Origin of the sequence: Shewanella sp. MBTL60-112-B2, from assembly GCF_019655055.1 — a bacterium.
Taxonomy (GTDB): Bacteria; Pseudomonadota; Gammaproteobacteria; order Enterobacterales; family Shewanellaceae; genus Shewanella.
The window spans coordinates 1-47932 of sequence record NZ_BPFA01000037.1 but is presented as its reverse complement, the minus strand read 5'-3'; the positions used below and the strand labels follow the sequence as shown (position 1 = coordinate 47932).

The window sequence follows — 47932 nt, the reverse complement described above, 5'->3', positions numbered from 1 at the left end:
CTCAACTATTTATAAAAGCTAGGCGAAGGTCGTTGCCAGTTCTTTATAAAGAAAGTAATCCAGCTCCTGTAACCAATTTTACAAATCAATTTAAGTAGTGATATGTTGGCCAGCGAAAGCTGGTTTTTTTGTATCTGAAATTCATGGAGCAAGCACTTGTTGCTTCAAGAAGTGAGTTCACTCCTGCAGCGAAAGGTTTCAAGGATACGAGATGCAGCTGTTTGCTGGCTCGTCGGGCTCAACTATTTATAAAAGCTAGGCGAAGGTCGTTGCCAGTTCTTTATAAAGAAAGTAATCCAGCTCCTGTAACCAATTTTACAAATCAATTTAAGTAGTGATATGTTGCCCAGCGAAAGCTGGTTTTTTGTATCTGAAATTCATGGAGCAAGCACTTGTTGCTTCAAGAAGTGAGTTCACTCCTGCAGCGAAAGGTTTCAAGGATACGAGATGCAGCAGTTTGCTGGCCCGTCGGGCTCAACTTCTTATAACTGCTTAGCGAAGGTCGTTGCCAGTTCTGCTATAGAAAATTATCCAGCTCCCGCAACCAGTTTTACAAATCAATTTAAGTAGTGATATGTTGACCAGCGAAAGCTGTTTTTTTTGTATCTGCTTTTTGAGCTTTTACCTCTTTCTTGCACCTACAGCGGCCACTACTTGCCTCAACCTTTAGATCACACATCATTTTATAAAGTGTAAACCCACTTTTTCATCTCAATAAAATTTAAAGTCATCAGCAAATAATCTGCGACAGTTTGTATCCATTGCCTCTAGCTTATTGCTCATAAACTTTAAATTGTTAAAATCACCTCGCAACACATAAAAGCAACAAAATTAAACGCCCTGTTAACACAACTATTATTGATTTAACCATGAGAATAGAATGAATAAAGCAATCCCTCTCCTACTTTGTATTACATTGGCCGCTTGCGGTGGCAGCGAAACAGATAACACTGAAATACCTCAACCTCCAATTCAAGCACCTGAGTTACAAGCTGACATATGCTACCAATTAACTTCAACGATGGGCGATATACTACTGGCAATCGATCTAACTAATACGCCTATTACTGGTGAAAACTTTAAAAATTATGCCAATGATGACTTTTACACCGGAACCATATTCCATCGAACTATCAATAATTTCGTAGTACAGGCTGGAGGTTTTACGAGTGGTTTGATATACAAACCAGGTAATAACCCTATCGTTAATGAAGCTGATGTTGGGATTAGCAATAAGCGCGGCACCATTGCTATGGCTCGAACCGATGCACCCGATTCCGCAACCTCTCAGTTTTTTATTAATGTTTTAGATAACCCTCAACTAGATGCCACGGCAGCAAGCTATGGCTATGCTGTTTTTGGAAAAGTATTACAAGGCATGGAAATAGTGGACCAAATTAGTATCGTTGATACGGATACTAATGATGTTCCCAAAACAGAAATAATCATTAACTCACTTACTGAAACTGATTGCGCAGTTAATTAACAATTTAAAAAATAAACTTACAATGGTGTCGCGCTTTAATTTATAGGCGCGACCGACTTCTATACCAGCTCATTCCTGACTAAAATCATGTCTAACAACAAATGGCAACGAACCACATGCAAGGCGCTATCGACAAGAATTGTGTTTCAATCAGTTTATAACCTTAAACTGTAGCTCTGCTGATGGATAGCAATTGGTCAAATGTTGGTATAATTTCGAGATAGAAAATAATAAGGTGAGAATAAACAATGGGTTCACACAATATTTAGTCATAACAATAAACTTTCAAGACAGTTCCTATCATTAAGGATTAAGTAGGTGTCGGGAACATAGACATAGAAAAAACAGCCTCCCAAACAGTATTACTCAAGTTAATTCTGTTTGTATTTTATGCCGCGTGGATCTGCTGCTGTGTCGAGCTTGAAAGTGGCGCTAACCTGTCGTGCATTACTTTTATTGTTTCAAATTGGCCTAGTGTTTTTGAGTCCGTTAAACGGCATTCTATAGACATAATCATGACTAAGGAGGCCTGTAATCCCGACTCTATCACCATGGCAAGTGCTGTATGCTCGCTTGTCGACAATTGAACGAGTTTGCCTACTTCACTATAAACACACTGATGAGAAGTATTAAAAAACCATGACTTTGGCATTTGAGGTTTTAATAGAAAATGAGCGGCTGTCGCATTTAAAGCAATTTGTACTAATAATGCATCAGTTAATGGAAGTGTTTTTGATAAACGGTCGACCAAGTCTATATAGAATTTAGCGTGTTCAACACTAAACTCCATTGTTTCTTTGGCATCAGGTATTAGAGATTTTAATTTATAAGGTGACAAAAACTCCATGTCATCCCCTAACGAAACACTTAACACTCCATGCGTTTCACTATATCCCCACTGCCAATCCCTTTTTGGCATTACTAACATAACGTTTACCTTTATTTAGATACAAACCGATAATAGATGATAATTTCACCAATATCAAAATAAATTTTCTTCGATATGATATTAAAATTATTAAATAAAAACGATCATCACGATCCAATTAAGATCCCAATGATCGTTTTATGATCTAAATAATAAATTAGATCGCTTAGAATTATTTAATTCTATAGGCTTCTACGATATCTTTAATTAATTTTGGCCCTTGATAAATAAAGCCAGAATAAATTTGTACCATTTCAGCACCAGCATCTAATTTATCTAGTGCGTCTTCAGCACAGTTGATACCACCAACACCGATAATTGGAATTTGGCCTTTTAAGCAATCAGCAAGTTGCTTAATAACCATTGTTGACAATGAATTCAATGGCTTACCACTTAGACCACCCGCTTCATTGGCATTCAACAAACCACTTACACCATCACGAGTTAGTGTTGTGTTAGTTGCGATGGCTGCGTCAAATTCACTACGAATTAACGCATCAGCAATTTTTTCAATTTCTTCACTAGACAAGTCTGGGGCAATTTTCAGAGCAATAGGTACGTACTTACCATGTTGTTCTGCTAACTGTTTTTGCTTCTGTTTTAGCGATCCAAGTAGATCATCTAAAAGATCGCCATACTGTAGCGATCTAAGACCCGGTGTATTAGGCGATGAAATATTTACTGCGATATAAGCAGCATAAGGATAAACCTTATCCATACAGATCAAGTAATCATCTTTACCCTGCTCTACTGGTGTGTCTTTATTCTTACCAATATTGACACCAACCATCGCATTTGACTTAACTGCTTTAAGATTAGCCACTAGATTATCAACACCTTTGTTGTTGAAACCCATTCGGTTAATAATTGCTTTTGCCGGTTTAAGTCTAAAACAACGTGGCTGTTCATTACCTGGTTGAGCGCGTGGAGTAACCGTGCCCACTTCAATATGACCAAAACCCATTGCATGGAATGCATCAATACACTCGCCTTCTTTATCCATACCAGCAGCAAGTCCTACTGGGTTTGGAAAAGTCAGTCCCATCATGGTCACAGGGGCTGGCTTAATTTTTTGCGCATAAAAGCAATTTAAAGGTGAATTACCAGTAGATTTTAAACTGCCAATAGCGAAGTTATGGGCCAGTTCTGGATCCATCTGAAACATGAACTTTTGTGCGATTTTATAAAACATGTTTTCTCCTAGACCGAAAAAAGCCCCGGCAATTGCCAGGGCTGCTGATTAAAATCAGATTACTTTTGACCTTCACAATGAAGGATCAAAAGATTAAGTTCACGTAGGGCTACAGAGAACTTTGCAAACTCATGGCTTTGCGAAGTCTTAAAGTCAGCTAGCATATGGAACCAACGTTCCAATAGGCTCTGATTCGACTCAATCCATTCTGCAATGATCTTATTCGCATCACAGGTTTCTGTACAAGTTCTCAATACAACAGAGCTGAGTGAACGCTGCTGCCAATCAAGCTCTTCCCTAAAGGCCGCTCTAGCCAGTGCTTGCCAATGGTTTGAAACAGGTTGTGCGCTAATCTGTTCCAAGAACCAATGTAAATCAACACTTGCACCAAGCTTAAAGTACGTCTCAGCGACTAACGGGACAGGCTTGTTTTCAAGATCACAGATTTGTGCGATATCTAATGCCGAGAATAAGGTACTGACATTTGCCACAACCATGGCAACATCTTCAGGCACCCCTTCTTTAATTAATGCATTTGATTCTGCGCGAATTCCTTCGACTTCCTCATTAACCATGTATTGATGCACGCTTACTTTCAAGTCATCAAATACAGGCTTAAAGAACTCAATTGTCTGTTCAATATTCAAGTTACGATTGCGATGGCGTAGGAACCAACGACTCGCACGACGAATATTGCGACGTAACTGATGCAGCATTTCACACTGTACAACAGCCGGAATAACACCATTCAAATCAGTAATAGATTTAGTTAAATCAGCTAAACCAAACACTTCGCGTGCCATAGTATAACAAATGGCAGCTTCCGCTACTGAGGCACCTGTCTCATCTTGCATACGTTGCACGAAATTAAGCCCCATATCGTTGACCAACTCATTGGCCAAAGATGTAGCGATAATTTCACCTCTTAGAGGATGCTGCGCCATGTTTGCGGTGTACTTCTCTTGTAATTGCTTAGGGAAGTATTCAACAAGTAGTTGGCTCAAAAAGCTGTCTTCGGTAATTTCAGAAGTAACAAGCTGCTCTTTTAAGATCATTTTGGCGTAAGCAACCAAAACTGAAAGCTCTGGACGTGTTAACGATTTACCATTAACTAAACGATCTGCAAGTTCATCTTCATTTGGTAAGAATTCCAGCGCTCTATCAAGCTTGCCTTCTTTCTCAAGGTAATGAATAAAACGGATTTGCTCTTTTAACTGTTCTGCGCCTCGAACCTGAGTTATCGAGATTGAACGAGTTTGATCTTTGCAATCTTGCAGCACGATGCGGCTTACTTCATCCGTCATCTCTTCAAGTAGACGGTTACGTTGCTTAACCGTCATCTCTCCATCAGCCACTAACGCATTAAGTAAAATTTTAATGTTTACTTCGTTATCAGAACAATCAACACCACCCACGTTATCAACGAAGTCAGTGTTCATGCGTCCGCCACTAGCACAGTATTGAATTCGGCCTAGTTGAGTACAACCTAAGTTACCACCTTCACCAATAATCTTGGCTTTGAGTTCGTCGCCATTAACACGAATAGCGTCGTTAGCGCGATCACCAACTTCCGCATGTGATTCACTGGTTGCTTTCACATAGGTACCAATACCGCCATTCCAAATAAGATCCACTTGCATCTTAAGCAGCTCTTTTAGCAACTCAAGCGGTGGCATAGAGGCTTTTTGACTACCTAGCATCTTTTTCATTTCAGGTGACAATGGAATCGACTTAGCAGAGCGCAAGAAGATACCACCACCTTTAGAAATAAGTTCTTTATTATAATCTTCCCAGCTAGAGCGTGGCAGTGCAAATAAGCGTTCGCGCTCTACATAACTGGTTGCTGCATCTGGATTTGGGTCGATAAATATATGCATGTGGTTAAATGCAGCGACTAATCGCGTATGTTTCGACAACAACATACCATTACCGAATACATCACCAGCCATATCACCGACAGCTAAACAGGTAAAATCGGTAGTTTGGCAGTTAACGCCCATTTCACGGAAATGACGTTTAACTGATTCCCATGCTCCGCGTGCGGTAATGCCCATCTTCTTATGGTCATACCCGTTACTACCACCCGATGCGAATGCATCCCCTAACCAGAAGTTATATTCGATAGCAATTTCGTTAGCGATATCAGAGAAGGTTGCCGTGCCTTTATCGGCAGCAACAACTAAATATGGGTCGTCCTCATCGTGTCTCACCACATTTTCAGGAGCAATGACTTCACCATTGATGATGTTGTCACTGATATCGAGCAAACCACGAATAAATAAACGGTAGCATTCTTGTCCTTCGGCGAAGAAGGCCTCACGACCGCCATCTGTTGGCAGTTGCTTACAAACGAAACCACCTTTAGCACCGACAGGAACAATTACCGTATTCTTAACTTGCTGCGCCTTAACAAGACCTAAAACTTCGGTACGGAAATCTTCTCGTCTGTCAGACCAGCGCAAGCCACCACGGGCCACTTTGCCACCACGAAGGTGTACACCTTCAACACGTGGAGAATAAACAAAGATTTCATACTTCGGCAGCGGCTTTGGCATTTCAGGGATCAATTCAGGTTCAAACTTGAACGAGATATATGATTTTGGTAAGCCAGAATCCGCTACTTGATAGAAGTTAGTACGATTCGTTGCATTAATTAAATCAAGATAACGACGAATAATTCGGTCATCATCTAGGCTCGAAACATCATCAAGGCGAAGATCAATTTGTTCGATAAACTTGTTTAACGTACGAGTTTTCAACTTAGGGTTGAACTTGCGAATGTACATTTTAACAAGTAAGTCAGCAATTTGCGGATAGCTTGAGAAAGTTTCTTCAATATAGGCTTGGCTAAACGTAGAGTCTATTTGGCGCATATATTTAGCATATGCTCGAAGTACAGAAACTTCTCGACCAGTTAGACCTGTAGAGAGAACCAAACGGTTAAAACCATCATCTTCTAACTCTTTCTTCCAAACCTGAGACAATGCAGTTTGAAAGCGTTCTTGGCTGTCAGCAAGATCATCTGATGCTACATTTTGTGTAGTCATCAAGAAGTCTAGGATCCAATAAGTGGCACCATCGACTGTTTTAACTTCATAAGGTCTTTCATTAATCACTCTAAGACCGAAGTTTTCAAGCATTGGCAGCACGTCAGAAAGATGAATTGGTTCATCTTTATGGAATAACTTGAGACGTACCTTATTGTCGTTTAATGCGGTTTCTTGTGGCTGATAAAACAACATGCCAAGTTTATGGTCATCATCAAGCTCTTCAAGATGCTGGATATCAACAACTGCTGAACTAGGCAGAACATCTTCTTTATAGCTGCGCGGAAATGCATCTACATAACGCTTAATCAGGCTATTACCTAACTCTTCACCTTGAGCGCTGAACACTGCGCTCGCAAGCTTGTCTTCCCAAGAGCGAGCCGCTTCGGTCAAATTATTCTCAATCGTTGCCACATCGACATCCATACTATTATTGTCAACTTTGATAATGTAATGCGTTCTTGCCAAAGTAGACTCTGAGAAATATGTGGTGAACTCCACGTCTTCACTACTATTGAAATGTTGCGCAAGAATACGCTGAGTGTCTTCACGTAACTTAGTGTTGTATCTATCTTTAGAGACATAAACTAAGCAAGAGAAGAATCGACCAAAGCCATCTTTACGAACAAATAGTTTTAGCTTGTCACGATCTTGCATCTCAAGTACGCCGTGAGCGATTGAAGCAAGTTGTTCAACACTGGCTTGGATCAACTCATCTCGTGGGAGAGTCTCAAGAATATGCATCAAGGCTTTGTAATCATGAGAACGAGGCGCAAGACCTGAACGGTCTAAGACCCGTTGCACTTTCTGAGCAAGTAAAGGAATTTCACGAGGACTACGGTTATAGAGATTTGAGGCATACAAACCGATAAATCTATCTTCACCAATAACATTACCCTTCTCATCAAAGCGTTTAACACCGATGTAATCTACATATGCTGGGCGATGAACGCGGCTTTTTTCACTGCTCTTAGTTAACACTAACAGGCTATTATCTAGCGCCTCTTTACGTGCATTCTCAGAGAAGTTTGAAAGAAGCAGACCAGTTTCAGTTTTGGTTTTACTTGATTTAGTCATCAAGCCAAGGCTGGTTGACTTATCAGCGACCAACTCTAAATCACCCTCGACTTTATGCAGATCATAACGGCGGTAACCGAGTAGTGTGAGGTGATGATTGTTAAGGTAAGAGAGGAAGTTTTTCGCTTCGTTAAGCTCTTCCTTAGTACCTGGATAAGGTCGGCTTTCTAACTCGTTGATAGTTTCGCCTAGCTTGGCCGACATTGCTTCCCAGTCATTAACTGCGGCTGCTACATCGCCAATCACGGACTCAATTTCTTTCGTTAGAGCCTTAATATCATCATCGCTACTTTGACGGTCGATCTCAATTAAAAAAACCGCAACTTTGTCAGCATTTTCTTGTTCGTCAGAGCTGTAACTCACATGAGTTACCACACCATCTTGGCGCTCTATAACCATTGGCGTGTGCAGCATCATATGTGCCGTGATACCCAAACGATTAATTGCCATACCAACTGAATCTACCAAGAAAGGCATATCAGGTTGGATAATTTCAATAATCGAGTGGCTTGATTGCCAGCCATGCTTGGACTGACTCGGGTTGAATACTCTAATATGACCTTCCCCGACGGAGGTCTTATTCAGTGCGTTCCATTGACTTAAAACAGCGCCATAGAGGTCACTGTCGTTACGCGCATTTAGATCGTCTTTTGACATATGCGCATAGAGACAAGTCGCGAACTGTTCTACTTGTTTAGCTTGTGAATTGGGTACTTTAGAGTGAATTAGGTTGACTACGTTTTCGAGCAGTACTGAAGGCATTGCATCTTTCAAGGCCATGTTGCTATTTCCTTAGGGGCTATGGCAGCGCTTTTTAATTTTTATGGATGCTTCTTAAACGGACCTGAGCCTATTTCTGTGACCTAGGTCATGCGCGAAGTTTATTACTAAACTCACCATATTTCGAGAACTATTTTAGTGGTACATCCTCATTCAATTTAACCTAGCAACGATTTAATTCACATGGATGACATAACAATCGCATATTACGTGTTTTTATGCATAAAAAAAGAGGAGCTAATGCTCCCCTTTAGTCGATTCTACTTGGGCTGCCGCCAAAACATGGCCGCTATAGATGGTAGGATAATTATTGCCCCCAACATATTTACCAAAAACATGAATGTGAGCAAGATCCCCATATCCATTTGGAACTTAAGTGCTGAAAAGAACCAGGTACTCACACCAATCGCTAATGTCAGTCCAGTAAAGATCACCGCGCTACCACGTTCAACCAGTGCCTCATAATAAGCTTTTTGTACTGGCATTCCGTCTCGTAAACGTACAGCCATGGTTGATAAAATATAAATACCGTAATCAACACCAATACCCACACCGAGTGCAATCACAGGTAAAGTACTCACTGCAAGTCCAATATCAAGCTGAGTCATTAACGCCTGCGCTAACGTCGAAACCACATAAAGAGGCAAAATTACCGCTATCGTAGCTCTTAGTGAACGGAAACTGATAAGACATAAAATAAACACAGCACCGTAGACATAAAGCATCATAGGCAGCTGTGCCTCGGCAACAGCTTCATTGGTTGCCGCCATAACACCAACAGGACCAGACGCTAACTTAAACTGAATTTTGTCGGTATCAAGCTGTTTTTGCAGTTCATTAACCTTAGCAATAACTAACTCTATAGTTTCAGCTTTATGATCTTTAAGGAACAAATAGACCGGCATCACAGAGCAATCACTATTTAGTAATCCTGATGTTGTCGGTACGCGGCCTACAGCCTGAACTAAGCTTGCTGTTGTGCGTGGCAATACACTCCACTTTGGATTGCCTTCATTAAAGCCAGAGTTCACACGCTTTGCCACAGATGCCAAACTTGCTGTTGCTTCAACTCCAGGTGTGTTACTTACCTGCCACTCAAAATCATCAATTTGTGTCAACACCGAGTGATAAGTACAGGCTTCCGGAAATGCCTCAACAATTACAGTCATCACATCAGTAGTAATGGAAAACTTATCGGTAATAAAAAATGTGTCCTGATTATAACGAGAGTCTAAATGCAGCGCTGGTGCTCCGCCTTGCAGATCGCCAATTTTCATCTTATTAGCTTGCTGTAAGCCAACTGCATAAAGCAACCCGGTCACAATCAATACCCAAATCGCGTATTTTGGCGTAGCGAAATTAGATAGCTTAAGCCAAATATTATTAACAGGATTTGGCTTATTTTCTTTACGAGGTTCCACACTTGTATAAGAAATAACTAGAGGCAATAACACTAGGTTAGTTAAGATAATAACCGCAACACCTAAGGAGGCTGAAATCGCGAGCTCTCGAATAATACCAATGTCGATAGCTAGCAGCGTCATAAAACCTATGGTGTCAGATAACAACGCCACACCACCAGGAATAAGTAAACTTCTAAATGCCAGTGCAGCCGCCGCCTTTGTTGTTTGTCCATCGGTGACCCGACGCCTTACTGCATTGATCATCTGCACGCTGTGACTGACACCAATGGCAAAAACCAAAAATGGAATAAGTATCGACATGGGGTCTAAGCCAAATCCAATAACAGTTAATAAACCTAACTGCCACACTACGGCTATCAAACTACATACTAACGGTAAAATTGTCAGCGCGACCGACTTTGAGAAGAAGTAAACCATCACCGCCGTCACTAAGATAGCGATAAGGAAAAACAGCAATACCCCTTTAGCACCGTCGGCAACATCTCCAGCCATCTTGGCAAAACCTATGATATGAATCTTTATCTCATCGGTTTCATATTGCTCACGCAACTGCTCTTCTAACTGCGCAGCAAACGCCAACGTATCTAAAGCCTCACCCGTTTGCGGGTCAAAATCCATTAACTGTGCACTGACCATTGCCGCCGAATAGTCTTCAGCTATCAAACGACCAACAATACCTGCTTTTTCGATATTACCTCGAACGGTTTTTAAGCCTTCCTCAGTAGTAGAAAAATCCGCGGGGATCACTGGCCCGCCAGCAAAGCCGTCTTCAACAACTTCAGTAAATCGGGTCGATGGTGAAAAAAGTGATTTAACTTGTGCCCTGTCTACACCCGGAATAAAAAACAGCTGATCATGCACGTTTTTGAGTGCATCGAAGAAATTAGCATTAAAAATATTACCGCTAGTATCTTCTACCGCTACCATGATGCTATTTGCACCACCAAACTGTTTCTGGTGCTTTAAATAAGTTTGCATGTAGCTATGGTTAAGTGGGATATTTTTGACAAATGCGGCATCCATTTTTAGGTTACTCGCTTGTATCCCAAGAAAAATTGTTGTTACCGCAAACAAGAATATGACGAAAGCTCTATGACGGAATAGATAAGATTCGAATCCATTAACTAATTTATCTAACATAGTAAGGTCCTATTATTTTTGTTCTAGTTTGATGAGACCTTTATTACCTGCAACCCATAAGTTTCCTTCTGAGTCTTTGGCAATAGCGACTAGGTTTTCACCCTGTCGCTGCTCTACAAGTTGGCTTTCACCGGTGGCAAAGATATCGATTATAACGCCTGCATTACCGACTAATCTTAATGTGCCATCATTGAGGCTAATCCCTGCATTTATAGTTGAATCAGTAGGTAGATTAATCTTTTTCCAATTAACTAAACTCAGATCCGACTTAAATACATTGCCCCTCAGTCCCATTACAAAAGCAGAGTCATTGATAACAACCGCATTAAATAAAGAACCTTCATACATAAAATCTTGCTTTAGCCAGTTCAGACCTTGATCATTTGAAGTGGCAAGCAAACCGAGCTCACCCACCATAATGAGCGTGCCATCTGTTGCTTGAATAATGCGATTAAAATGCGGTAGTAAAGTACTTCGCTCTGAAAGATAAAGAGCTTCATCTTCAGCCTTTAATTCTTCCAAATATTCGACATCTTCTTCAAATAGCAGTTCTTGATGGTATTCACTATTCCATGTTTTACCCCCATCATGGGTACGGTAAAATAGACCATAGGCACCAACGGCTACGCCATGCTGCTGAGTAAAGAAAAGGATGTCTAATAGCGGCTTTTCCATTTCTTCTGACTGCATTTGCACTGACCAAGTCTGGCCGCCATCTTTTGTATGAAGGATGGTCGCGTCATGGCCTACAGCCCAACCGATATCAGGCGCAATAAAAAACAGTTTAGTGAGTAAGGCTTGGGTTGGGGTTTTGACCTGTTTCCAAGTATCTTGATAAACAAAAGCGTGTCCTCGTTCACCGACGGCAACCAAGGATTGTTGGTTATTTGCGATATCTAAAACTAATGAGTTTGCTGCAAGAGGCTGAATCTGTTGTTCGAATAAATTCTCTTGTGCCATTACATGTGATGATTGAAAAAGGCTTAAAAGACTCAATGTTGAGATAAATCGAAGCATGCTAAACGACATACAGACTTCCTTAAAAAATAAAGAGGGGCCTGGGCCCCTCAACAAGCGAGTTTAACGAATACCTGCACGGCGTAAGGCTGCTGGAGTAAAGTTTGCTTCACTCAATTTCGCATCGAAGTCATACATACGGCCTTCATTATCTAGACCCATCGCAATATAACGACGTGACTGCAGATCATGGAACACTTCCAAGGTACTCCATTGTGTAGGCACTTCGTAGTAGTTCAAACCATGGGCTATTGCTACGCGGTAGAGTTCATCTCGGTTATCATAAAGATCCGCAACTGAAACCTGCCAAGAGTCTTCATCAATGTAGAAAGTACGTGCCTTGTAGATATGGCGCATGCCCTCTTTCAGTGTCGCTTTAACGACCCAAACACGATGCTTTTCATAACGAACATATTCAGGGTTGATATGGCCTGGAGTGATGATTTGCTCGTAATCAAGCTTATCTGAGTGCAACTTATAATCGTTGTACGGGATATAAAGCTCTTGCTTACCCACTAATTCCCAGTTGTAACGTACTGGAGAGCCGTTGAACATATCGAAGTCATCGGTTGTTCTTAGACCATCAGAAACGGTACCTGGAGTGTCGAATGCAACATTTGGAGCCTTACGTACGCGGCGCTGCCCTGTATTATAAGTCCAAGCTTGACGAGGTAACTTTTCTTGGTCCATCGTCTCTTTCACAAGCAGTGCAGTACCCGCAAGACGAGCTGGTTGAGTAACAACCTGCTTAAAGAAAAACAGAGTATTGTCTTTACTTAGCTTGTCTAACGTCATCTCAGGGCGAGAATATTGAAAGCGCAGTTCTTCAGTGGTTTCAACTAAGGTATAGCTACCACCCGCGGTCGGCGCAGCTTGACTACGAGAGGTCTTAAGATCTACACCACGAAAACGAAGTACATGATTCCAAATCACCTCTAGACCATTTTCAGGTATAGGAAATGGAATACCAATTGATGCGCCCTTAATACCGTTGCCGCCATCGATGAGCTCTGCACGAGTCGCGTTCTCTTTGGTAGCATCATAAACAAACTGAGGCACTGAAGCCGAACGACGAGTTTGGTACACATTCATCTTGAATGTTTCAGGGTATAGCTCAAACAGTTTGATCTGACCGTCTGATAAATACTCTTTATATTTATCTTTATTAGCATTGGTAATGGTAAATTCAATTTTATCGCTAGGGAAAGGATCTGGATGATGCATTCCTTTACTATAACCAGCAACAGGCTCTGTGATCCCACCATCCCATGCTGGAATAGATCCATCCGCATTAGCGGCTTTTTCACCACCAAGTGGAGTAAACTCAGTACCTAACTTCGCAGCATCTGCTTCAGAAACCTTAGCCAAGGCACTTGGTGCGCTTAAAGCTATCATCACTGCTACAGGCAACATCGCAAGTTTATTCATTGTTATTGTCCTTGTGATTTTAGATTGAATATTTAATATTGAACGAAACATAATCTCGATCAGCCATCGAATTGGTCGTTCCTACTCCACCGAAGAAAGTGTTGTAAGAAAGATCTGCGCCCCAACGGCTCTGGTAATCGAAGTTAATGCCCAAAGCGACTGACTTCTTACCTTCTGTGAACAAGAACATAGGATCTGGAGTGATACCATCAACGTCATGGGAGAAAATAACTCGAGGTGCAATGTTCACACCGCCCCATACGTTGTTGTAGTCAGCTTTAGCAACTAGACGATAGCCCCAGGCAAAATCAGTTGGGAATGGGTTGGTTTCTGGACCGTTATGTACCGCTTCGATAATACCTGGCATATCAGGATTACCGCCCGAACGAGAAGTACCTGGACCATTGAGTCTTAACTCATCATGGCTTGGCATATCGTGGATCCATACTCCACCGACTTCAGCTAGCATAGTCAAGTTATCGGTGCCCAATGTAGGGCCAAATAGGTGAGTAAAGGTAGTCTGAGCCTGAGTGGTATCTAAACGAATAAAGCCTTCAGCATATTCACCAGGACCGTAGTTTTCAACTTGTGAAATTCCGTCAAATTCAGGGTTTAAACCTGCATTAGCAAGTTGCTGTGGCATGGCGGCAAATAATAATTCAACATCATCAATCTGTAACGGTTCATCCAAACGATGAGCAATTTCACCTGCAACGGAAGTGTCACCTACTAATGTATTAAAACTAAAGCCCATCAACTGAATATCTTCAGGGTAAACAATCTGCGCCTTAGAGAAAGTCTCTAGTGCTAATATATCTTCACGAGTCATCTCCTCGCCAGACTGTGCTTTACCACCAAGACGTTGTAAATCGCGGGCTATTGCATCTTCGTTAAAGTTTGCCGTAGTACCACTAATCAGCGGACGACGACTATGGTAGTTCATGTAGTACAAGCCAAACTCGGTTTCACCCAATTGGGGCGCATAATAACCAAGTTTTACCCCCCACTGACCATCATCACTTGCCGAAGCAGGATCTTCAACCAAGGTTGCTTTGGTTGGATAAGCTAATGCCAATCTAGCTAAATCAGCTGGATCAACCTGCCCTGAGCCCACCATACCCACAAGGGTATTGTATTCAGACAACAAGAAATCGAGATTCATATCTGGATTAGAGTTAAAACCTAACTGAGCGTTTTGGTTATAACCACCATAACCGGCAAAGTCATTAGTTGAAAAAATTGAGCCCGGTGTTGGAACCCAAACTGGTTCCCAATCATATTGGTAAAAACCTTCGACAGATAAGTTATCGGTCACGCCGAATGATGCCCAAACCATACCTTGTGGCCTAAAGGCTTCTTTCAGTTCAGCTCCCGGCGCATTAAGAATGTTCAAATCAACAGGGTTAATCACACCAATACCGTGTGCAATCAAGGTGCTTTCTCCCCAAGAGACTACCTGATTACCAACACGGATTGAGAGTGGATTTGCGCCATCGTTAAAATCGAAATCGGCATAAACAAAAGCATCCAATAAACGTATGTCTTTACACTGTACTTCAGACGCTTTGCTATCAGCACAAGGGTCAAACTCTTGTCCCGTCAGCGGATCATTAAAACCAAAGTCACCATCATTGAGTTTACGATCATAGAAATACATGCCTCGAGCAAACAGGCCAAAATTTTGGTATTTCAATGACAACTCATGAAGACCTTTAACGATCTCAGATGTTGTATCACCTTTTGAATATAACAGGTTACTTAAATCACCATTGCTCGAATAAGAGCCTGGTTGTGCCCAGATCTCAGCCGAACTGTACTTAGTATCCCCAAAAGCTGAGTAGCCAGACCAATCAAAGCGAGGATGGTTTACTTTACCAATCTGATTGTCCCAATCTCTGCCCTCGACACGCCAACTTGCACCAGCAGTCCAAGTAGAATCGAATGTTCCTTCTACCTCACCCCAATTGAATGAGATTGCATTAGCATGATTTGTCATGCCAAAACCAAGCGCCGCAACTATCCCCAAAGCGAGCGCCGACTTATTAAAGCCGTTTTTAATCTTTTTCATTTTAGCTTCTCTCCGTAACCTGCTGGATTCTTTTGTTATAGGAATTGATTAGCCAACATTTCGTTAACTTACAGGTGACACCATTGTTACAGCATTTATACGAAGTGAGCAAGGATGAAATTTAGAAAATCTTCAAAAGATTTCGTCACTTAAGAGCAGGTTCATTGGTAGATTTTAGTGCTGTATTTAAATCAGCAATAGGTAAACTTAAAATTGCGGGATGAGTAGGTCATTTGTTACGTGTTTACAATGACCTAGAGCACCAAGTTTAGGGTATGGTTTGACGTTTAAAGCAATCGACCGTTTGAAGTAATTACTCTAACACTTACTGAGGCTGATCAGGTTTCCCTGACTATCGACGACCATTTTAAAATAGGCTTTTATACCCATGCTGGATAAGAAGGGTCTAAAATGACGAGCATTGATCCACAGGGTTCGTCCCTTGGTATCCACGACCTCGACTTGATTAACCTCGCCTCGGTAGTAAGGAAGAAACTCTTGATAACTGATATTCAGCGGAAATTGAAAAATCTGATGTGGTGATGCCAAAACAAACTCTCATTAAATAATTGGACCTCAATTCTGTTCGCATATATTACGATGAGTGAGAATGAGATCCAATATTTTCAATTACATTTTATGCTAATGCTTTTGTCACTTTCTCGTATAAATCTTTAGATAAATCTTCAACAGCAAGAATACGTTGCAATTCATTTCTCATCAATTGCTGCCTATTTAAGTCAAATTTCTTAAACTGGATTAACGGCGTAATAATGCGCGCTGCTACTTGCGGATTAAGAATATTAAGTTTAATAATCGCATCGGTTAGGAACCTATAGCCCGCTCCACTTTTCTGATGAAATTCAAACGTATTACCTGCAGCAAACGCCCCAATAAGAGAGCGCACTCTATTTGGATTATTAAAGCTAAATGCCTCATGCTCAAACAGTGACAATAAGGTATCAATACAATCACCGCTATTTAAAGTGGCATGCAGTACCAGCCACTTATCCATCACTAAAGGGGTTTTCGCCCATTGGAGCTCAAACTTTGTCATTAATTCATCACGGATCGCTGATGACTCACAATTTAGTGCTGTTAAAGCCCCTAAACTATCTGTCATATTTTGCGCCGATTCAAACTGAGCCTTAGCAAGAGTGCCGTAACTTTGCTCTATTTTAAGTAGCAAACTTAAACACACATTTTTAAGCGCACGAGAGGATGCATCATCAGCATTCTGTAATTCTCGTACCATAGCGAATAACTCATCTTCACAGCCAGAAGCAATTTCGAGCACGACAAACTCTCTAGCAAGAGCAAGATTATCGAGATCAACAGAAGCTTTCTGCTCAATCAAAGCATTAGCACTCGTTAAGGACAAAATTTCTGCCATTAGTGCCCTATCCAACTCCTGAGACAGGATCACGCCTTTGAATGCATCTAAGATCCTAGGGTCAATGTACATAGCTTGCTTGCTTTGTAGATTGTCAATATTTTGCCAAACTGATTGGCTAAACAGTGAAACAGATGCTTCCCATTTAGCAACCTCGCTGTTGGCGAATCGCATGATATGGATCAGTTGTTCAACAGAGTAGTTGAAGTTTAACTTAACTGGCGCAGAAAAATTCTGTAGTAAAGAAGGAATTGGTTTTTGTTGGATCCCTTCAAAAGTAAAGACCTGCTTAGCCTCTGTAAAGTCCAATACCTTGTTAAATATAGATTGGCCTTCAACATCAATAAGCTCGATATCGAAAGGAATATGCAGTGGCAGTTTTTCTTTCTTGTCAGGTGTTGCTGGGGTCATTTGCGACAGCGTTAACTGGTAGACATTGGCCAGTTCATCATAGTGTTCTTCAATATCAACTTGCGGTGTGCCCGCCTGACTATACCAACGTCTAAATTGGGTTAAATCGACCTTACTCGCATCTTCCATCGCAGCAACAAAATCATCGCAGGTCACAGCTTGGCCGTCATGACGTTTGAAATATAACTTCATACCTTGCTGGAAAGCTATCTCTCCAAGTAAGGTATGCATCATTCTAATCACTTCAGCACCTTTATTATAAACAGTAACCGTGTAGAAGTTATTCATTTCAATAACTGACTCAGGCCTGATCGGATGGGCCATTGGACCGGAATCTTCAGCGAACTGCTGGTTTTTAATGACTTTAATAGCATGAATACGATTAACCGCACGAGAGCCTAAATCGGAACTAAATTCCTGATCTCTAAAGACAGTTAAGCCCTCTTTTAGACTTAGTTGGAACCAATCGCGACAGGTTACTCGATTTCCAGTCCAATTATGGAAGTATTCGTGTCCCACCACAGACTCAATCCCATGGTAGTCATCATCAGTTGCAGAGGCTTTATCGGCTAACACGAACTTGGTATTGAATACATTTAAGCCCTTGTTTTCCATCGCTCCCATATTGAAAAAATCAACCGCGACTATCATGTAGATATCAAGGTCATACTCAAGATCAAAACGGCTTTCATCCCAAGCCATTGATTTCTTGAGCGACGCCATAGCATGATGTGCTTTGTTCAAGTTACCTTTGTCCACAAATACCTGAAGCTTAACGTCTCGATTACTGCAGGTCGTAAATTTGTCCTCTAGCAAATCAAAATCACCAGCCACTAATGCAAACAGGTAGGCAGGTTTGGGAAATGGATCATGCCACTTAGCAAAGTGCAAACCATTGTCTAACTCACCGCTTTCTATTAGGTTGCCATTACTCAATAAATAAGGAAAAGCCGCTTTTTCCGCTTCAATACGTACTGTATAAATAGCTAATACATCGGGTCTGTCTAAGAAATAAGTGATCCGTCTAAATCCTTCTGCCTCACATTGAGTACAGTAGGCCCCATCAGACATATATAGACCTTCGAGACTGGAGTTTGCTTCAGGATCGAGCTGAGTGATTATCTGCAATTCAAAGTTATCAAGACCTGTCGTAATAACTAGTTCACCTGTTAGTTGCTTAAACTCGGCTGCAGCTCCATTAACCTTAACGCTAAGCACTGTTAACTCATCACCCACTAATACAAGCGACTCATTATGCTTACCTTGTCTAATAACTTTGCTGGTCGCAACAACTTGAGTCTGCTTTTCTGCAAGAGTGAAATCTAAGTCAATATGGGAAATTTGAAAATTAGGTTTTTGGTAGTCTTTGAGGAATTTAGCTTGTGGTTGTGACATGAATAAACCTCTTCTTATTAATTTTGGATTAAAAAAAACGCGCATTAAGCGCGTTTTCTTATTGACTCGATATTACTTCTTCTGATTTTTAGCTAGTTTTTCAATATCTGCTAAATCCAAAGTAATGTATGCAGTTTCATCTAAAAATGCATCTGCAACTTCGACGTCATCAGGTATATCATCTAACGATTTAACTTTTTCTTGGCCTTCTTTTACAAGCCTTTCGTTAGCACGATCTAATTGTTTCTTGTCATTTTCTTCACGCTCGGCTAAGCGCTCACTCTTAACTAACGAAACAGTTTTATCATCATGATTCTTTTTAAATTCAGCAATATCTTGGAAAATATAACCAAATTCAACATCAGATTTAATTCTATCTTGATGCTTGCCATCTAAGTTAGCGATAAGCTGAGGATAAATTTCACCTAGCGTACCATACTGCGCAACAGGTACTTTATCCCAAGGCAATGCATTTTCTTCTTCAGCTTCGCCGTATTCGCCAGGCTCTAATGCACTTGGGAACGGAATATCCGGTGTCACACCTTTTAGCTGAGTACTACCACCGTTAATACGATAGAATTTTGCAATTGTGTATTGAACATGACCGATAGGTTTTTCGTACATATCATAGATACGACCTAAGCTCTTGTGCTGCTGAACCGTACCTTTACCAAAGGTTGATTCACCCACAATCAATGCTCTATCGTAATCTTGAAGCGCCGCAGCAAAAATTTCTGAAGCTGATGCACTGTATCTATCAACCATCACAGTCAGTGGGCCATCGTAAGTAACGCGACCGTCATTATCTCGGTTTTGCGACACTCGGCCATTAGCATCACGAATTTGTACTACAGGGCCTTGTTCAATAAATAGGCCCGTTAACAATGTCGCTTCCGTCAAGGCTCCACCACCGTTACCGCGGAGATCGATAATAATGCCTTCAACTTTCGCTTCTTTTAATTCTGCTAACTCTTTAGAAACATCTTTAGACAGATCCATATAGAAACCAGGGATCTGAATGACGCCGACTTTACGATTAGCATAAGGTCCTTCAGTCGGCTCAACCACTTTGGAGGTTGCGGCACGATCTTCAAGACGGATTTTATCTCGAACAATGGTCAGCTCGAATGTCTTCGCACTTGTACCACCTTTCTTAGGTAAAATTTCTAGGACAACTTTACTGCCTTTAGGGCCTTTAATCAGCTCAACGACATCGTCCAATCGCCAACCAATAACGTCGACGATATCTTCACCATCTTGACCTACACCGACAATTCTATCTTCCGGAGACAATTTCTCACTCGTGGCCGCAGGGCCACCAGCAACAAGACTCTTGATTACGGTATAGTCATCGTCAACTTGAAGCACTGCGCCAATACCTTCAAGGCTTAGGTTCATTTCCATCTGGAAACGTTCGGCATTGCGTGGTGAAAGATAGCTAGTATGAGGCTCTACGGTACGAGCAAAGGCATTCATTACACCTTGAAATACATCTTCACTGTGTGTCTGGCTTAGACGCTTAATAGAGTTGTTATAACGCTTTTCGAGGATAGTAACGATTTCATCCCAATTCTTTCCGGTCAAAGAAAGATTTAAAGCATCATACTTAACGCGTTGGCGCCAAAGCTCATTTAAATCGGCCTCAGTTTTTGGCCAATCCGCATTCTCACGATCGTACTCGTATTTATCGCCAGGAACATCAAACGCCATCTCTTCATCAAGCAGCGATAATGCGTAAACAAAACGTTCGTAGCGTCGCTTTTGTACAAGCTCAAACATCTTGTAAGCTTGGTTTAAGTCGCCACTTTTCAACATATCATCAAATTGCGTCGAATAAGGATTGAAGCTGTCGATATCTGATTGCAGCAATACATTCTTACGGTAATCTAACTGTTTTAGATAACGCTCAAATACTTGCTGTGAGAATGCATCATCCATGTCGAAACGATGATAATGAGAACGGGTAAATAGTCCGGTAACACGCTTACTGGCTACTTTATGCTGCGGTTCCTGCTTTAGAGCGGGTAACTCGCTGAATTGAATAGTTGGGCTAACAGCCCACGCCGAGAATCCGACAAAAATACCGGCAATGGATACAGCCAGAGAAAGTTTTCGCATCAACAAGTCACTCCTTTAGGTGCTCTTAAGCCATTACAGCAGTATGTGTTCAGCTCTAACTTTAATCGTTAAACCAGAGTCTAACTGAACTTGAACATCTTCTTTCTTAATGTCCAGAATCACACCAGCTACTGGTGCTTTACCTAATTTGACATTAACACGCTGGTTTGGTTTCAATTCAGTTAAAACCGCAGGCGTTAAATTTTCTGCCACAGCAGGCTCTTTTGCAGGTTTGCTGCTTTGAGCTGATTTTGGACGCTTAGCAACAGGCTTCTTAACTGGCTTCTTAGCCGTTTTAGCTGCAGGATTTGCACTTTTAGCCTGTGCAACTCTTTTAGCCTTTGCTTTGTCTTGGCTTTCTTTTAGTGTAGCTGCCGCGTGGTCAATGTGCTCTTGTTCTAGCTCACCACAAGCATTGCCGTCTAAATCGATACGCTGTGCGCCAGCTTTAACGCACTTAAGGTAACGCCAGCTACTGGTGTATCTTCTTAATGCGATTCTGAGCTGAGTTTTACTGACTTTAGAATCATCAGCTAACCTTTCCGCTAAATCTTGAAACAATCCGATTTTTAATGGCTTAGTTTCGCCTTCAGCTATAAAGCACAAAGGAAATGTTTCGTACAAATACGCAAGAATAGCGTTGGTATCGGTCAACTTTTCTGTTGATTCCATCTTTACTTCCACAGTTTTAAAAAAGGGACACCGCCGACAAGCTCAATCGCTCTAATCAACTTAAGTGTCGTTTATATTTGTCTGATCTAGGCACAAACCACAAATGAAAAATTGTTAACATCTGTTTTTAGCCCCTGAAACCAAACCTACCTTAGCAACTACAAATCACAAACTCCATGTATTCGTATGTCGAATATAATTGTGTCTGCTTTTTTCATTACTCAAACCGCTTATTATAGAGAGGCTTCAAATGATTGCGACCTACAATTAGCAATAATTGGTCGTAGATTAACCAATTAGGCAAATTTCGAGACTTTTTACCAAAGTTTCGACGCCCTGTTGATCAATTTCACTGAATCTTGATAACGAAGGGCTATCAATATCTAGTACACCGATAACCTTTCCATTTTGACGTAAAGGCACAACCAACTCAGAATTACTCGCACTATCACAAGCGATGTGCCCTTCAAATTGATGTACATCATCGATTCGCTGGCTAGCATTAGTTGCTACTGCAGTTCCACAAACCCCTTTACCGATTGGGATCCTTGAACAAGCTACTTTTCCTTGAAAAGGCCCAAGAACCAACTCATCATTCTTTAATAAATAAAACCCAACCCAATTCAGATCGGTGAGGTTATCGTTTAAGAGAGCTGAAAAGTTTGCTAATGCTGCTATCGAATCATCTTCGCCGTCCAGTAAGGCCAGCACTTGACGATTAAGAGTGTCATAAAAAGCGTTCACCATTAATATTCCCTAACAGTTTTATCTACAGATAAGAATGTAATAGCAGCATATTAACAACAAACTATGCAATTTTAATACGCCATTTTATTTTGGCTCTTTACTGTCTGTTTTTTTAACCGCTTTTTTTGGCGTGACCTTTTTCTCAAGTGAGCCCCCTTTCAGTAATACTTGAAGGTCATCTTTATGCTGTGCAAGGAAAAAGCCCAGTCTTTCTATATCTTTCTCTTCTAACTCTAAATCACTTTTACTCAAGAACGGAATTAGGTTGTCTGCGATATCTAGCATCTTATCGTAGGCATCAGCCTCCTTCTTCGATGTAAAAGTCATCTTTTCAACCCCTTCTCTAACGACAACAAATTGAGTTACAACGGCCATATCCAACCCCCACACTGTTTTTATATACAGTGGAGAGTCTCATACATTCAACTTCTTATGCAAGTTTTCTCTATTATCTGATAAACTTATTTACGTAATGGCTCTATATTTTCAATCGCATACGTGAAAAAATTAACTTTTACGTTTGATTAACGCATATTTCGTACACTTGGATATTGAAACCAATGGGAAAGGAAGCTGTAGATAACAGTATTACTTTGTGTCGCTCTTGTGATTTAGTCATTAGGAAGCGTGCGCTGCCTACGGGCGTACGTGCCATATGCCCTCGATGCCATACCTCACTATACGATACGCCATATTGCTCAATAAACGGCATGTTAGCCTTATGCTTAACAGCTATTATCTTTTTTGCTCCGGCAAATTTATTCCCCGTGCTAGAGCTCGAGTTCCTAGGCAGTATTAGAACAACGACAGTTACAGAGGGGGCCTTAGCTGTTTATTATCAAGGCTATTGGTTAGTTGGAATTGCAGTATTGACCTCCGCCGTCATCGCGCCGGGCATGTTGCTGCTTTCTATCTTGATGCAAATTTTAATCATAAAGTATGGACTTAACTCCCCTTCTTTAAGAATTGCTCTAAAGCATTCATTAAAGATCCAAGGCATACTCACTCAGCTCACCATGTTGGAAATTTTTGTTATTAGTTTCTTAGTCGCTGCATTCAACTTAGCCGATTTTGCCACCGTCTCTTTTGGTTTCGGTACTTTCTGCTTTACTATGCTATTTATAATGACTTTATTTTTAATGCGTGAGTATGACTTAGAACATATGTGGAGCTATCTTGATGAACGATGATCAGCCGGCGACGTTAGGCCAAGATATCGGTCTCACATCATGCACAACATGCCATAAAGTCACTTGTGCAAAATCAACTCATTGTAGTCGCTGTAATGCACCGCTTACCATCAGAGACTACTCAAGTGTACAAAAGAGCTGGGCGCTGCTAATAACCGCAACTATTTTATTGGTCCCCGCAAATCTTTACCCCATTTCTACTTTGACGAATCAGGGACGAGTCACCCAAGATACCATTTTCTCTGGCATCGCCCATCTTGTTAAAACAGACATGATCCCCATCGCAATTATTCTATTTGTTGCCAGTATTTTGGTCCCCATTCTTAAGATTGTGGGATTAACGATTTATTTGTCGGCGATTAGTTTTAAATTACCTATCTCTAAAAAGAAGCTGATGACCGGCTTTCATATTATTGAATGGATAGGACGTTGGTCTATGCTCGACCTTTTCGTTATATCTCTAACCGTTGCTGTCGTAAACATGGGCCAGTTATTAGACGCAAAACCCGCGCCTGCGGCTACAGCATTCGCCTTAGTTATTTTACTCACGCAGTTAGCTGCAAAAGTCATAGATACCCGTTTACTCTGGGATAGATTGGAAGCCAAAGATGACTCAAGTTCAAACGCCTAAAATCGTAAAGAAAAAACTATTCTCACCGATTTGGTTACTCCCCCTTATCGCGCTTGCATTAGGCGCTTGGCTCGGTGTGAAAAGCATTCGAGAATCAGGCGTTGAGGTAACTATTCACTTTCCTAGCGCGACAGGAATGGACATTGGTAAGACACTGGTAAAGTATCAAGGACTAACTGTAGGTAAAGTCGTTGATATGAGTATCGATAAAGACCTAAATGGCGTAGACGTTAGTGTCATCATGGACTATCGCGCAGCACCATTTGTTAATGAGGGCACTAAGTTTTGGTTAGTAAAACCTAAAGCCAGCATTACGGGGGTTGAAGGCTTAGATACGCTGTTCTCCGGTAATTATATCAGTATCTTACCTGGTGAAGGTGATTCAAGGTCATTTTTTGAAGCCGAGACTACAGCCCCAGTCATCACCCCTGGCGTCGAGGGGCTGATTGTTCATATCACAACTAAGAAGTTAGGTTCATTAGATGTGGGCTCACCAGTATTTTACAGGCAGATCCCTGTGGGCCAAGTAGTTGGCTACCATCTTGAAGGTTCTGAGCAAATTCTAGTTACCGCCTTTATTCAGCAGCAATATGCCGAGCTAGTAAAGGTTAACTCCCAGTTCTGGAATGTCTCAGGGATCAGCATCGATGCCTCTCTTTCAGGTATAAAAGTCAGCAGCGAGAGCCTTGCATCTATTCTAGCGGGCGGGATCAGTTTTAGCTCAGATGATGATTCAGAATCAGCTACAAATAAACATGAATTTACACTCTATGATAATCAAGAGCATGCCTTAGGCGGAGTGATGTTTAGCCTCAAGGCCAGTGGTGATGAAGCGGTCTCTCAAAATGCGCCTATCCTCTATAGAGGGATCCAGATTGGGCAAATTATCCAGAAGACGCTCAGCGATGATGGAGTGTCACTAACAGCTAAAATTGATGGCAACTATCAAGAGTTACTCACTGAAACTGCCGACTTCTGGTTAGAAGGAGCTGATATTTCTCTTGCAGGGGTCAAGCACCCCGAACGTTTAATCACTGGTAGCGTTATTAATTTCGTACCCGGTACTGGCGCAGCCAAGCAACAATATACATTACTAACACAAGAACCTGAGCCAAAAAACCTTAACAGGCTATTACTGACATTGCATTCAGGGTCAAATCCAGGAGTGAGTGCTGGCGCTGAGATCCGCTACAAACAGATAAAAATTGGACAGGTTTTATCGAGTAACCTCAATTCAGCCTTAACTCAAGTTGAATACCAGGTAGAGATCGAGCCAGACTTTACAGGTTTAGTTAGCGCAAATAGCCATTTCGTCGCAGAGTCTGCTTTAGCCATAGATGCCAGCCTCGATGGTGTTCAAGTCAAAACTCGAGACTTAAATACCTTAACCAGCGGCGCATTAAGTCTAGTAAAAGGCTCAAGTAAAGCGTTAGCAACCAGTGAAAGTGCATTACGTGTATTTGCTAGTAGTGATGAAGCAAAAAATTATTATGCCAGTTATAACCTTATTAAAAAGCGAATTCTAAGCCAAGATGGAGCCGACTTAGCTGCAGGTTCTCCCATCTATTACAAGAAGATGCAAATTGGTCAAGTAACAGGAGTTCAGTGGCAAGCAGCAAACAATAATTTTGTCATCGATATGACCATCGAACGTGCATTTCAAAGTTTATTAAATGATAAAACGGTATTTTGGCGAAACAGTGCAGTATCAATTAATGCCAGTTTATCGGGGGTCGAGGTTGAAGTGGCTCCGTTAAAAGCCGCGTTAAAAGGCGGAATTAGTCTTGGCCTTATTGAGGGTAAACAGATAGCCGATAGTCGTTATCTTTATGACTCTCGCTTCCTCGCCTTGAGCCAAGCAAAATCAATCAGCCTCACCTTCCCTGCTAGTGTTAAGTTAGCAGCAAAAGCGCCTATCCGTTATCAGGGGCACAAGGTTGGTGAAGTTGACTCGGTCACATTAACTCAAGATCTAAAGCAGTTAAGTGTTACAGCTTATCTATATGGTGACTATGCCGCCAACTTTAACCAACAAGATGCAAGCTACTCGATTATCGATGCGGATATATCTTTAGCCGGTATTAAGGCACCTGAAACATTACTGACCGGTCCGTATATAGAAGTGTTTCCAGGTCAAAGTGCTATAAAGGCAACCAGCTTTGTCGGTCAACTCGAAAAAACCTTCCATAATCTAGATAACGCTTTGACTTTTAATTTGAGTAAGAGCAATTTAGGCTCCATAAAGGTAGGTACTGCTATTTTCTTTAGAGGGATAAAAATCGGCCAAGTCGATAGCTACCAATTATCTCAGCAAGGTACTGGCATCATTATGAGTGCCCACGTTGAGAGCAGGTACAAACACTTGATTAACCAGTCGAGTGTGTTTTGGGATCTATCTGGTGTAAAGGTTGATCTTGGACTCTTTTCAGGGGCTCAGATTGAGACGGGTTCTTTAGAAACTATCCTTGCCGGTGGCATAGGTGTCGCCACAGAAGAGACGACCCAATCAACTAACGCCATAATGAAGCAACACACATTTTCGCTTAAATCTGAAGCTGACAGTAAGTGGCTTAGTTGGACACCCATTCAAAAAGCGCAGATTGAATAGCAATAGTTTACCAAGCTTACTGCTATGGTCATTCTATATAACTAAAAACGAGGCTTAAGCCTCGTTTTTGTTATCCCTCTATTTGCTATTTATGCGCCTGCAGCTATTAACCATAGAATTGATAACAAACCAGTATTGCCGCGACGATCCCTGCCAAATCAGCAAATAATCCACAAGCTAAGGCGTGCCTTCCGTTGCGGATCCCTACCGCACCAAAATATACCGCTAATACATAAAATGTCGTCTCGGTACTACCCTGTAGTATCGCCGCTAATCGACCTGCAAATGAATCTACACCGTAATGTTGCATGGTTTCAAGCATCATGGCTCTAGCACCAGAGCCACTAAATGGCTTCATAATTGCCGTTGGCATTGCATCAACAAAACGGATATCTCCGCCCGCAAACGCCACTAAACCTGCTATTAGCTGTAAAAAGTAATCTAATGCCCCTGAAGCTCTTAACAGTGCTATTGCCAGCAACATCGCTAATAAATACGGGATAAGTTTTATCGACTGTGCAAATCCCTCCTTCGCGCCCTCAATAAATTCATCGTAAACAGCCACCTTTCTCATGCCTGCTACAAGTACGAAGCTAAAGATCAGTAGCAGTAATATACCGTTGCCAAGGCCAGTGCTAACCTCGCCTATCGCAGATACCGTTAAGGTACTCAAATAAAAAACGAGTCCTATAATGGACGATAAAATAATGCCAGCATAAGCCAGCACCACGGTATTTATAAGTGATAACCTTTGCACTAAAGCCACTAACGTTAACCCTGCGAGCGTAGAGGCCGTTGTAGCAAGTAATATCGGTAAGAAAATATCCGCAGGCGCTGCCGCACCTTGCTGAGCACGATATAAGAAAACGGTAACTGGCACTAAGGTGATTGAAGAAGTATTTAATACCAGAAACAAAATCTGTGCATTCGTTGCCACACTCTTATTGGGATTTAAAGTTTGCAGATCTTGCATCGCTTTAAGGCCTAATGGCGTAGCTGCATTATCTAGGCCTAACATATTAGCAGTAAGATTCATTGTTACACTACCAAAGGCTGGGTGGCCTCTAGGCACCTCAGGCATGAGCTTAGATAGCAACGGCTCAAACATTTTTGAAAAAACAGCGACCACCCCCGCTTTTTCACCAACACGCATCAGCCCCATCCAAAGGGATAACACGCCAACTAACCCCAACGCGATTTCTGCAGCTAACTTTGAACTTGAAAAAATCCCAGCTACGCTGTCGGAAAGCACTTGAGTATGGCCCGTTAGCAGTTGTGCCAAAATTGCGAACAAAGCCGTTGCAAAAAAGCCAAACCAGATCTTATTTAGCACTCAAGTTTCCTTCTATCCATTGTTAAATTAATCTCATTAATTTTTTACTCAGCGGCTGTTAAACCAATCTCACTAATTTTTTATTCAGCGACTCATTGCAAAAAAGCCATGACAAGCATTCACGCTCAGCAGTGCTATCCAATGCAGAATAGACCTGTAATCAGCTGCCTTAAGTTTCGTCACTTCATGGCATAGTGGATCTTTCATATTGCAGTGTCTTAGCTTTAAACCTGTTATAATCTCGATACTTTACCGCATTATCTTCGACATATGGCTCATTTTAATCAGAATTTTCTCGATAGTATCGAACGCGATCTCCCGTCTCACCTTTCTATGGAAGACTTTATCGCTTACAGCAATAAACCGTTACGGCTTTCTATTCGAGTTAACACGCTCAAAATAAGTAGCGATGACTTCATCGATTTGATGACTCAAAAAGGCTGGCACTTCGACCCTATTCCTTGGTGCAAAGATGGCTTTTGGGTAACGCTCAATCAAGAAATCCAATTGGGTAATACCATCGAGCACTTACAGGGCTTGTTCTACATTCAAGAAGCCAGCTCAATGCTACCGCCTACAGCTTTGTTGGAGCAGCTAGAAACCACAAAAACTGCACAGACTTGCTTCGATAACTTATTCGAAAATAGTGTCGTGCTCGACATGGCGTCAGCGCCTGGGTCAAAGACCACCCAAATAGCAGCACTGATGCACAACCAAGGCCTGTTAATCGCCAATGAATATTCTGCTAGCCGAGTGAAAGTGCTACACGCTAATGTAGCCAGAATGGGCGTGGCTAACTGCGCGTTGACCCATTTTGATGCTCGAGTGTTTGGCGAATATATGTTTGAAACATTTGACTCAATATTACTCGACGCCCCTTGTAGCGGAGAAGGCACCATCCGCAAAGATCCTGACGCACTAAAAAATTGGGATAACAATGATGACAAGGGCATTGTCGACACCCAAAAAGCACTCATTGAGTCAGCTTTTCTAGCGTTAAAAGTAGGCGGCAGCCTTGTTTACTCGACCTGTGCGTTAAGCCGACAAGAAAACCAAGATGTGTGTCACCATCTAAAATCTCTCTATGGTGATGCCGTTGAATTTGGCTCTTTAGCTACACTATTCCCACAAGCTGATAAAGCTTGTACAGAAGAGGGCTTTTTACATGTATGGCCCCAGATCTTCGACAGCGAAGGCTTCTTCGTAGCAAAAATCCACAAGATCTCAGCTGTAGAACGCCAACAACCAGAGCCAAAAAAGCAGAAGAACTTTCCTTTTAGCTTGGCTAAACCTAAGCAAGTTGAAGAGTTAGCACAGTACTTCAAGGACACTTTTTCCATTACCTTGCCCGATAATGCTCAGATGATGGTACGCGACTTGGAGTATTGGTTGTTCCCAAATCCTGTTATGCCATTAATCGGTAAGATGCGTTTCCAAAGAATTGGAATAAAACTCGCAGATGCATTAAAGAAAGGCTACAAGGTTCGCCATGAGGCTGTTTTGGCATTGTCATCCCCTACTCGTTTTGAACTCAGTGATGAGCAAGCAAAAGAGTTTTTAATGGGACGAGACATTAGCTTACAAGAAAAGGTTAAACCTCAAGGGGAAGTTATTGTCAGCTACGCTAATAACTCACTCGGTGTCGCTAAGCACTTAGGCAATAAATTGAAGAACAATCTGCCGAGAGATTTGGTTAAAGACAAAATTGCACTGTATTCACATAAGTAGTTACATTTGGGTGCTGATAAATAATCACCCACAATCTCAAAAGGTGGTCTACACTCTATATCATTAGTCTTTAGCGATGATGTGATTAAACTTATTTTACCCACAGGGTAACAACAGTAGCGCACGGCTCCTAGTGAGCCATTCCCCTAGACCCAGAACAATCGGAATAGTTTTGGGTCTTTTTTTGTCTGAAATTTCTAATTGCTATAAGAATTAGCGACCCGCTAATCTTGCAGCATCTTTAAAGAGAGTAAAGAAGTTCTCAGTGGTGTACTGGGCTAAATCGGGATATTTCTCCCCTCTTAGCTCTGCTACAAACTCGGCAACATCACGTACAAATGCGGGTTGGTTTTCTTTACCTCGGTGAGGAACTGGCGCTAAATAAGGTGAGTCAGTCTCAACCAGTAATCTATCTTTAGGCACTTTTCTGATCACGTTACGCAGATCAGCTGCATTCTTAAAGGTCACAATTCCTGAAACGGAAATGTAGAAACCTAAGTCTATTGCAGCCTTTGCCATTTCCCAATCTTCAGTAAAACAATGCAATACACCGCCAACTCGGTCTGCATTGCCACGTTTAAGAAAGTTAATCGTGTCTTCACGAGCATCTCGAGTGTGAATAATTAGCGGCTTATTCACTTTAACGGCAAGATCGATCTGCTGCTCAAAGCAGGTTTGCTGCAATGCTTTGGTTTCATTAGCGTAGAAATAATCCAGGCCTGTTTCTCCAATTGCAACGACCTTTTCATCACAGGCAAACTGCTCAACCTCTTGAATATTTAAGCCATCTTGCACATCTAATGGGTGCACCCCAGCAGATAGGAATACTTCATCGAATGCAGCCATTTTCTGCTTCATATCGAGAAAGCCTTGTTGCCTTACGTTAACACAAAGAAAGTAAGCAATATCTCGTGCTTTGGCTGCTGATATTACTTCTTGAAGAGACGCCTGATCGGGGGCTATTTTTAAACGGTCTAAGTGACAATGTGAATCGATAAGCACGATGAAAATCCAACAAACAACAAAAAGGACAGCAAGTCTACCCAGCTACATAGTGCAGGTCAAATCGCCGGAGGCTAGCTCACGGGAAAGCAGTTGCTCTATCTGATGTTTATGAAAGTCAGGCTCAGTTAAAATCTTTACTCCAATGCCAGCGGGTCGCCCACCAGACGCCCCTAACGGATTAATCCAGATCACTGAGCCTTTAAAGTCGTGGCCTTGAGTCGTGCCGGGTAACTGATAAGTAATCATTAACTCTTGGCCAAGTACGAAGCTTTGACTACAGCTAACAAACATACCAATAGGCTTAATAAACGGCATATAAGCGCGGTACAGTTGCTGCAAAGATTCAAATTTGACAACAAGATTAGTCATAATTTCCTATTGGTTGATTAGCTGATTATACTCAATGGTTAGCGCATCAAATAAGGCTAACGTATTGACCGTTGGCATCACAGATAAACGCGTTTCTAACTGCATCACTTTCGCGGCAAAATTGGCAATCTTGACTCGAGTAAGAGGATCACTATCTTGCTGTTTAACCAAAGCACGATGCAGCACAAGATATAAAACCTTAAGGGCATCAGAAACTTGCTTTTCATTAACATTTATTAAACTAGCACACAGATGACCCGACGACAAACTTTGTGTCCAGCCTTTTCTATACTCTACTAGTGTTTTATATCGCTCAGTTTCAATTGCAGATATCACCGCCATCGGCCCGCCAACGACGGGTAAACACCAAGATGGATCATTTTCAGTGTCTAGCTGTTCTTTAAGCCACTGCTTCACTTGAATTTTATTTGGCAGTTCAACTCGTAACCTTTGGCAACGACTGCTAATAGTTGCGATTAAGCGACTAGGAGCATTTGCTTGCAAAAACAAAATGGTATCCTTGCCAGGCTCCTCAAGTGTCTTAAGTAAGGCATTGGCTGATGCCTGATTTAAGCGTTCACTATTTAAAATAACCGCGACTCGTCGACCGCCTTGTTGAGATGTTGTAGTCAGTTTCTGACAAAGCTCACGGATCTGATCGACCTTAATCTGAGCACCATCGGCTTCCACTCGGTAAAGATCCGGGTGATTATTGGCTTCAATCAGTTGACAAGCTTTACAAAATCCACAGGCTCCACCGTGTCCAAGTTGTTGACAAAGAGCCATTTTAGCTAACTCAAGCACTAATGACTCACCGCCATAGCCTGCATCCATGCCGACAAGGTAGGCATGACCGACTTTGGCAGTCTTAATTTGCGCAGAAAAGTTATCTAAGGTGGTTTGCAGCCAAGGAAGCGCCGTCATATTACCAACTCTGCTCTTGAAGAATCGCAATAATATCTTTATGAACTTCAGCCATACTCTGGCTGGCATCGACGATTTTAATAGACTCATCAGCATCGGCAAACGACAAGAAAGTCGCCCGAGTTCGGTTAAAAAACTCTATTTCTTGTTGCTCAATACGATCAAGCTCACCACGGCGAGCCGCGCGTTCGAGGCCTAGTTTCGGGTCTATATCCAGATAGAGAGTTAAGTCTGGCTTAAATCCTTTTAAAGTCGCATCACTAATCGTTGATACCAAAGGCATTAAGTTTCTGCCACCACCTTGATATGCGAGGGATGACAAATTATGTCTATCGCCTAACACCCACTCGCCATTAGCTAAAGCTGGTTTAATTACGTTTGCAACTAGTTGCGCTCTAGCCGCATAAAAGAGTAGGCATTCGGCTTCATCGCACAAAGGGTCAGAATCGTTAGCAATTTTTACCAAGTCGCGCATCTGTTCAGCGAGCGGTGTACCACCCGGCTCTCTCGTGCAAATTGGCGCTTTACCTGTGTGCTTCTCAATAAAATCTCTCACGAGGGCTATCGCGCTTGACTTACCTGCCCCTTCAAGCCCTTCGATAACGATAAATTTGGCTGATTGAGCTGTTGTGACTGGTGTATTCATCGATTTCTCTGATATTTGTTCACTGCACGATTATGCTCGTTCAGTGTTCTTGAAAAGACATGGCTACCATCATTTCGTGACACGAAATAAATATAATTTACATCCGCAGGATGTGCGGCGGCTTGAATAGCCGCTAAACTTGGCGCTGCTATAGGCGTTGGTGGTAATCCATTAATTCGGTACGTATTAAAAGCTGTGGTTTCACGCAGATCTTTGCGAGTAATATTGCCTTTATAGTTATCACCCATCCCGTATATTACTGTCGGATCCGTCTGTAGGCGCATGCCCTTACGTAATCGATTAACAAAAACCGCTGCAATCCAAGGGCGCTCACTGGCTTTACCTGTCTCTTTTTCGATAATTGACGCTAATATAAGTAGCTCATAAGCCGACTTGAGCGGTAAGTCTTTTTGACGTCCCTGCCAGGCTTTATCGAGTTCAAGTTGCATTTTAAGATAGCTTTTATTCAGTAATGCTTTGTCACTGCTCCCAGCACGGTAATGATAGGTATCAGGGAAGAATTTTCCTTCAGGCAGTCCCGATTCATCGCCATTAGCGATTAGCACTTGCTTAAACACATCATCTTGTTGAGTCAGTCTTTGTTGCTGAACAAGCTCCTGACGCCATTCTTTAACAGTTTGCCCTTCTAATAGCGTCACACCAAATGACTTTTCTTTGCCACTGATGACTTTGTCCAGCAGACTATTGAGTGTATCAGTCGGCTCAACTTCATAAAGACCTGAGCGAATATTGGCAAGCTCCGGCTTAAGTCGTACCAGCCATTTCAGTTTCCAACCGTCATCGATTAACTGCTCGGATTCTAAATTAGCAATAAACTGATTAAAGCTGGTTCCACGCTTAATATTAAGCTCTTGTGAAGCCGTTAAATTAACCGGTTGTTCACCATAGGCTAGCAAGGTGTTATATCCCCAATATGCACCTATAGCGCCTAAAGTTGATAACGTAAAAAGTGTCGCGAAAAGACTTATAATTGCTTTTTTCATAATGTCAGACTGAGTTGTTCTCTTATCTTTGAAGTCCAAGATGCTTTGCTAAAACGCATATTTTCGATAGCCAAAACATCAATAAGCCCAAACAGGCTATTGGTCATAAAAACATGCTTAGCGGTGTTTAGCATGCTGTAATGAAAGTCGGTGACCTCGACTTTATACCCCATCTGTAATAATTGATGGATAACTTGCTCACGCATCATGCCTGCAACCCCAGCAAAACTCTGCCGAGGTGTAATGATTTTCTTATCGAATGCAAAGAAAATATTCGCCATCGATGATTCAACTATATAATCATCAGAGTCCAAGACCAGCCAGTCCTGAGCATACTGTGCCAAATCCACCGACTTAATCAGTACTTGCTCTAAACGATTACAATGCTTAATACCAGCAAGCTTAGGCTGCCGCCCTAATCTCACATCGGACACTGCTAAGCAAACACCCTGCTGCTGCCAATTTTGATAATGAGTAGGTAAGTTATGCACCGACACAATCTCAGTCACATCTAGAGACCCAGCAGCTTGTGAGTGCAACCCCGGCATTGCCTCGCTTTGCAGCGCTATGTCACTTTGAGTAATAATTGCAGGGTTATGGCGAACAACACTGGCCGCGTATCCTCGACCACCTACTCCACGCGTCAGCAGTATTTTGATACATGAATTAGGGTTAGCTTCGGCTAAACGACTAAGTTGCTGCTGCAGTTTATTAGATGGATGCCAGTCAAACCCAAGCCGATAAGCGCCTTGTGTAAGTCGCTCAAGATGTGATTTTAAGAATTGAATTTTGCCCTGATGTACTCGCATGGTTGCGAATAAAGCATCACCATAAGCTAATCCCCGATCAAGAGGGTTAACATTATTGCCGGGATGTCCATCTACCCAAACTTGTGTCATTAGCTATCCTGGCTAATACGGCTAGCAACCGCTTCTTGCTGGTCCTTATACTTAGCACTTTCACGCTTGTTATAAGGTCTTGCAACTGCATGTGCTAAACGCTCAAAATTGAGTGCACCAATGGTCATACTGGGTTTAAGTGCTAGCGGTAATTTACCACTGTTGTAAAACTCCAATACAATCTTACCCTGCCAACCAGGATCGATTCGATGGGCCGTTACATGTACCATTAAACCCAATCGAGCCAGCGATGAACGACCGTCTAACCAACCTACAATATCGGCAGGTAAAGTGACGTTCTCATGGGTAATCGACAGTGCCAGCTCTCCAGGGTGAAGGAAGAAGGATTGACCCTCTTCAATCACTATGGTTTCGCTCATAACTCGATCTAACGCTTCTTGCACTTCAGCACTTGGACCACTTAAATCAATATAAGGGGCGGTATGATCTTTAAAAACACGAAATTGGTTTCCCAACTTAACATCGACACTGACACCACTTATCGCTTCAGGTGCAGGGCGTGGCTCCATTATGATGGTGCCATTATCTAAGCAAGCTTCAATTTCAATGTCAGTTAATCGCATAGTCGCCGGTTGCCTTACATTTTAAGTCGTGTGCTTATGCTAAAAGATGCTGTATACGCGCCTTTAAAATATCCGTTGCGATACGGTTTTTGCCACCGCGCGGAACAATGATATCTGCGTACTGCTTTGATGGCTCAATAAACTGTAAAAACATTGGGCGAACCGTCTCTGTGTACTGTGACATGACCGATTGCATGGTTCTGCCTCGCTCCGCAACGTCCCGTGAAAGGCGGCGCATAAAGCAGATATCTAGCGGTGTATCCATAAATACAGACGCATCCATCTCTTTACGTAAAGCGGGATCGGTCAGCAACAAAATCCCTTCAAGAATAATGACCTTTTTAGGTGTCAGAGTCACTTTCTCGTCTGTACGTGTATGTTCCGTATAGCTATAAACTGGAATATCGACAGCATTACCTGCTTTAAGCTCACGCAGATGGCTACATAATAACTCGTGGTCCAACGCTTTCGGGTGGTCGTAGTTTGTCAAAACACGTTGGTCCATCGATAGATGACCTTGGTCGCGATAGTATGCGTCTTCTGCAATTACACCTATTTGATCTGTGCCTAGATCACGACACAGTTCTTCATAAATCGTTTTCGCGATAAGACTCTTACCCGATGCCGAAGCACCTGCAATACCAATAACAACACAATCTTTAGAATTCATTAAACTAACCTTTACTCGTCATCAGACATGCTGATTGATACTTTTGGCTGCGCTTGACATAAAGCAAGCTGAGCCCCAACTTTTCTCGCGATTTCACGATAAATACCCGCAACCTGGCTAGTCTCATCAGCCACAACGGTAGGCACACCTTTATCGACATCTTCACGAATATTAAGCTGTAGTGGTAACTGGCCTAATAGTGGCACATTATAGCGAGTTGCCATTTTCTGACCACCTTCAGCACCGAATGGATGGTCTTTATGACCACATTCAGGGCAAAGGTGGAAACTCATGTTTTCCACAATACCTAAAACTGGAATGTTCACTTTTTGGAACATGTTCACGCCTTTCTTAGCGTCAGCTAAAGCAATATCTTGAGGCGTAGTAACGATAACAGCACCACTGACTGGCACTTTTTGAGAAAGTGTCAATTGGATATCACCGGTTCCTGGTGGCATATCGATAACCAAGTAATCCAGTTCTGGCCACTCGGTTTCAGTGAGCAATTGCACTAGGGCGCCCGCCGCCATAGGACCACGCCACACTGCAGCTTGGTCGCCATCTAGCATAAAGCCAATAGACTGAGCAGCAATACCATGTGCTGGTGCAAAAGTCATAATCTTGCCATCTGGCGAAACTGGCTTGAAATCTTCAACACCTAACATCATTGGAATTGATGGGCCGTAGATATCGGCATCTAAGATCCCAACACTAGCGCCTTCTGCAGCCAAAGCTAATGCAAGGTTTACTGCAGTCGTTGATTTACCTACACCGCCTTTACCTGAGGCAACTGCAATCACCTGCTTGATGTTTGGCAATGGTTCCACAGCGCTGATAGCCGAAACCGTATCAGGTTGGAAGTCAATTTCGCACTCAACTTCGTCAATCGCATCCAATACTGCCAACTCTTTAGTCACTGCCATTACGATGTCACGATACTGAGTCTGACATGGGTATGAGTAACATAATCCCAACTGCAGTCGCTTACCTTCAATCGCAAGCTTAGTAACCATACCTGCACTTAATAGGCTCTTATTTAAATACGAGTCTTGAAACGTATCTAGAATCGCCAATACAGAACTGAGAAGATCATCATTAAGATGATAATTTGGATGTGTTGAAGACAAAATGCAGACCCCCGAAATATAATTTGCGCAATTGTACCAGATATTCCGGCAAACATTAGTCTAGATTTAATCCACTTGGGCGAGCTTTTGATGAAACTATGTATTGGATCGGTTAGTATCTATGCCATTCCAATTAGGTTCCCAGCGATTTTGAGAAAAGATGGCAAATTCACAACGTAAAATCCTAGTCACAAGTGCACTTCCGTATGCTAATGGTCCAATCCATTTGGGTCATATGCTTGAGTATATTCAAACTGATATCTGGTCACGTTTCCAAAAGTTACGTGGGCATGAGTGTCACTATATCTGCGCTGACGATGCTCACGGCACGCCAATCATGCTTAAAGCGCAGCAGTTGGGGATAACTCCTGAAGAGATGATCGCTCAAGTTCAAAAAGAACATGAGAAGGATTTTGCTGACTTCAATATCCAGTTTGATAATTTTCACAGCACTCACAGTGATGAAAACCGTGAACTAGCGAGCGAAATTTATATTAAGCTACGCGATGCTGGTTATATCAAGACAAAGACAATTTCTCAGCTATTCGACCCTGAAAAGTCGATGTTCCTACCTGACCGTTTTGTTAAAGGTACCTGCCCGCGTTGTAAGTCTGAAGACCAATATGGTGATAACTGCGACAACTGCGGTGCAACATATAGCACCACAGATCTGATTGATCCAAAATCAGCCGTGTCGGGCGCAACACCTGTGATGAAAGATACAGAACACTTCTTCTTCGACCTTCCTTCTTTTGAAGGCATGCTTAAAGAGTGGATCAACTCAGGTTCTCTACAACAAGAGATGGCTAATAAGCTTGGCGAGTGGTTCGAGCAAGGTTTACAGCAGTGGGATATCTCACGCGATTCACCATACTTTGGTTTTGAGATCCCAGATGCACCAGGTAAATTCTTCTATGTTTGGTTAGACGCTCCTATCGGCTACATGGGGTCATTTAAGAACCTATGTGATAAGCGTGACGATCTAAACTTTGATGAGTACTGGAGTAAAGATTCGACCGCTGAAGTTTATCACTTTATCGGTAAAGATATCGTTTACTTCCACAGCCTATTCTGGCCTGCCATGCTTGATGGCGCAGGTCTGCGTAAGCCGACTAGCGTATATGCTCATGGTTATGTCACGGTAAACGGCGCTAAGATGTCAAAATCTAAAGGTACCTTTATTAAGGCACGTACATACCTTGATAACTTAGATCCTGAGTACCTACGTTATTACTACGCGGCTAAGCTTAGTAGCAGAATTGATGATCTTGACTTAAATCTTGAAGATTTCGCCCAGCGAGTTAACTCTGATCTAGTCGGTAAGTTAGTTAATTTAGCTTCACGTACGGCTGGTTTTATCAGCAAACGTTTTGACGGCAAACTTGCAAAAATTAGCGATACAAGCCTGACTGAAAGCTTCTTAGCTAAACAAGAAACTATCGCTAACTTCTACGAGGCTCGTGAATTCGGTAAAGCAATGCGCGAAGTGATGACACTTGCAGACATCGCTAACGCCTATGTTGCAGACTCGGCTCCTTGGCAGTTAATTAAAGATGACGCTAAGCAAGAAGAAGCCCATCAGGTTTGTAGTAACGCACTTAACCTGTTCCGTATCTTGGTGACTTATCTTAAGCCGGTGCTTCCTAAGCTTGCACAAGATGTTGAAGCCTTCTTACAGATGGAACTGACCTGGGACAATCTAGATGTTGATCTTGCAGGCCATGAAATCGCTAAGTTCAAGGCGTTAATGCAACGTGTTGAAATGAAGAGCATTGAAGCGATTATTGAAGCCTCTAAAGAGAACCTTCAAGCCGCTGCTGAGCCTGAAGTGAAAAAAGACGTTAAGACGCCGCTTGAGCAAGATCCAATTGCTGCAGAGATAAGCTTCGAAGATTTCGCTAAAATCGACTTACGTATCGCACGTATAGCCAAAGCTGAACACGTTAAAGAAGCCAATAAACTTCTGCGACTTGAGCTTGATTTAGGCGGCGAAACTAAGCAAGTGTTTGCAGGTATTAAGTCAGCCTATGCTCCTGAAGAGCTCGAAGGTAAGCTCACCGTTATGGTGGCAAACCTAGCGCCGCGTGAAATGCGCTTCGGTGTATCAGAAGGCATGGTATTGGCCGCAGGTCCTGGCGGTAAAGATCTTTGGATCATGGAGCCACACGAAGGTGCCCAGCCAGGTATGAAAGTAAAATAAACTTTCATACTTAATTGTTAAAATAAAAATGCCGCTTCGATAAGCGGCATTTTTTATGGGCCTAGTTGAACCTAGTAAACAATTAAACTGGATTCACAATATCGACAAAATGATGTTTAACGCCAAATTTGTCTGCCAAATGCTCACCTAATGCCTGAATACCATAAAGCTCTGTGGCGTGATGGCCTGCGGCGTAATACTGAATGCCCTGCTCTACCGCACAATGGTAGGTACGTTCAGAGACCTCTCCACTTATAAACGCATCGAGTCCCATACTTGCAGCAACGTCAATATAATCCTGGGCACCACCAGTGCACCAAGCAACTGTACTGACCATGGCATCACTATCACCTAAATGTTGGCATTGGCGATTAAGTTTGGCCGAAATCAGTTCATTAAAGGCTTGAGCCGTTAAAGGTTGCGCGAGTCTTCCTTGCCACATCAAGCCTTGGGCCACATTTTCAATCACTTCAGCCCCGGTGATCCCTAACACATTAGCCAGCTGAGCATTGTTACCAACAATAGGATGCGCATCCAAAGGCAGGTGATAACCAAATAAATTAACATCATTTATCAGCAGTGCTTTAATCCGCTTTTGTTTCATGCCTACAATAATTTCTGGCTCACTTTTCCAAAAGAAACCGTGATGCACTAATATCGCATCGGCATTAAGCTCAACTGCGGCATCAATTAATGCCTGACATGCGGTCACGCCTGTCACTATCGTGTTGATCTCTGCCTTGCCTTCAACTTGCAAACCATTTGGCGCGTAATCTTTAAAATTAGAAATTTGTAAAAAGTTTGCCAAATATTGGCTTAATTCGGTCCGAGTCATAATTCCGCCGAGAGTAGCAAAAATCGTATTTTAACCTATTGTTAGTGTAAATAAATAGTTGAACGCAATCCGAACAATGTTACGGCAGCGCTCAAAAAGCACACCGATTCAACTCACTTTTTACGCTAAAGTGTTCAAAACATCATAGAAATACAGCCATATAAGGCTAAAATTGGACTTTACGGTACATTAAACGATAAAATCAGTTTAAACCTTCAAGTACACACAAAAATAAACAGGTTATTATTATGTCAAAACTGACCAAAGAAGAAGTTATCAGCACACTTGAGGCTGCGCTAACACAGCGTGATGGCCAAGCTGTTAAAATTGAACAGAAAGGTAGCTGGTACAAAATCGATGGCGGTAAGTCTTTACGCTTTAGTGATTTAGAAGCGATGTTAGCCGAGTTCGGTGGTGAAAGCGCCCCAGTTGAAGCTAAAGCGGAGAAAAAGGCTGTTGCAGCTAAACCTGCCGCTAAAAAAGCTCCTGCGAAGAAAGCAGCTAAGCCTGCAGCTAAAAGCGGTGGTAAAACACCTAAAGAACTTTGGCGTGAAAAGCTAGCGGGTAAAGGCCAATTACCTCGCGGTTTCTAATCTTAATTCGCTATTGAGTGTCCTAACAACAGCACTTTGCTTAGTTAGGATGAAAATAAAAAACTCCATCACTTTTGAAGTGATGGAGTTTTTTATTTTGCGTTATCTATTATTTATTGATTAATACCAATCAGTATAAAGATTTGGTCGCTCAGCGAGAATTTAGCTGTTCTGATGCAAGGTCATTAAATGCTCCTGCATTAATGACATTCACCACATCCATGTGGTTTGCAACGAGTGAAGAGCATAGTTGTTCTACGGTTTAGCTCGTTAACGCAGCAGCTGAGCAGCTAAAACTCGCCATCCTGGAGCGTTTTTGGCTGCCTACTCCTGCGTTAAATAGCTTCACAAGGGAATAACCATTCTTTCAGTTATTTGCCTTGAATTAGTTGCCAAAAAACGTTCTGAGTAGATCAACTTCTTATACTGATTGGTATAACCCGTTAAAGACTCAGTCCATAAACACTGGTTGTGCCACTGACTTCATTGCCTATCACTAATAAAGGTTGAGCTGTTGGGCTGTTTTTTGCTGAAATAAACTTCATTCCTTCAGGCCCAAGATCCCCTGCAAGCGTCGCATCACCGATGACTTCACCCGTGTCACCATCGATTTCAAATTCGGTATCAAAATCACGATTAACCACGTAATCGACAAAACTCACAGCGAAAGGGTTACTGATATCATAAATCATGAAGCCACCATTTCGCTCAAGCCCGATAAACGCATAATGTTTATCAGCTATTTTACCTAAAGCTAAGGCTTCAGGCTCATGGGCTTTATCATCACTTCGGCTGTCACCTTTATTCTCATCGTTATTATTATTGAAGTTATCACCTAGCACAGCAGCTGTGATCCTTGAAAAGTCTGACGCTGAATCAAACACGATATTACCTTGTTCGTCCCAAATAGAGAAAGAACGAGCACCATAACTGACTATCTGATCCATATCTCCGTCGTTATCAGTATCTCCCATACTCGTCGTCACTTTTAGACGTCCGAGCTGAGTTTTATCTTGTGCGGCAGTAAATTGTGGATGTGCTGCGTCTAACGTCAAGTCATCAGCCCTAACTTCTTCAGAGAAACCGTCATAATCTCTAGCATCACCTTCATTCGCTGAAACAATAAAGTTAGCCCCTTTCCATTGATAACTTTGTATCGTATCGGGCTGGTACATACCATAAACGCCCTTATAGGCAACGAAGTTAACTTGACCATCTTTATCGCTGGCATCAATCTTGTTCTGCTCTAAGCCATAATCTTTAAGCCCTAAAGCCAAAATTGACTCTATGCGCATACTGTTCAAATCAACAACAGCAATGGCATTGTTTTCTTGCAATGAAACATAAGCTTTATGATTATCTTCACTAACTGCAATGTATTCAGGTTCAAGATCTTGAGCAACACTTGCACTAGGGCCGTTAATCTTAATTAGTGAGCTAATTTCAGTTTCTCTTGCTGCACCTAGGTTAAACTCGCTAAAGCTCAGTTCAGTTGCCGTCGACTGGGGTATTGCATCAATTATGGCAATGATTGAAATACTTCCTTCAGGATCAACTGTGTAAGCTGAATTTGGCTCACCCTCGTTAGCGACTAGCAACAGCGAACCATCTCGATTAAAGGTGACATTATCCGGCAAGTAACCTACTTCAACTTGCTGGATAAGCTCCGCTTCGCCACTATCATCTAATCGATAAAAGGCTACATATCCACGACCTTGTTTACTGTTACCTTTATCGTCTGCACACTCTATTGCAACGGCCAGCAGATCTCCATAGACACTCAGGCTGTTGACTCCACCTAATCTTTGCAGCGCAAGATCTGTAGCAACATCAACTTCTGTGACCTTAGTCAGATTATTGAGTGCTAGAGCCCCTGAATCTGTCACTGAATCGTCTAAGTTTAGCCCTGATGCTTGTATTACATCGACCTTACCGCTTTTGGAATTTACGACAAAAATTCGTTGGGATGTTACATGATAATCAACAATCTCTGCCGCACTTAAGCCATAAACCTCACTTTGATAACGGCCAATAAGGGTCGCTGTTAACTGTCCCGCTGATTGATTACATAAGTATTGAGTCTGGGCGCTGTTCACCTCTTCAGGATCCAAGCTTCCATTAGCATTTAAATCTATGCCGCTTGTCAGTAATTGTCCGCCTAAAGCGCATTGCTCATGCCCAATGGTAAGTGCTGACTGAGAGGAGAGAGCATTTAAGCCATCAGTGCCTGCCAACCCCTGCTCGCCATCATCACTACAAGCCGTTACCCAGCAAGCGCCCACTAAAAGAGGGATCAACTTCAGCTTTTTGTTCATTATTATTCCTTTAATCATCTTTTTTGTGAGCCTGTTAACTCTTAACCTGTGCAATGAGCTCACTGCTCGTTTTAAAACGAGTAAACTAGAAATAATTAAAGACATGAAGATGACAAATAAAAGACATTTAAGTGACATGCAACGAATAGCAAGCTCATATAAGGTGCAGGACGCGTTTGCTTACAAATTGAATTGTTCAGGTTTTAAATTAAGGTCGACTTAGGATTGATTCTTGAGTTTAAAACGCTACTATAATTGCATCTGCCCCTTTGAATACTTAGCACAATTAAAGGGCTCCTTTCATTCGCCAAAGCGGTTACTGCTTTGGTCGGCAATGTAAGCACTACCAGAAGCATTACACCTTATTTAACGTCAAGTTAAGCTATTCCAAAGCCTGTTACCTTCAAAAATCGGTAACTCAGTGATGGCAGAACCTAAGGTCAATTTAATCCGTAGATTAGCCGTATTTTATAGAGGTCTTTTTGAACAACTCATCCAATAGTCAATACATCAACAAACAAGCATTCGGCGTGAGTTTGGCTTTGTTGATCCCGATGTTATCGGCCATTGTCGCTATCACCCCGCTTGCTATTGACATGTACCTGCCAGCAATGGCGACACTAGCATCTAGCTTCGACACCGACATCACCCTTGTGCAACAGTCTCTAAGCCTCTACTTAGCCGGTTATTCACTCGGTATGCTCTGCTTCGGCCCCTTAGCAGATCGATTTGGTCGAAAACGCCTAGTACTTGTTGGGTTAACGGGGTTTATGCTCTGTAGTCTCGCCCTCGCCTTTGTCACCTCTATTGAGTCGTTTTTAGTTATCCGTTTTTTGCAAGCATTTATCGGTGCAGCTGCAACGGTAGTGGTACCCGGCTACATTAAGGAACTTTACGGAAAAAACACCGCGAAAGGCATGTCTTATGTCAGTCTTATCATGATGTTAGCGCCTCTTATCGCCCCGAGTATTGGCAGTCTGATTTTAGAGCTTGGTGACTGGCATCTGATCTTCTTTATTCTAGCCTTCTACGCATTCATTTTATTACTGCTGGTGAGCCTAAAACTTAAGATGCCTAGCGATAAAGACAAAAGCAGCCGGAGTACTCAGTCTTTTTTTGGCGCCTATGCTACGGTATTTACAAAAAAAGGCGTAAAGCTCAATATCGCCAGCGGTGTACTCACCTCATTTGCCTTTTTTTGTTATCTAACAGCTTCTCCATTCGTTTATATGGAAGTGTTTGGTTTAGACAAGTCACTGTTCGCGATTCTTTTTAGTACCAATGTTGGTGCTTTAATGCTGGCTAACGTGGTCAACAGTAAAATAGTGGGCCGGTACGGCTCCAAACGAATGCTTAAGGTATCGACTTTTTTCGGGGCTATTTCAGGTATTGCACTGCTGAGCGTTAATCTACTCGGTTTAAGCTATCACTTTACCGTGATGATGTTATTGCCGCTAATGGCCTGCTTGGGTGTTATGTCAGTTAATGCCGATGCAATTGTACTGATGAAGTTTCAAAAAGAGACCGGAACCGCGACAGCTGTCATTGGTACATTGCGTTTTGGTTTTGGTGCATTAGCGGGGCCTTTATTGGCACTGTTTTATACAGGCACTGCGGTGCCGTTTTCAGCCTTAATGTTATCTGCTGTGCTATTAGTCGGTTTTTGCCAGTTTCTAAGTCGCCATGAACCGACTGTCTCCTTAGATTAATCGGTGCACATAACTAGCGGCTAAGCCAATACTTTTAAGCACAAGCCGCTAACGACATATCAACCATTCATCCCCTCACTTAACTCACTATTTTGCTAGCAATAATGAATTTTCTTCATTCAGAACGGTTTTTCTTCTTAAGCACTTGTAATAACTCATGGGTTTTATATGATGAAAACACACTCAGCTTGAGTGTTTGCCGAGCAACTCGTTTGCGTTTTAATCCTTATCTAAGATTAAATGGCTATTTAGCGAGCAAAGATTACCGTCTGAGCTTAATTATTAGAGCGATTACCGTCGCTGTAGCAAGATACTGCATACCGTCGCGGTAACTTAAGAGGAAGTACTATGGAGAAGTTATCAGGCGCCAGCATGGTTGTCCGTTCTCTTATTGATGAAGGTGTTAAACATATTTTTGGCTATCCAGGCGGCTCCGTACTGGATATCTATGATGCCCTACACGAAAAATCCAAGATTGAACACATTCTAGTCCGTCACGAACAAGCCGCCGTACACATGGCCGATGGTTATGCTCGTGCAACTGGCGAAGTAGGTGTTGTACTCGTAACCTCTGGGCCAGGTGCCACCAATACCATTACTGGTATTGCAACTGCCTATATGGATTCAATTCCTTTAGTGGTTATTTCAGGCCAGGTTCCCAGCAATTTAATTGGTAATGACGCATTCCAAGAGTGCGATATGATCGGTATTTCAAGACCCGTTGTTAAGCACAGCTTCTTAGTAACCGATCCTAGAGATATTCCAGCCATTCTTAAGAAAGCCTTTTACATCGCCTCTAGTGGCCGACCTGGTCCCGTTGTTGTCGATGTACCAAAAGACTGTATGAACCCTGCGATATTACACGACTATCAATATCCTGAAGATATCAGCATGCGCTCATATAACCCGACGACTTCAGGCCATAAAGGCCAGGTTCGTCGAGGTCTACAAGCGCTGTTACAAGCCAAGAAACCCGTACTTTATGTCGGTGGTGGCGCGGTTATATCAGGCTGCGACGCACAAATTTTAGCGCTATCTGAAAAACTTGGGATCCCTGTTGTTAGTACACTCATGGGTTTAGGCGCCTTTCCTGGCACTCACAAAAACAGTGTTGGCATGTTAGGTATGCATGGCTGTTACGAAGCCAATATGACGATGCATAATAGCGACCTTATTTTCGGTATTGGTGTACGATTTGATGATCGTACGACCAATAATGTCGAAAAGTACTGCCCTAACGCTAAAATTTTACATATCGATATCGACCCCTCCTCGATCTCAAAAACCATTCGAGTCGATATCCCAATTGTGGGTTCTGCTGAAAAAGTCTTAGACGAGATGCTCAAGCATATTGAAACTAATGACTACGGTATTACAGATCCTAGTGCTAACGATCAATGGTGGAGTGATATTGCTAAGTGGCGTGCACGTGATAGCTTAGCGTACTCAACTAACGACAAGAAAATTAAGCCACAAGAAGTTATCGAGGCGGTTCACAAACTGACTAACGGCGATGCATACGTAACCTCTGATGTTGGTCAGCATCAGATGTTTGCTGCACTGTATTACCCATTCAATAAACCAAGACGCTGGATCAACTCAGGTGGTCTAGGCACTATGGGCTTTGGTTTACCCGCAGCTCTAGGCGTTAAGCTGGCGAAACCTGACGAGACAGTAATTTGCGTCACTGGTGATGGCTCAATACAAATGAATATTCAGGAGCTTTCAACAGCACTGCAATATGATATCCCTGTCATTATCATCAACTTGAACAATCACTTCTTAGGTATGGTGAAGCAGTGGCAGGATATGATCTACGCTGGTCGTCACTCTCAATCTTATATGGATTCTGTACCAGACTTTGCCAAAATCTCTGAAGCTTATGGCCATGTAGGTATGACAATTAGCAACCCTGCAGAGTTAGAGGATGGTCTTAAAAAAGCCCTTAGCATGAAAGACAAGCTGGTCTTTATGGATATCCACGTTGATGAAACTGAGCACGTTCACCCAATGCAGATCCGCGGTGGAGCGATGAACGAAATGTGGCTTAGCAAAACGGAGAAAAGCTAATGCGTCGAATTATATGTGTATTACTTGAAAACCAACCCGGCGCCCTTTCACGAGTTGTTGGCCTTTTCTCTCAACGCGGCTATAACATCGAAACACTAACTGTTGCGCCAACTGAAGACATGACACTTTCGCGCCTTACCGTTACGGTCAACGCTGATGAATATGTTTTAGAGCAGATAGAAAAGCAATTACATAAACTAATTGATGTACTCAAGGTATCGAATATTACCGAGTCAGCCCATGTTGAGCGTGAACTAGCACTTATTAAAGTAAAGGCTCACGGTGACAATCGTGAAGAGGTAAAACGCTTAGCTGATATTTTCCGTGGTCAAATTGTTGATGTGACGCAGAGTCTCTATACAGTACAGCTTATTGGAACCAGTGAGAAACTCGATGCTTGTATTGCAGCGTTAGCAGAATTTACTAAGGTCGTTGAGATCTCCCGCTCTGGTGTAGTAGGTTTAGCACGTGGCGAAAAAGCAATGAAAGCCTAGAGCCATATAGCAGAAGTAGCAAAAGGGAGCCGATTGGCTCCCTTTTTAACTTCGTTTCTAATTCTTAATTGAGATTACTCTGCATCAAGTATTCTAGTGCCACCAATTTCAATTTTTCGTGGCTTCATCGCTTCTGGAATTTCGCGCTTAAGATCGATATTAAGCAAGCCATTTTCAAGATCTGCGCCAATCACAGTGACATAATCTGCAAGCTGGAATGTACGCTCAAAACCACGCTCAGCAATACCTTGGTAAAGATATTTACGCTCATCAGTCGATTCAGCTTTGGTGCCTTTAACTAACAACTTATCGCCTTCGCTTGTAATATCAAGTTCCTGCATCGAAAAGCCAGCAACAGCCATAGTAATGCGGTAGCGATGCTCATTAATCAGTTCGATGTTATAAGGCGGGTAACCAGAATTCGCTTTGTTCGATGCGGCATGCTCAGCAAGCTGTGCTAAACGATCAAATCCAATAGCGCTGCGGTATAGTGGTGTTAGGTCGTAATTTCTCATGGGTATATCCTTGTCTTAAGCAATATATTTATAAAGTATTGTGGCCGACTCAATCGCAACTGCGAAGAAATGCCGCACCGTCTGTAGCTCACTAACATTAATGGCCCCATAGGCACCGTATACACTGTTAGCTAAGGACCTCATTGAGCATCCTATAATC

The 47932-nt window shown here is 42.2% G+C and carries 36 protein-coding genes; 10 read left to right on the top strand and 26 right to left on the bottom strand.

The genetic code is table 11. The features are described from left to right. The first annotated feature begins 880 nt into the window (after positions 1 to 880). Positions 881 to 1486: a peptidylprolyl isomerase gene (locus K5Q73_RS18675; protein ID WP_220759203.1), complete on the top strand. Its 606-nt coding sequence runs from the start codon at positions 881 to 883 to the stop codon at positions 1484 to 1486. Between the two features lie 388 nt (positions 1487 to 1874). On the opposite strand, the gene K5Q73_RS18670 is transcribed toward K5Q73_RS18675, so the two are convergent. From K5Q73_RS18670 to K5Q73_RS18610, 13 genes are all read right to left on the bottom strand, one after another. Further along, positions 1875 to 2414 carry a cell division protein ZapC gene (locus K5Q73_RS18670; RefSeq protein WP_220766163.1) on the bottom strand — a complete coding sequence of 180 codons (540 nt, stop codon included), beginning with the start codon at positions 2412 to 2414 and terminating at the stop codon, positions 1875 to 1877. Between the two features lie 172 nt (positions 2415 to 2586). Next, the gene (pyrD, locus tag K5Q73_RS18665) at positions 2587 to 3606 is read right to left on the bottom strand and encodes a quinone-dependent dihydroorotate dehydrogenase (RefSeq protein WP_220759205.1); all 1020 of its coding nucleotides are present in this window, start codon (positions 3604 to 3606) and stop codon (positions 2587 to 2589) included. Between the two features lie 59 nt (positions 3607 to 3665). Next, positions 3666 to 8510, bottom strand: a complete 4845-nt coding sequence (locus K5Q73_RS18660) for an NAD-glutamate dehydrogenase (protein WP_220759206.1) — start codon at positions 8508 to 8510, stop codon at positions 3666 to 3668. A gap of 260 nt (positions 8511 to 8770) precedes the next feature. Then, on the bottom strand, positions 8771 to 11074 hold the full coding sequence (locus tag K5Q73_RS18655; protein ID WP_220759207.1) for an RND family transporter: 2304 nt from the start codon (positions 11072 to 11074) through the stop codon (positions 8771 to 8773). A 12-nt stretch (positions 11075 to 11086) separates the two neighbouring features. Further along, positions 11087 to 12103, bottom strand: a complete 1017-nt coding sequence (locus tag K5Q73_RS18650; RefSeq protein ID WP_220759208.1) for a YCF48-related protein — start codon at positions 12101 to 12103, stop codon at positions 11087 to 11089. A gap of 51 nt (positions 12104 to 12154) precedes the next feature. Continuing rightward, positions 12155 to 13519, bottom strand: a complete 1365-nt coding sequence (locus K5Q73_RS18645; protein WP_220759209.1) for a DUF1329 domain-containing protein — start codon at positions 13517 to 13519, stop codon at positions 12155 to 12157. A gap of 19 nt (positions 13520 to 13538) precedes the next feature. After that, complete coding sequence (locus K5Q73_RS18640; RefSeq protein WP_220759210.1) at positions 13539 to 15587, bottom strand: DUF1302 domain-containing protein; 2049 nt, start codon at positions 15585 to 15587, stop codon at positions 13539 to 13541. Positions 15588 to 15905: 318 nt separating this feature from the next. Next, complete coding sequence (locus tag K5Q73_RS18635; RefSeq protein ID WP_220759211.1) at positions 15906 to 16136, bottom strand: DUF2835 domain-containing protein; 231 nt, start codon at positions 16134 to 16136, stop codon at positions 15906 to 15908. An 88-nt stretch (positions 16137 to 16224) separates the two neighbouring features. Further along, complete coding sequence (gene pepN, locus K5Q73_RS18630) at positions 16225 to 18786, bottom strand: aminopeptidase N (RefSeq protein ID WP_220759212.1); 2562 nt, start codon at positions 18784 to 18786, stop codon at positions 16225 to 16227. 72 nt (positions 18787 to 18858) lie between these two features. After that, positions 18859 to 20904, bottom strand: a complete 2046-nt coding sequence (gene prc, locus K5Q73_RS18625; RefSeq protein ID WP_220759213.1) for a carboxy terminal-processing peptidase — start codon at positions 20902 to 20904, stop codon at positions 18859 to 18861. A 33-nt stretch (positions 20905 to 20937) separates the two neighbouring features. Next, positions 20938 to 21576: an RNA chaperone ProQ gene (proQ, locus tag K5Q73_RS18620; protein WP_220759214.1), complete on the bottom strand. Its 639-nt coding sequence runs from the start codon at positions 21574 to 21576 to the stop codon at positions 20938 to 20940. Positions 21577 to 21864: 288 nt separating this feature from the next. Then, entirely contained in the window at positions 21865 to 22323 is a 459-nt protein-coding gene (locus tag K5Q73_RS18615) for a GAF domain-containing protein (protein WP_220759215.1), read from the bottom strand. A gap of 84 nt (positions 22324 to 22407) precedes the next feature. After that, complete coding sequence (locus K5Q73_RS18610; protein WP_220759216.1) at positions 22408 to 22698, bottom strand: YebG family protein; 291 nt, start codon at positions 22696 to 22698, stop codon at positions 22408 to 22410. Between the two features lie 185 nt (positions 22699 to 22883). Between K5Q73_RS18610 and K5Q73_RS18605 the strand changes: the two genes are divergently transcribed. From K5Q73_RS18605 to K5Q73_RS18595, 3 genes are read left to right on the top strand one after another with little or no spacing between them, the layout of a single operon-like run. Continuing rightward, positions 22884 to 23513 (top strand): paraquat-inducible protein A, encoded by a 630-nt coding sequence (locus K5Q73_RS18605; protein ID WP_220759217.1) that lies wholly within the window; start codon positions 22884 to 22886, stop codon positions 23511 to 23513. After that, positions 23503 to 24144: a paraquat-inducible protein A gene (locus K5Q73_RS18600; RefSeq protein WP_220759218.1), complete on the top strand. Its 642-nt coding sequence runs from the start codon at positions 23503 to 23505 to the stop codon at positions 24142 to 24144. The genes K5Q73_RS18605 and K5Q73_RS18600 overlap by 11 nt, the downstream gene beginning before the upstream one ends. Beyond that, positions 24122 to 26752 (top strand): PqiB family protein, encoded by a 2631-nt coding sequence (locus K5Q73_RS18595; RefSeq protein WP_220759219.1) that lies wholly within the window; start codon positions 24122 to 24124, stop codon positions 26750 to 26752. The genes K5Q73_RS18600 and K5Q73_RS18595 overlap by 23 nt, the downstream gene beginning before the upstream one ends. A 106-nt stretch (positions 26753 to 26858) precedes the next feature. Here the strand turns inward: K5Q73_RS18595 and K5Q73_RS18590 are convergent, their stop codons facing one another. Further along, complete coding sequence (locus K5Q73_RS18590) at positions 26859 to 28085, bottom strand: nucleoside recognition domain-containing protein (protein WP_220759220.1); 1227 nt, start codon at positions 28083 to 28085, stop codon at positions 26859 to 26861. 270 nt (positions 28086 to 28355) lie between these two features. On the opposite strand from K5Q73_RS18590, the gene rsmF reads away from it, so the two are divergent. Continuing rightward, positions 28356 to 29813 carry a 16S rRNA (cytosine(1407)-C(5))-methyltransferase RsmF gene (gene rsmF, locus K5Q73_RS18585; protein WP_220759221.1) on the top strand — a complete coding sequence of 486 codons (1458 nt, stop codon included), beginning with the start codon at positions 28356 to 28358 and terminating at the stop codon, positions 29811 to 29813. 213 nt (positions 29814 to 30026) lie between these two features. Here rsmF and K5Q73_RS18580 read toward each other — a convergent pair whose 3' ends face one another. The 9 genes from K5Q73_RS18580 to apbC are packed head-to-tail and all read right to left on the bottom strand — an operon-like array spanning position 30027 to position 37041. Continuing rightward, the gene (locus K5Q73_RS18580) at positions 30027 to 30815 is read right to left on the bottom strand and encodes a TatD family hydrolase (protein WP_220759222.1); all 789 of its coding nucleotides are present in this window, start codon (positions 30813 to 30815) and stop codon (positions 30027 to 30029) included. 45 nt (positions 30816 to 30860) lie between these two features. Next, positions 30861 to 31187 carry a PilZ domain-containing protein gene (locus K5Q73_RS18575; RefSeq protein WP_220759223.1) on the bottom strand — a complete coding sequence of 109 codons (327 nt, stop codon included), beginning with the start codon at positions 31185 to 31187 and terminating at the stop codon, positions 30861 to 30863. Positions 31188 to 31193: 6 nt separating this feature from the next. After that, on the bottom strand, positions 31194 to 32111 hold the full coding sequence (gene holB / locus K5Q73_RS18570; protein WP_220759224.1) for a DNA polymerase III subunit delta': 918 nt from the start codon (positions 32109 to 32111) through the stop codon (positions 31194 to 31196). 1 nt (position 32112) lies between these two features. Further along, a complete protein-coding gene (gene tmk / locus K5Q73_RS18565; RefSeq protein ID WP_220759225.1) occupies positions 32113 to 32757 on the bottom strand; it encodes a dTMP kinase in 645 nt (214 codons plus the stop codon). Further along, positions 32754 to 33761: an endolytic transglycosylase MltG gene (gene mltG / locus K5Q73_RS18560; protein ID WP_220759226.1), complete on the bottom strand. Its 1008-nt coding sequence runs from the start codon at positions 33759 to 33761 to the stop codon at positions 32754 to 32756. The genes tmk and mltG overlap by 4 nt, the downstream gene beginning before the upstream one ends. Beyond that, positions 33758 to 34660: an aminodeoxychorismate lyase gene (gene pabC / locus K5Q73_RS18555; protein ID WP_220759227.1), complete on the bottom strand. Its 903-nt coding sequence runs from the start codon at positions 34658 to 34660 to the stop codon at positions 33758 to 33760. Before pabC ends, mltG begins: the two co-directional genes overlap by 4 nt. Continuing rightward, positions 34660 to 35244 carry a dCTP deaminase gene (gene dcd, locus K5Q73_RS18550; protein ID WP_220759228.1) on the bottom strand — a complete coding sequence of 195 codons (585 nt, stop codon included), beginning with the start codon at positions 35242 to 35244 and terminating at the stop codon, positions 34660 to 34662. Before dcd ends, pabC begins: the two co-directional genes overlap by 1 nt. A 34-nt stretch (positions 35245 to 35278) precedes the next feature. Next, entirely contained in the window at positions 35279 to 35914 is a 636-nt protein-coding gene (udk, locus tag K5Q73_RS18545) for a uridine kinase (RefSeq protein WP_012155159.1), read from the bottom strand. Between the two features lie 11 nt (positions 35915 to 35925). After that, positions 35926 to 37041: an iron-sulfur cluster carrier protein ApbC gene (gene apbC, locus K5Q73_RS18540; RefSeq protein WP_220759229.1), complete on the bottom strand. Its 1116-nt coding sequence runs from the start codon at positions 37039 to 37041 to the stop codon at positions 35926 to 35928. Between the two features lie 160 nt (positions 37042 to 37201). Here apbC and metG point away from each other — a divergent pair, with 160 nt between their 5' ends. Continuing rightward, the gene (metG, locus tag K5Q73_RS18535) at positions 37202 to 39241 is read left to right on the top strand and encodes a methionine--tRNA ligase (protein ID WP_220759230.1); all 2040 of its coding nucleotides are present in this window, start codon (positions 37202 to 37204) and stop codon (positions 39239 to 39241) included. A gap of 82 nt (positions 39242 to 39323) precedes the next feature. Here metG and K5Q73_RS18530 read toward each other — a convergent pair whose 3' ends face one another. Beyond that, positions 39324 to 40076: a Nif3-like dinuclear metal center hexameric protein gene (locus tag K5Q73_RS18530; RefSeq protein WP_220759231.1), complete on the bottom strand. Its 753-nt coding sequence runs from the start codon at positions 40074 to 40076 to the stop codon at positions 39324 to 39326. A 248-nt stretch (positions 40077 to 40324) separates the two neighbouring features. On the opposite strand from K5Q73_RS18530, the gene K5Q73_RS18525 reads away from it, so the two are divergent. Beyond that, positions 40325 to 40669 (top strand): hypothetical protein, encoded by a 345-nt coding sequence (locus tag K5Q73_RS18525; RefSeq protein WP_220759233.1) that lies wholly within the window; start codon positions 40325 to 40327, stop codon positions 40667 to 40669. 443 nt (positions 40670 to 41112) lie between these two features. On the opposite strand, the gene K5Q73_RS18520 is transcribed toward K5Q73_RS18525, so the two are convergent. Further along, positions 41113 to 42984, bottom strand: a complete 1872-nt coding sequence (locus tag K5Q73_RS18520) for a choice-of-anchor I family protein (protein ID WP_220759235.1) — start codon at positions 42982 to 42984, stop codon at positions 41113 to 41115. Positions 42985 to 43466: 482 nt separating this feature from the next. Here K5Q73_RS18520 and K5Q73_RS18515 point away from each other — a divergent pair, with 482 nt between their 5' ends. The 3 genes from K5Q73_RS18515 (at position 43467) to ilvN (ending at position 47257) form a co-directional block, all read left to right on the top strand. Next, positions 43467 to 44693: a multidrug effflux MFS transporter gene (locus tag K5Q73_RS18515; RefSeq protein ID WP_220759236.1), complete on the top strand. Its 1227-nt coding sequence runs from the start codon at positions 43467 to 43469 to the stop codon at positions 44691 to 44693. 348 nt (positions 44694 to 45041) lie between these two features. Further along, positions 45042 to 46763: an acetolactate synthase 3 large subunit gene (locus K5Q73_RS18510; RefSeq protein ID WP_220759238.1), complete on the top strand. Its 1722-nt coding sequence runs from the start codon at positions 45042 to 45044 to the stop codon at positions 46761 to 46763. After that, the gene (gene ilvN / locus K5Q73_RS18505; protein ID WP_220759240.1) at positions 46763 to 47257 is read left to right on the top strand and encodes an acetolactate synthase small subunit; all 495 of its coding nucleotides are present in this window, start codon (positions 46763 to 46765) and stop codon (positions 47255 to 47257) included. The genes K5Q73_RS18510 and ilvN overlap by 1 nt, the downstream gene beginning before the upstream one ends. A gap of 74 nt (positions 47258 to 47331) precedes the next feature. Here the strand turns inward: ilvN and K5Q73_RS18500 are convergent, their stop codons facing one another. After that, positions 47332 to 47772, bottom strand: a complete 441-nt coding sequence (locus K5Q73_RS18500; RefSeq protein ID WP_220759242.1) for an Hsp20 family protein — start codon at positions 47770 to 47772, stop codon at positions 47332 to 47334. Positions 47773 to 47932: the final 160 nt, after the last annotated feature.

Bases quoted from the DNA above. Each gene is read 5' to 3' on its own strand.
- K5Q73_RS18675 (WP_220759203.1), top strand. From the start codon at position 881: ATGAATAAAGCAATCCCTCTCCTACTTTGTATTACATTGGCCGCTTGC.
- K5Q73_RS18670 (WP_220766163.1), bottom strand. From the start codon at position 2,414: ATGTTAGTAATGCCAAAAAGGGATTGGCAGTGGGGATATAGTGAAACG.
- pyrD (WP_220759205.1), bottom strand. From the start codon at position 3,606: ATGTTTTATAAAATCGCACAAAAGTTCATGTTTCAGATGGATCCAGAA.
- K5Q73_RS18660 (WP_220759206.1), bottom strand. From the start codon at position 8,510: ATGGCCTTGAAAGATGCAATGCCTTCAGTACTGCTCGAAAACGTAGTC.
- K5Q73_RS18655 (WP_220759207.1), bottom strand. From the start codon at position 11,074: ATGTTAGATAAATTAGTTAATGGATTCGAATCTTATCTATTCCGTCAT.
- K5Q73_RS18650 (WP_220759208.1), bottom strand. From the start codon at position 12,103: ATGTCGTTTAGCATGCTTCGATTTATCTCAACATTGAGTCTTTTAAGC.
- K5Q73_RS18645 (WP_220759209.1), bottom strand. From the start codon at position 13,519: ATGAATAAACTTGCGATGTTGCCTGTAGCAGTGATGATAGCTTTAAGC.
- K5Q73_RS18640 (WP_220759210.1), bottom strand. From the start codon at position 15,587: ATGAAAAAGATTAAAAACGGCTTTAATAAGTCGGCGCTCGCTTTGGGG.
- pepN (WP_220759212.1), bottom strand. From the start codon at position 18,786: ATGTCACAACCACAAGCTAAATTCCTCAAAGACTACCAAAAACCTAAT.
- prc (WP_220759213.1), bottom strand. From the start codon at position 20,904: ATGCGAAAACTTTCTCTGGCTGTATCCATTGCCGGTATTTTTGTCGGA.
- proQ (WP_220759214.1), bottom strand. From the start codon at position 21,576: ATGGAATCAACAGAAAAGTTGACCGATACCAACGCTATTCTTGCGTAT.
- K5Q73_RS18615 (WP_220759215.1), bottom strand. From the start codon at position 22,323: ATGGTGAACGCTTTTTATGACACTCTTAATCGTCAAGTGCTGGCCTTA.
- K5Q73_RS18610 (WP_220759216.1), bottom strand. From the start codon at position 22,698: ATGGCCGTTGTAACTCAATTTGTTGTCGTTAGAGAAGGGGTTGAAAAG.
- K5Q73_RS18605 (WP_220759217.1), top strand. From the start codon at position 22,884: ATGGGAAAGGAAGCTGTAGATAACAGTATTACTTTGTGTCGCTCTTGT.
- K5Q73_RS18600 (WP_220759218.1), top strand. From the start codon at position 23,503: ATGAACGATGATCAGCCGGCGACGTTAGGCCAAGATATCGGTCTCACA.
- K5Q73_RS18595 (WP_220759219.1), top strand. From the start codon at position 24,122: ATGACTCAAGTTCAAACGCCTAAAATCGTAAAGAAAAAACTATTCTCA.
- rsmF (WP_220759221.1), top strand. From the start codon at position 28,356: ATGGCTCATTTTAATCAGAATTTTCTCGATAGTATCGAACGCGATCTC.
- K5Q73_RS18575 (WP_220759223.1), bottom strand. From the start codon at position 31,187: ATGACTAATCTTGTTGTCAAATTTGAATCTTTGCAGCAACTGTACCGC.
- holB (WP_220759224.1), bottom strand. From the start codon at position 32,111: ATGACGGCGCTTCCTTGGCTGCAAACCACCTTAGATAACTTTTCTGCG.
- tmk (WP_220759225.1), bottom strand. From the start codon at position 32,757: ATGAATACACCAGTCACAACAGCTCAATCAGCCAAATTTATCGTTATC.
- mltG (WP_220759226.1), bottom strand. From the start codon at position 33,761: ATGAAAAAAGCAATTATAAGTCTTTTCGCGACACTTTTTACGTTATCA.
- pabC (WP_220759227.1), bottom strand. From the start codon at position 34,660: ATGACACAAGTTTGGGTAGATGGACATCCCGGCAATAATGTTAACCCT.
- dcd (WP_220759228.1), bottom strand. From the start codon at position 35,244: ATGCGATTAACTGACATTGAAATTGAAGCTTGCTTAGATAATGGCACC.
- udk (WP_012155159.1), bottom strand. From the start codon at position 35,914: ATGAATTCTAAAGATTGTGTTGTTATTGGTATTGCAGGTGCTTCGGCA.
- metG (WP_220759230.1), top strand. From the start codon at position 37,202: ATGGCAAATTCACAACGTAAAATCCTAGTCACAAGTGCACTTCCGTAT.
- K5Q73_RS18530 (WP_220759231.1), bottom strand. From the start codon at position 40,076: ATGACTCGGACCGAATTAAGCCAATATTTGGCAAACTTTTTACAAATT.
- K5Q73_RS18525 (WP_220759233.1), top strand. From the start codon at position 40,325: ATGTCAAAACTGACCAAAGAAGAAGTTATCAGCACACTTGAGGCTGCG.
- K5Q73_RS18520 (WP_220759235.1), bottom strand. From the start codon at position 42,984: ATGAACAAAAAGCTGAAGTTGATCCCTCTTTTAGTGGGCGCTTGCTGG.
- K5Q73_RS18510 (WP_220759238.1), top strand. From the start codon at position 45,042: ATGGAGAAGTTATCAGGCGCCAGCATGGTTGTCCGTTCTCTTATTGAT.
- ilvN (WP_220759240.1), top strand. From the start codon at position 46,763: ATGCGTCGAATTATATGTGTATTACTTGAAAACCAACCCGGCGCCCTT.
- K5Q73_RS18500 (WP_220759242.1), bottom strand. From the start codon at position 47,772: ATGAGAAATTACGACCTAACACCACTATACCGCAGCGCTATTGGATTT.